The 55,758-nt window shown below is 66.4% G+C and carries 55 protein-coding genes, 1 pseudogene and 1 riboswitch (2 of these 57 cut by a window edge); of the genes and pseudogenes, 24 read left to right on the forward strand and 32 right to left on the reverse strand.

Annotated features, from left to right (window positions below; translation table 11 throughout):
* The 3 genes from M1D40_RS17250 to M1D40_RS17260 all read left to right on the forward strand — a co-directional run.
* Nucleotides 1–1,089, forward strand: the 3' portion of a protein-coding gene (locus M1D40_RS17250) for an ABC transporter substrate-binding protein (RefSeq protein WP_341394380.1). Its footprint begins 294 nt before the window's first position; the window shows 1,089 of its 1,383 coding nt (coding positions 295–1,383); its start codon lies off the left edge, out of view; the stop codon is at nt 1,087–1,089.
* A gap of 65 nt (nt 1,090–1,154) precedes the next feature.
* On the forward strand, nt 1,155–2,030 hold the full coding sequence (locus M1D40_RS17255; protein ID WP_445818907.1) for a carbohydrate ABC transporter permease: 876 nt from the start codon (nt 1,155–1,157) through the stop codon (nt 2,028–2,030).
* Between the two features lie 2 nt (nt 2,031–2,032).
* The gene (locus M1D40_RS17260; RefSeq protein ID WP_461169634.1) at nt 2,033–2,923 is read left to right on the forward strand and encodes a carbohydrate ABC transporter permease; all 891 of its coding nucleotides are present in this window, start codon (nt 2,033–2,035) and stop codon (nt 2,921–2,923) included.
* Nucleotides 2,924–3,021: 98 nt separating this feature from the next.
* Here the strand turns inward: M1D40_RS17260 and M1D40_RS17265 are convergent, their stop codons facing one another.
* The 6 genes from M1D40_RS17265 to gcvP all read right to left on the reverse strand — a co-directional run bounded on the left by M1D40_RS17265 (nt 3,022) and on the right by gcvP (nt 10,833).
* Nucleotides 3,022–3,444, reverse strand: coding sequence for a ChaB family protein (locus tag M1D40_RS17265; protein ID WP_461169635.1), 423 nt, complete (start codon nt 3,442–3,444; stop codon nt 3,022–3,024).
* Nucleotides 3,445–3,575: 131 nt separating this feature from the next.
* Nucleotides 3,576–4,991: an L-serine ammonia-lyase gene (locus M1D40_RS17270; RefSeq protein WP_461169636.1), complete on the reverse strand. Its 1,416-nt coding sequence runs from the start codon at nt 4,989–4,991 to the stop codon at nt 3,576–3,578.
* 9 nt (nt 4,992–5,000) lie between these two features.
* Nucleotides 5,001–6,302, reverse strand: coding sequence for a serine hydroxymethyltransferase (glyA, locus tag M1D40_RS17275; protein ID WP_341394385.1), 1,302 nt, complete (start codon nt 6,300–6,302; stop codon nt 5,001–5,003).
* The gene (gene gcvH / locus M1D40_RS17280; protein WP_341394386.1) at nt 6,299–6,676 is read right to left on the reverse strand and encodes a glycine cleavage system protein GcvH; all 378 of its coding nucleotides are present in this window, start codon (nt 6,674–6,676) and stop codon (nt 6,299–6,301) included. The genes glyA and gcvH overlap by 4 nt, the downstream gene beginning before the upstream one ends.
* A gap of 103 nt (nt 6,677–6,779) precedes the next feature.
* Nucleotides 6,780–7,913, reverse strand: a complete 1,134-nt coding sequence (gene gcvT, locus M1D40_RS17285; protein WP_461169637.1) for a glycine cleavage system aminomethyltransferase GcvT — start codon at nt 7,911–7,913, stop codon at nt 6,780–6,782.
* A gap of 19 nt (nt 7,914–7,932) precedes the next feature.
* Entirely contained in the window at nt 7,933–10,833 is a 2,901-nt protein-coding gene (gcvP, locus tag M1D40_RS17290; RefSeq protein WP_461169638.1) for an aminomethyl-transferring glycine dehydrogenase, read from the reverse strand.
* A 150-nt stretch (nt 10,834–10,983) separates the two neighbouring features.
* Nucleotides 10,984–11,157: riboswitch (glycine riboswitch) on the reverse strand.
* A 323-nt stretch (nt 11,158–11,480) separates the two neighbouring features.
* Between gcvP and cycA the strand changes: the two genes are divergently transcribed.
* On the forward strand, nt 11,481–12,998 hold the full coding sequence (cycA, locus tag M1D40_RS17295) for a D-serine/D-alanine/glycine transporter (protein ID WP_461169639.1): 1,518 nt from the start codon (nt 11,481–11,483) through the stop codon (nt 12,996–12,998).
* 278 nt (nt 12,999–13,276) lie between these two features.
* Here the strand turns inward: cycA and M1D40_RS17300 are convergent, their stop codons facing one another.
* From M1D40_RS17300 to M1D40_RS17320, 5 genes are all read right to left on the reverse strand, one after another.
* Nucleotides 13,277–13,876 (reverse strand): Asp23/Gls24 family envelope stress response protein, encoded by a 600-nt coding sequence (locus tag M1D40_RS17300; protein WP_341394390.1) that lies wholly within the window; start codon nt 13,874–13,876, stop codon nt 13,277–13,279.
* A 39-nt stretch (nt 13,877–13,915) separates the two neighbouring features.
* Nucleotides 13,916–14,464, reverse strand: coding sequence for a DUF6286 domain-containing protein (locus tag M1D40_RS17305; RefSeq protein WP_461169640.1), 549 nt, complete (start codon nt 14,462–14,464; stop codon nt 13,916–13,918).
* A gap of 14 nt (nt 14,465–14,478) precedes the next feature.
* Nucleotides 14,479–14,898: an Asp23/Gls24 family envelope stress response protein gene (locus tag M1D40_RS17310; protein ID WP_461169641.1), complete on the reverse strand. Its 420-nt coding sequence runs from the start codon at nt 14,896–14,898 to the stop codon at nt 14,479–14,481.
* Nucleotides 14,895–15,074, reverse strand: coding sequence for a hypothetical protein (locus M1D40_RS17315; protein ID WP_461169642.1), 180 nt, complete (start codon nt 15,072–15,074; stop codon nt 14,895–14,897). Before M1D40_RS17315 ends, M1D40_RS17310 begins: the two co-directional genes overlap by 4 nt.
* Nucleotides 15,075–15,149: 75 nt before the next feature.
* The gene (locus tag M1D40_RS17320; RefSeq protein ID WP_461169643.1) at nt 15,150–15,710 is read right to left on the reverse strand and encodes an Asp23/Gls24 family envelope stress response protein; all 561 of its coding nucleotides are present in this window, start codon (nt 15,708–15,710) and stop codon (nt 15,150–15,152) included.
* 208 nt (nt 15,711–15,918) lie between these two features.
* Here M1D40_RS17320 and M1D40_RS17325 point away from each other — a divergent pair, with 208 nt between their 5' ends.
* The 3 genes from M1D40_RS17325 (at nt 15,919) to aceB (ending at nt 18,819) form a co-directional block, all read left to right on the forward strand.
* A complete protein-coding gene (locus M1D40_RS17325) occupies nt 15,919–16,551 on the forward strand; it encodes an RNA polymerase sigma factor (protein ID WP_461169644.1) in 633 nt (210 codons plus the stop codon).
* Nucleotides 16,542–17,102: a hypothetical protein gene (locus M1D40_RS17330; RefSeq protein ID WP_461169645.1), complete on the forward strand. Its 561-nt coding sequence runs from the start codon at nt 16,542–16,544 to the stop codon at nt 17,100–17,102. Before M1D40_RS17325 ends, M1D40_RS17330 begins: the two co-directional genes overlap by 10 nt.
* A gap of 118 nt (nt 17,103–17,220) precedes the next feature.
* A complete protein-coding gene (gene aceB / locus M1D40_RS17335) occupies nt 17,221–18,819 on the forward strand; it encodes a malate synthase A (RefSeq protein ID WP_461169646.1) in 1,599 nt (532 codons plus the stop codon).
* On the opposite strand, the gene M1D40_RS17340 is transcribed toward aceB, so the two are convergent.
* Nucleotides 18,758–19,834, reverse strand: coding sequence for an alpha/beta hydrolase (locus tag M1D40_RS17340; protein ID WP_461171081.1), 1,077 nt, complete (start codon nt 19,832–19,834; stop codon nt 18,758–18,760). The genes aceB and M1D40_RS17340 overlap by 62 nt on opposite strands.
* 197 nt (nt 19,835–20,031) lie before the next feature.
* Here M1D40_RS17340 and M1D40_RS17345 point away from each other — a divergent pair, with 197 nt between their 5' ends.
* The gene (locus M1D40_RS17345; protein WP_461169647.1) at nt 20,032–20,517 is read left to right on the forward strand and encodes a helix-turn-helix domain-containing protein; all 486 of its coding nucleotides are present in this window, start codon (nt 20,032–20,034) and stop codon (nt 20,515–20,517) included.
* Nucleotides 20,518–20,607: 90 nt separating this feature from the next.
* Nucleotides 20,608–21,726, forward strand: a complete 1,119-nt coding sequence (ald, locus tag M1D40_RS17350) for an alanine dehydrogenase (RefSeq protein ID WP_461169648.1) — start codon at nt 20,608–20,610, stop codon at nt 21,724–21,726.
* A gap of 45 nt (nt 21,727–21,771) precedes the next feature.
* Here the strand turns inward: ald and M1D40_RS17355 are convergent, their stop codons facing one another.
* The gene (locus tag M1D40_RS17355) at nt 21,772–22,509 is read right to left on the reverse strand and encodes a GAF and ANTAR domain-containing protein (RefSeq protein ID WP_341394400.1); all 738 of its coding nucleotides are present in this window, start codon (nt 22,507–22,509) and stop codon (nt 21,772–21,774) included.
* 327 nt (nt 22,510–22,836) lie between these two features.
* Here M1D40_RS17355 and M1D40_RS17360 point away from each other — a divergent pair, with 327 nt between their 5' ends.
* A complete protein-coding gene (locus M1D40_RS17360) occupies nt 22,837–23,268 on the forward strand; it encodes a hypothetical protein (protein WP_461169649.1) in 432 nt (143 codons plus the stop codon).
* A gap of 86 nt (nt 23,269–23,354) precedes the next feature.
* Here the strand turns inward: M1D40_RS17360 and M1D40_RS17365 are convergent, their stop codons facing one another.
* Complete coding sequence (locus M1D40_RS17365) at nt 23,355–25,574, reverse strand: catalase (protein ID WP_461171082.1); 2,220 nt, start codon at nt 25,572–25,574, stop codon at nt 23,355–23,357.
* 97 nt (nt 25,575–25,671) lie between these two features.
* Entirely contained in the window at nt 25,672–26,274 is a 603-nt protein-coding gene (locus M1D40_RS17370) for a TetR/AcrR family transcriptional regulator (protein ID WP_341394404.1), read from the reverse strand.
* Nucleotides 26,275–26,380: 106 nt separating this feature from the next.
* On the opposite strand from M1D40_RS17370, the gene M1D40_RS17375 reads away from it, so the two are divergent.
* Nucleotides 26,381–26,941: an NADPH-dependent FMN reductase gene (locus M1D40_RS17375; RefSeq protein ID WP_461169650.1), complete on the forward strand. Its 561-nt coding sequence runs from the start codon at nt 26,381–26,383 to the stop codon at nt 26,939–26,941.
* 116 nt (nt 26,942–27,057) lie between these two features.
* On the opposite strand, the gene M1D40_RS17380 is transcribed toward M1D40_RS17375, so the two are convergent.
* From M1D40_RS17380 to M1D40_RS17405, 6 genes and pseudogenes are all read right to left on the reverse strand, one after another.
* Entirely contained in the window at nt 27,058–27,249 is a 192-nt protein-coding gene (locus tag M1D40_RS17380; protein WP_341394406.1) for a hypothetical protein, read from the reverse strand.
* A gap of 25 nt (nt 27,250–27,274) precedes the next feature.
* Nucleotides 27,275–28,246 (reverse strand): lantibiotic dehydratase C-terminal domain-containing protein, encoded by a 972-nt coding sequence (locus M1D40_RS17385; RefSeq protein WP_461169651.1) that lies wholly within the window; start codon nt 28,244–28,246, stop codon nt 27,275–27,277.
* Between the two features lie 418 nt (nt 28,247–28,664).
* Entirely contained in the window at nt 28,665–29,615 is a 951-nt protein-coding gene (locus M1D40_RS17390) for a sugar phosphate isomerase/epimerase family protein (RefSeq protein WP_461169652.1), read from the reverse strand.
* A 45-nt stretch (nt 29,616–29,660) separates the two neighbouring features.
* The gene (locus M1D40_RS17395) at nt 29,661–30,272 is read right to left on the reverse strand and encodes an SDR family NAD(P)-dependent oxidoreductase (protein ID WP_461169653.1); all 612 of its coding nucleotides are present in this window, start codon (nt 30,270–30,272) and stop codon (nt 29,661–29,663) included.
* Between the two features lie 40 nt (nt 30,273–30,312).
* Nucleotides 30,313–30,432: pseudogene (locus M1D40_RS17400) on the reverse strand (short-chain dehydrogenase); the annotation flags it as partial.
* A 79-nt stretch (nt 30,433–30,511) separates the two neighbouring features.
* Entirely contained in the window at nt 30,512–31,936 is a 1,425-nt protein-coding gene (locus tag M1D40_RS17405) for a GntP family permease (protein ID WP_461169654.1), read from the reverse strand.
* A gap of 216 nt (nt 31,937–32,152) precedes the next feature.
* Here M1D40_RS17405 and M1D40_RS17410 point away from each other — a divergent pair, with 216 nt between their 5' ends.
* The 7 genes from M1D40_RS17410 (at nt 32,153) to M1D40_RS17440 (ending at nt 39,703) form a co-directional block, all read left to right on the forward strand.
* The gene (locus tag M1D40_RS17410) at nt 32,153–32,905 is read left to right on the forward strand and encodes a GntR family transcriptional regulator (protein WP_461171083.1); all 753 of its coding nucleotides are present in this window, start codon (nt 32,153–32,155) and stop codon (nt 32,903–32,905) included.
* A 240-nt stretch (nt 32,906–33,145) separates the two neighbouring features.
* Nucleotides 33,146–34,102, forward strand: coding sequence for a 3-hydroxyacyl-CoA dehydrogenase family protein (locus tag M1D40_RS17415; protein ID WP_461171084.1), 957 nt, complete (start codon nt 33,146–33,148; stop codon nt 34,100–34,102).
* 93 nt (nt 34,103–34,195) lie between these two features.
* Nucleotides 34,196–35,974 carry a dihydroxyacetone kinase family protein gene (locus M1D40_RS17420; protein ID WP_461169655.1) on the forward strand — a complete coding sequence of 593 codons (1,779 nt, stop codon included), beginning with the start codon at nt 34,196–34,198 and terminating at the stop codon, nt 35,972–35,974.
* Nucleotides 35,971–36,789 carry a triose-phosphate isomerase gene (locus tag M1D40_RS17425; protein ID WP_461169656.1) on the forward strand — a complete coding sequence of 273 codons (819 nt, stop codon included), beginning with the start codon at nt 35,971–35,973 and terminating at the stop codon, nt 36,787–36,789. Before M1D40_RS17420 ends, M1D40_RS17425 begins: the two co-directional genes overlap by 4 nt.
* Entirely contained in the window at nt 36,786–37,253 is a 468-nt protein-coding gene (locus tag M1D40_RS17430) for a ribose-5-phosphate isomerase (protein ID WP_461169657.1), read from the forward strand. The genes M1D40_RS17425 and M1D40_RS17430 overlap by 4 nt, the downstream gene beginning before the upstream one ends.
* A 143-nt stretch (nt 37,254–37,396) precedes the next feature.
* Nucleotides 37,397–38,362 (forward strand): helix-turn-helix transcriptional regulator, encoded by a 966-nt coding sequence (locus M1D40_RS17435; RefSeq protein ID WP_461169658.1) that lies wholly within the window; start codon nt 37,397–37,399, stop codon nt 38,360–38,362.
* 48 nt (nt 38,363–38,410) lie between these two features.
* Nucleotides 38,411–39,703 carry an aminotransferase-like domain-containing protein gene (locus M1D40_RS17440; RefSeq protein WP_461169659.1) on the forward strand — a complete coding sequence of 431 codons (1,293 nt, stop codon included), beginning with the start codon at nt 38,411–38,413 and terminating at the stop codon, nt 39,701–39,703.
* On the opposite strand, the gene M1D40_RS17445 is transcribed toward M1D40_RS17440, so the two are convergent.
* The 5 genes from M1D40_RS17445 to M1D40_RS17465 all read right to left on the reverse strand — a co-directional run bounded on the left by M1D40_RS17445 (nt 39,700) and on the right by M1D40_RS17465 (nt 45,018).
* Complete coding sequence (locus M1D40_RS17445; RefSeq protein WP_341394418.1) at nt 39,700–39,915, reverse strand: hypothetical protein; 216 nt, start codon at nt 39,913–39,915, stop codon at nt 39,700–39,702. The two genes, M1D40_RS17440 and M1D40_RS17445, sit on opposite strands and share 4 nt — an antisense overlap.
* 41 nt (nt 39,916–39,956) lie before the next feature.
* A complete protein-coding gene (locus M1D40_RS17450) occupies nt 39,957–41,468 on the reverse strand; it encodes a dihydrolipoamide acetyltransferase family protein (RefSeq protein ID WP_461169660.1) in 1,512 nt (503 codons plus the stop codon).
* Nucleotides 41,469–41,543: 75 nt separating this feature from the next.
* The gene (locus tag M1D40_RS17455) at nt 41,544–42,518 is read right to left on the reverse strand and encodes an alpha-ketoacid dehydrogenase subunit beta (protein WP_341394420.1); all 975 of its coding nucleotides are present in this window, start codon (nt 42,516–42,518) and stop codon (nt 41,544–41,546) included.
* Entirely contained in the window at nt 42,515–43,735 is a 1,221-nt protein-coding gene (pdhA, locus tag M1D40_RS17460) for a pyruvate dehydrogenase (acetyl-transferring) E1 component subunit alpha (RefSeq protein WP_461169661.1), read from the reverse strand. Before pdhA ends, M1D40_RS17455 begins: the two co-directional genes overlap by 4 nt.
* Before the next feature lie 143 nt (nt 43,736–43,878).
* The gene (locus M1D40_RS17465) at nt 43,879–45,018 is read right to left on the reverse strand and encodes a histidinol-phosphate transaminase (RefSeq protein WP_461169662.1); all 1,140 of its coding nucleotides are present in this window, start codon (nt 45,016–45,018) and stop codon (nt 43,879–43,881) included.
* A gap of 116 nt (nt 45,019–45,134) precedes the next feature.
* Here M1D40_RS17465 and M1D40_RS17470 point away from each other — a divergent pair, with 116 nt between their 5' ends.
* A complete protein-coding gene (locus tag M1D40_RS17470; protein ID WP_341394423.1) occupies nt 45,135–45,533 on the forward strand; it encodes a phage holin family protein in 399 nt (132 codons plus the stop codon).
* Here M1D40_RS17470 and M1D40_RS17475 read toward each other — a convergent pair.
* Together M1D40_RS17475 and M1D40_RS17480 are read right to left on the reverse strand one after the other, a co-directional pair.
* Nucleotides 45,481–46,974: a hypothetical protein gene (locus M1D40_RS17475; RefSeq protein ID WP_461169663.1), complete on the reverse strand. Its 1,494-nt coding sequence runs from the start codon at nt 46,972–46,974 to the stop codon at nt 45,481–45,483. The two genes, M1D40_RS17470 and M1D40_RS17475, sit on opposite strands and share 53 nt — an antisense overlap.
* Nucleotides 46,971–47,249 carry a hypothetical protein gene (locus tag M1D40_RS17480; RefSeq protein ID WP_341394425.1) on the reverse strand — a complete coding sequence of 93 codons (279 nt, stop codon included), beginning with the start codon at nt 47,247–47,249 and terminating at the stop codon, nt 46,971–46,973. The genes M1D40_RS17475 and M1D40_RS17480 overlap by 4 nt, the downstream gene beginning before the upstream one ends.
* Before the next feature lie 181 nt (nt 47,250–47,430).
* On the opposite strand from M1D40_RS17480, the gene purB reads away from it, so the two are divergent.
* Nucleotides 47,431–48,852, forward strand: coding sequence for an adenylosuccinate lyase (purB, locus tag M1D40_RS17485; protein ID WP_461169664.1), 1,422 nt, complete (start codon nt 47,431–47,433; stop codon nt 48,850–48,852).
* Nucleotides 48,853–48,966: 114 nt separating this feature from the next.
* Here the strand turns inward: purB and M1D40_RS17490 are convergent, their stop codons facing one another.
* Complete coding sequence (locus tag M1D40_RS17490) at nt 48,967–49,794, reverse strand: class I SAM-dependent methyltransferase (protein WP_461169665.1); 828 nt, start codon at nt 49,792–49,794, stop codon at nt 48,967–48,969.
* A 42-nt stretch (nt 49,795–49,836) separates the two neighbouring features.
* Nucleotides 49,837–51,090 carry a dual-specificity RNA methyltransferase RlmN gene (rlmN, locus tag M1D40_RS17495; protein ID WP_341394428.1) on the reverse strand — a complete coding sequence of 418 codons (1,254 nt, stop codon included), beginning with the start codon at nt 51,088–51,090 and terminating at the stop codon, nt 49,837–49,839.
* A 136-nt stretch (nt 51,091–51,226) separates the two neighbouring features.
* Between rlmN and M1D40_RS17500 the strand changes: the two genes are divergently transcribed.
* Complete coding sequence (locus M1D40_RS17500; RefSeq protein WP_461169666.1) at nt 51,227–51,760, forward strand: GNAT family N-acetyltransferase; 534 nt, start codon at nt 51,227–51,229, stop codon at nt 51,758–51,760.
* 11 nt (nt 51,761–51,771) lie between these two features.
* On the opposite strand, the gene M1D40_RS17505 is transcribed toward M1D40_RS17500, so the two are convergent.
* Nucleotides 51,772–52,257, reverse strand: a complete 486-nt coding sequence (locus M1D40_RS17505) for a nucleoside deaminase (protein ID WP_445818897.1) — start codon at nt 52,255–52,257, stop codon at nt 51,772–51,774.
* Between the two features lie 205 nt (nt 52,258–52,462).
* Here M1D40_RS17505 and M1D40_RS17510 point away from each other — a divergent pair, with 205 nt between their 5' ends.
* From M1D40_RS17510 to M1D40_RS17520, 3 genes are all read left to right on the forward strand, one after another.
* On the forward strand, nt 52,463–52,729 hold the full coding sequence (locus M1D40_RS17510; RefSeq protein WP_461169667.1) for a VOC family protein: 267 nt from the start codon (nt 52,463–52,465) through the stop codon (nt 52,727–52,729).
* 24 nt (nt 52,730–52,753) lie between these two features.
* Complete coding sequence (locus M1D40_RS17515; protein ID WP_461169668.1) at nt 52,754–53,110, forward strand: VOC family protein; 357 nt, start codon at nt 52,754–52,756, stop codon at nt 53,108–53,110.
* A gap of 181 nt (nt 53,111–53,291) precedes the next feature.
* On the forward strand, nt 53,292–55,694 hold the full coding sequence (locus M1D40_RS17520; protein WP_461169669.1) for an ATP-binding cassette domain-containing protein: 2,403 nt from the start codon (nt 53,292–53,294) through the stop codon (nt 55,692–55,694).
* A 35-nt stretch (nt 55,695–55,729) separates the two neighbouring features.
* Here the strand turns inward: M1D40_RS17520 and M1D40_RS17525 are convergent, their stop codons facing one another.
* On the reverse strand, nt 55,730–55,758 hold the 3' portion of the coding sequence (locus M1D40_RS17525) for an alanyl-tRNA editing protein (RefSeq protein WP_461169670.1). Its footprint extends 856 nt past the window's final position; only the last 29 of its 885 coding nucleotides appear in the window; its start codon lies beyond the right edge, outside the window; the stop codon is at nt 55,730–55,732.

The raw sequence follows: 55,758 nt of genomic DNA on the forward strand, positions 1-55,758 counted from the left end.
GACGTCGTCATGATCTCCAATTACGAAACCCCCATGTGGGCTGAAAACGGCTGGATCACCAATCTGCAGGAGTATGCCGACACCACTGAAGGCTATGATCCCGACGATTTTGTTCCCAATATCCGTGACGCCCTGAGCTACGAGGGGGATTTGTATTCCGTGCCGTTCTACGGCGAATCCTCTTTCCTGGCCTACCGTGAGGACATTTTTGAGGCGGAGGGCCTTGTCATGCCGGAGCGGCCCACCTGGGAGGATGTTGCCGGCTTCGCCGAAAGGCTCCATGACCCGGACAACGGATTCTCCGGCATCTGCCTCCGCGGGCTGGCCGGCTGGGGTGAGGTCATGGCGCCGCTGAGCACCATGATGAACACCTACGGCGGAGGCTGGTTTGACCAGGACTGGAACGCCACCCTCGATTCCCCGGAAGTGGAAGCAGCCGTCACCGACTACGTGGACCTGGTGCGCACGTCGGGCCAGCCCGGGGCGGCGACCAGCGGCTTCGGAGACTGCCTGACCCAGTACAGCCAGGGCACCGCGGCCATGTGGTACGACGCCACGTCCATGGTTTCCTCCGTGGAGGATCCGGCCTCCTCCCTGGTGGTCGGCAAAACCGGGTACGCCCAGGCCCCTGTGGAGGAAACGGAATCCTCCGGCTGGCTGTACAGCTGGTCGCTGGCGATTCCCGAAACCAGCCAAAAGAAGGACGCAGCCTGGGACTTCATCTCCTGGATGACCAACAAGGAGTACATCCAGCTGGTGGGCGAAGAGATCAGCTGGGAACGGGTACCGCCGGGCAGCCGGCTGTCGACCTATGAGATTCCGGAATACGCCGAAGTGGCGGAGAACTACGCCGAACCCACGCTGTCCGCCATGGCCGGTGCCTCACAGGAAACCAGCATGGTGGGCGGAGTTCCGTATCCGGGCCTGCAGTTTGTGGGAATCCCGGAGTTCCAGGACCTGGGCACCCGGGTGGCGCAGCAGATTTCAGCAGCCATTGCCGGACAGAAAACAGTGGCCGAGGCGCTGGAACAGTCGCAGCGCTACGCCGAAACCGTCGCGGAAAGCTACCAGTCAGGAGAAAACCAATGACCAGCCTGGTAGACAAACACCACCAGAAGGTCCGCCGCGACGCGGAGCAGCGGCAGTCCCGGGGCATGTCCCGCGCCGAGGGCTGGCGGCGGCGGGGACCGCTGCTGCCCGCCCTGGTTTTCACGCTGATTGTGACGCAGGTGCCGTTCCTGTTCACCATTTGGTATTCCCTGCAGAACTGGAACCTGCTCAATCCGGAAGGCGACCGGTTTGTGGGCCTTGGCAACTACGTGGAGATCTTCGCGGACTCCACCTTCCGCCAGGCCGCGCTGAACAGCGTGATCTTCACGCTGGGCTGCGTCTTTTTCGCGATGCTCCTCGGAATCATCTTTGCCCTGCTGCTGGACCGGTCCTTCGCCGGCCGCGGCGTGGTGCGGACCCTCCTGATCACACCGTTCCTGATCATGCCGGTGGCCGGTTCCCTGCTCTGGTCCGTCTCCATCCTCAACCCCAGCTACGGCCTGCTGAACTGGCTGATCGGCCTGGTGGGAATTTCACCCGTGGACTGGACCTCAACCCACCCGATCGCCTCGATCCTGATGTCCCTGGTGTGGCAGTGGACGCCGTTCATGATGCTGCTGGTCCTGGCGGGCCTGCAGGCCCAGCCCAAGGATGTGCTGGAAGCAGCACAGGTGGACGGAGCAGGCTGGTGGCGCACGTTCATCTCCGTCACCCTTCCGCAGCTGCGCCGCTACATTGAACTGGGCATCCTGCTCGGTGCCATCTACGTGGTGAACACCTTCGACCAGATCTATCTCATGACAGCGGGCGGGCCCGGCACTGCCAGCGCCAACCTGCCGTTCTACATCTACCAGCGGGCCTTCCTGGGCTTCGATATCGGGCAGGCCGCCGCCATGGGCGTCGTGGTGGTCATTGCCACGATCATTGTGGCCACCTTCGCCCTCCGCCTGATTTTCCGCAGCTTCGACGTAAAGGACTAGCCGTGGCCACGCAGACAGATTCGGCTTCCACCGGAAGCACCCCGCCGGCAGACCGGCCGCCGGTACCGGAACGCCGCGGACGGTCCCGGACAGGCGGCTCGCTGCTGACCGCGCTGACCTGGATCATCGCCATCGGATTTTTCTCCCCGGTCCTGTGGATGGTGCTCACCTCGTTCAAGCAGGAGTCCGCGGCAGCCTCCAACCCGCCGACGTTCTTTTTTGCCCCCACCCTGGACCAGTACCGGGCCGTGCTCGACGCCGGCGCCGGGACCTACTTCGTGAACTCGATGATCGCCACGGGTGTTTCCACGATCCTGGTGGTGATCATGGCGGTTCCGGCCTCGTATGCCCTCAGTATCCGGCCGGTCAAAAAGACCCAGGATGTGCTGTTCTTCTTCATTTCCACCCGCATGCTCCCCGTAGTCGCCGTCATCATGCCGATCTACGTCATTGCGGGCCAGCTGAAGGTCCTGGACAACATCTGGACCCTGGTGGTCCTCTACACATCAATGAACCTGCCCATTGCCGTCTGGATGATGCGCTCCTTCTTCCAGGAGGTGCCCGGCGAGGTGCTGGAGGCGGCACAGATGGACGGCGCCGGACTGCTGAAAACCCTCTGGCGGGTCCTGATGCCCATGGTGGCCCCTGGTCTCGCGGCCACCGCCCTGATCTGCGTCATCTTCGCCTGGAACGAATTCTTCTTCGCCCTGAACCTCACGGCCGCCAGGTCCGCAACGGTGCCGGTTTTCCTGGTGTCGCAGATGACCAGTGAGGGCCTCTACCTGGCCCAGCTGTCGGCGGCTTCGGTCCTCGCTTCGCTGCCGGTGGTGCTGGCCGGATGGGTGGCCCAGAAGCAGCTGGTCCGCGGCCTGTCGATGGGCGCCGTGAAGTAAGAGGACGCAGTGAAATCAGAGGACGCAGTGAAATAAGAAGGACGCCGTGGGGCATGGAGGGGCGTGAAGTACGGCCGAAAACGGGAGCCGCAGGCCGCTTAGTTTTCGCGAGCCTTGCGGGTTTCCTTCGTGTTGGCCTTTTGGATTGCCTCCACGAGTTCGTCTTTGGTCATGTTGGAGCGCCCGGAAATGTCCAGCTTGGCGGCCACCTCGTACAGGTGTTTCTTGGACGCGTTGGCATCCACCCCGCCGGCCGTCTTCCGGGAAGAATTCCGGCTGCCCGCCGCCTTGGCGTCCGAGGGGCCGGATTCTTCCTTGGGCTCCCAGTGGTCGCCCACCTTTTCATGTGTGTGCTTCAGGGAGGCGTAGGCCGTCCGGGCCGCACGCTCCCCCTCGCCGTACTCCTCAACCGCGGAATCGTAGGTCTTCGCGAAGGTATCCTGAGCCTTCTTGTCGGAGCGCTGCAGGGTTGAGGGCAGTTCACTCTTCTTGGCGGAATCATTCTTGCCGGTCTTGGGCATGACGCGTCCTTTCCGGAAGTTGCTTCCGGGCTCACGGGCCTCGGAAGCGGGAAACAGCAGGGGCGGTTAGTAAGGGCACTTACTGTCTATCAAAGGAACGGTACCGGCTCAACCCGCCGCAGCGCCGGGGATCAGCACTCCACCACGTTCACGGCGAGGCCGCCGAGCGCGGTTTCCTTGTACTTGGAGCTCATGTCGCGGCCGGTTTCGCGCATGGTCACAATGACCTCGTCCAGCGAAACCCGGTGGTCGCCGTCGCCCCACAATGCCATTTTGGCGGCGTTCACGGCCTTTGCGGCGCCAATGGCGTTGCGTTCGATGCAGGGCACCTGAACCAGCCCGCCGATGGGGTCGCAGGTGAGGCCCAAATTGTGTTCCATGGCGATTTCGGCGGCGTTTTCCACCTGTTCGGGTGTGCCGCCCAGGATTTCCGCCAGGCCCGCAGCAGCCATGGACGACGCCGACCCCACCTCGCCCTGGCAGCCCACTTCGGCGCCGGAAATGGAGGCCTGTTCCTTGTACAGGACCCCCACCGCGCCTGCGGTCAGCAGGAAACGCACAACGGCGTCGTCGCGCTCCTCCTGCGTGGCGGTGTCCATTCCGGGGCCGTAGTGCGTGACGTAGAACATGACGGCGGGAATGATGCCGGCCGCGCCGTTGGTGGGTGCGGTGACCACCCGCCCGCCGGAGGCGTTTTCCTCGTTGACGGCCAGCGCCACCAGGTTCACCCATTCCTGCCAGAACTTCGGGTCCCGGTTCGGATCCTCGGCACGCAGCCGGGTGTGCCAGGCAGGTGCCCGGCGGCGGACCTTCAGCCCGCCCGGGAGCAGACCGGTGCGGCGGATGGCGGAGTTCTTGCAGTCCTCCATGACGTCGCGGATGTGCAGCAGGCCCGCGCGGATGTCCGCCTCGGTCCGAGAGACCTTCTCATTGGCGAGCATCACGCCGGAAATGTTCAGCCCGTTGTTTGTGCAGTGCTCCAGGAGCCCGACGGCGGTGCGGAACGGGAACGGCAGAGCCGCCTTGGTGGATTCCAGTTCCTGCCGGGCGGCGTCCTCCGCCCCCTCACGCACAATGAAGCCGCCGCCGACGGAGAAGAACGTGGCCTCGTGCAGCACGGCGCCGTCGGCGCCGGAGGCGGCGAACTTCATGCCGTTGGTGTGCCGCGGAAGCACGGTGAGCGGGTGCAGGACGATGTCCGCTTCGCCGTATTCCAGGATGCAGGAATCAGCCCCGGGAACCTGGGAGCACAGCTGCAGTTTCCGGGTGGCTTCGATGGCGGCGAGGCGTTCCTCGACCTCCCCGGGGAGGATTTTCTCCGGGGCAAAGCCTTCCAGCCCCAGCAGGACCGCAGTCATGGTGCCGTGGCCGCGGCCGGTCGCCGCAAGCGAACCGTACAGGTCCACGCGGAGGCCGGCCACGGCGGACAGGATGCCGGCGTCGACCAGCTCCCCCGCAAAAACGGCGGCGGCACGCATCGGGCCCACGGTGTGTGAGCTCGATGGGCCGATACCTACGGAGAACAGGTCAAAAACGCCGACAGCCACTGGGATTCCTTAAACGTGCGCCGGTGAGGAGGCCAGGTCGGCAACCTCGGTGTAGAGCGGATGTGCAGAGGCCAGCGCGGAAACGCGGTCCTTCAGCGGTGAGAGGTCATCGTCTTCACCGGCAATGAGCGCCAGCGCAATGATGTCCGCCACCTCGCGGAACGCGTCCTCACCGAACCCGCGCGTTGCCAGCGCGGGGGTGCCGATCCGCAGGCCGGAGGTCACCATCGGCGGGCGGGGATCAAACGGGACGGCGTTGCGGTTCACGGTGATGTCGATCTGCGCGAGCCGGTCCTCGCCTTCCTGCCCGTTAAGGGCGGCGTTGCGCAGGTCCACCAGCACCAGGTGCACGTCGGTACCGCCGGAGATCACGGAAATACCCTTGGCGGCGACGTCGTCGGCGAGCAGGCGCTCGGCGAGGATCCGCGCGCCGGCCAGGGTGCGCTCCTGGCGCTCCTTGAACTCGGGCGTTGCTGCGATCTTGAAGGCTGTCGCCTTGCCGGCAATGACGTGCTCCAGCGGGCCGCCCTGCTGTCCGGGGAAGACAGCCGAGTTGATCTTCTTGGCGATGTCCGCGTCGTTGGAGAGGATGATGCCGCCGCGGGGACCCGCCAGGGTCTTGTGCGTGGTGGAGGTGACCACGTGGGCGTGCGGAACCGGGCTGGGATGCAGTCCGGCGGCCACGAGGCCGGCGAAGTGCGCCATGTCCACCATCAGGTAGGCGCCCACCGAGTCGGCGATGCGGCGGAATTCGGCGAAGTCCAGCTGCCGGGCATAAGCGGACCAGCCGGCCACGATCAGCTTGGGCTGGTGCTCCCGGGCCAGGCGCTCCACCTCGGCCATGTCGATCCGCTGGGTGTCTTCGGCAACGTTGTACGGGACCACGTTGTAGAGCCGGCCGGAGAAGTTGATCTTCATGCCGTGGGTGAGGTGCCCGCCGTGCGCCAGGGACAGGCCCAGGATGGTGTCGCCCGGACGGATCAGGGCATGCATGACCGAGGCGTTGGCCTGCGCGCCGGAGTGCGGCTGCACGTTGGCGAAGTTTGCACCGAAAAGGTCCTTGGCCCGGTCAATGGCGAGCTGCTCAATGACGTCCACGTATTCGCAGCCGCCGTAGTAGCGCCGGCCCGGGTAACCCTCGGCGTACTTGTTGGTCAGCACCGAACCCTGGGATTCCATGACGGCCACCGACGTGTGGTTTTCGGAAGCGATCATTTCCAGGCCGGACTGCTGGCGGCGGCGCTCGTTGTCGATCTGCTCCGCCACCTCCGGGTCAATCTGGGCGAGGTGCGAGTTCAGGTAATCGGTCACAGCTCGCCGCCGTTCTTCTCCGCGTACTCCTCGGCGCTGAGCAGGGCGCCCTCGGAGGTGGTGTTGACGGTAAAGAGCCAGCCGGCGCCGTACGGGTCCTCGTTCAGCAGAGCCGGGTTCTCGATGGCTTCCTGGTTGATTTCGACAATCTCGCCGGAGACCGGAGCGTACAGGTCCGAGACTGACTTGGTGGACTCGACTTCGCCGCAGGTTTCACCGGCAGTGATCACGGTGCCAACCTCGGGCAGGTCCACGTACACCACATCGCCCAGGGCGTCGGCGGCAACGGCGGAGATGCCAACCTTCATGGGGGTGGAGCCGTCCACCCACTCGTGTTCGGCTGAATAGCGGAGTCCTGCGTTCACTTTGCTCATGGGATGTGCCTTTCTAGATCTGCTGCATGCTTCGGGTTTAGTTCAAAGTCTAGGTCTGGGCGGCGGAGGAGCGGCATTTCGCCGAGTGAGGCCCGGCTTATAGCTATTTTCCGCGCTTGTAGAACGGCAGGGCCACGACCTCGAAGGGTTCGGGCTTGCCGCGGAGGTCCACCTCTACCGCAGTGCCCGGCTCGGCAAAGGCGGCGTCAACATAGGCGAGGGCAATCGGGTAGCCGAGAGTGGGGCTCGGGGCACCGGAGGTGACCTCACCGACCACTGCACCGTCCTTCAGCACCGGGTAGTGCGAGCGGCCGGCGCGGCGGCCGGACCCCTTGAGGCCGACCAGACGGCGGGCCGGAGCCTGCTGCTTCTTGGCTTCCAGGGCGGCGCGGCCCACAAAGTCGCCCTCCTTGGACAGCGCGACGACGGGGCCGAGACCGGCAGCGTAGGGATCCAGCTCAAGGGAGAGCTCATTGCCGTACAGCGGCATTCCCGCTTCCAGCCGAAGCGAATCCCGGCAGGCCAGGCCGGCGGGAATCAGGCCCGAGTCCGCACCGGCGGTGAGCAGCGCGCCCCAGAGGGCGGCGGCGTCGTCGTTCGGAACGTAAATCTCGAACCCGTCCTCGCCCGTGTAGCCGGTGCGCGCGAGCAGCAGGTTGAGCGTGCGCTCCCCCGCCTCTTCCGCCACAACGAGGTCCACGGTGTCCGCCGCGTAGTACTTCATGCCGGTCACCTTCTCCGCCTGTCCGTTCGAAACCAGGGAAAGGACGATGGCCTCGGCGTTCGGGCCCTGCACCGCCACCAGCGATGTGTCGGCTGAGGCATCGTGTACCCGGACGTTAAAGCCCGACGCGCGGGCGGTCAGCTCGGCGGCCACCACCGGCGCGTTGCCGGCGTTGGGCACCACCAGGAAGGAATCGTCGGCGAGGCGGTAGCTGATCAGGTCGTCGATGATCCCGCCGTCGGCGTTGGTGATCAGCGAGTACTTGGCCCGGCCCACCTTGACTGCCGAGAGCTTGCCGACCAGGGCGTAGTCGAGGAAGGCACCGGCGTCGGGGCCGGTGACCTCCACTTCTCCCATGTGGGAGAGATCGAAAAGCCCGGCGGCGCTGCGGACGGCGCGGTGCTCGGCCAGTTCGGAGCTGTATTTCAGCGGCATCTGCCAGCCGCCGAAATCGGTGAAGGAGGCGCCGAGGCGTTTGTGCTCTTCATAGAGCGCGGTGAATTTCTCAGTCATGGTCGCGGTTCCTTGCGCTCTAGTTTTCGAAGTCTTCGAGGGGCGGGCAGGAGCAAATGAGGTTCCGGTCGCCGGCAGCGCCGTCGATCCGGCCCACCGGCGGGAAGTACTTGTCCATCCGCTGGCTCCTCATCGGGAAGGCCGCCTGTTCGCGCGGGTAGGCGCGGTCCCACTCGTTGCCGGCAACAACGACGGCGGTGTGCGGTGCGTTGCGCAGCGGGCTGTCCTCAAGGGAGAAGTCGCCCGCCGCCACCTGGTCGATTTCGGCGCGGATGGAGATCATGGCGTCAATGAAGCGGTCTATTTCGCCCAGGTCCTCGGACTCGGTGGGCTCGACCATCAGGGTTCCGGCCACCGGGAAGGACAGGGTGGGGGCGTGGAACCGGTAATCCACAAGGCGCTTGGCCACATCTTCGGCGCTGACGCCGGTCCGTGCCGTCAGCTCGCGCAGATCCAGGATGCACTCGTGTGCCACGAGCCCGCCCTTGCCCGTGTACAGCACCGGGAAGTAGTCGTTGAGCCGGGCGGCCACGTAGTTGGCGGAGAGCAGGGCGCTCTTGGTGGCTTCGGTCAGGCCTTCGCCGCCCATGAGGTTCACGTAGGCCCAGGAGATCGGCAGCACACCGGCCGAGCCGAAGCGTGAAGCGGACACCGGGATGTCCTCCCCTTCGGTCCAGGTGGCGGCGTCGCCGGGCAGGAACGGTGTCAGGTGGGATTTCACTGCCACCGGGCCGACGCCGGGGCCGCCGCCGCCGTGCGGAATGCAGAAGGTCTTGTGCAGGTTCAGGTGCGAGACGTCGCCGCCGAAATCACCGGGCTGGGCCAGCCCGACGAGCGCATTGAGGTTGGCGCCGTCAATGTAGACCTGGCCCCCGGCTTCGTGGACGGCGTCGCAGACGTCGCGCACGTCGTCGTCGAACACCCCGTGGGTGGAGGGGTAGGTGATCATGATGGCGGCGAGGTTTTCACGGTGCGCATCGATCTTGGCGCGCAGGTCCGCGTGATCGATGGCGCCGTCGTCGGCGGTGGCGACCACCACCACCTTCATCCCGGCCAGGACGGCGGAGGCGGCGTTGGTGCCGTGCGCCGAGGCCGGAATCAGGCAGACGGTGCGCTGTTCGTCGCCGCGGGAGTGGTGGTAGCCGCGGATCGCGAGCAGGCCGGCCAGTTCGCCCTGGGAGCCGGCGTTGGGCTGGATGGATACCTTGTCATAACCGGTGATGGTTGCCAGTTTGGCTTCCAGGTCGCCAATCAGTTCCCGCCAGCCCTCGGTCTGGGAATCAGGGGCAAAGGGATGGATGGAGGCGAACTCGGGCCAGGTCATGGCCTGCATTTCGGCGGTGGCATTGAGCTTCATGGTGCACGAGCCCAGCGGAATCATGGTGCGGTCCAGGGCCAGGTCGCGGTCCGAGAGGCGGCGGAGGTAGCGCAGCATCTGCGTCTCCGAGCGGTAGGAGGAGAACACCGGGTGGGTCATGAATTCGGAGGTGCGCAGCACCTCGGCGTCCAGCTCGAAACCTTCGGCGGGACCCGCCGCGGAAGCCACGGCGCCGGCAGGAACACCGAAGGCAGCCGCAACGTCGGCCAGCACGGCAGGGGTGGTGGTTTCGTCGCAGGAGATGCCCACCGTGTCGGCATCGATGTGCCGCAGGTTGATGCCGCGTGCATCGGCGGCTGCCACGACGTCGGCGGCCTTGCCCGGGACGCGGGCCGTAATCGTATCGAAGAAGGACTCGTGCAGCAGTTCAATCCCGGCACCCGTGAGCGCGGCGGCCAGGGACCGTGCGGAGTCGTGGGCGCGGCGGGCAATCGCGGTCAGGCCCTGCGGCCCGTGGTACACCGCGTACATCGAGGCGACAATGGCGAGCAGTGCCTGCGCGGTGCAGATGTTGGACGTCGCCTTTTCGCGGCGGATGTGCTGCTCGCGCGTCTGCAGCGCCAGACGGTACGCGGGAGTACCGGCGGAATCCTTGGAGACGCCCACAAGGCGGCCGGGCAGCGAGCGTTCCAGTCCCTTGCGGACAGCCATGTAGGCGGCGTGCGGGCCGCCGAAGAACAACGGAACACCGAAGCGCTGCACGGAGCCGACGGCGATGTCAGCTCCCTGCTCGCCCGGAGGCGTGATCAAGGTCAGGGCCAGCAGGTCAGCCGCGACGGTAACGAGGGCTCCGCGGTCCTTTGCTTCGCGGATCAACGCAGCCTGGTTGCGCACGACACCGGAAACACCCGGCTGCTGCAGCACGAGGCCGGTGATTTCGCCGTCGGGCAGGCCGTCGGCCAGGTCCGCCACGATCACGTCGAAGCCCAGGGCCTTGGCCCGGCCCTTGACGACGGCGATGGTCTGCGGAAGCGTCTCGGAGTCCAGAACGATCGCGCCGTTTGCTTTGGACTTGTTGGACCGGCGCATGAGCAGCACCGCTTCAGCAACGGCCGTGGCTTCATCCAGCAGGGAGGCGTTGGCAATGGGCAGCGCGGTGAGGTCCTGGACCATGGTCTGGAAGTTCAGCAGTGCTTCGAGGCGGCCCTGGGAAATTTCCGGCTGGTACGGGGTGTAGGCGGTGTACCAGGCGGGGTCCTCCACGACATTGCGCAGGATCACCGGCGGGGTGTGGGTTCCGTAGTAGCCCTGGCCGATCATCTGCACAGCGGTCTTGTTCCTGCCGGCAATGGAACGCAGCTGAGCGAGGGTTTCTTCTTCGGAGCGGGCCGGGTCCAGAACCAGGGGGCTCGCCTGCCGAATGGCAGCGGGCACGGCCATGTCCGCGAGAGCGTCCAGGGAGTCATACCCCACTGCTTTGAGCATCGCGGCGGCGGCACCGGCACGGGCTCCGATGTGGCGGTCAACAAACGCCGCGGCGGCCGGGGCAGCACCGATCTCAGCGGTGTTGGCGGTTTCAGCGGTGGACAGATCAGCAGTCATGAGGGGCTCCAGGAAAGTCAGACGGGGTACGCCAACGAATGTTGCGTCCTCCCCGCTCTGTATTGGACCTGAGAGATTCCGCGGGGATGGCCCCGCTTGCACCGTCGGTGAGCGGCGTGCCGGGGCACGCCAACTGCTTTCCAGAGTTGCCTCGCTGTGGCGGTACAGGGGCCTGAGAGATTCCCGGGGAGGGTTTGCTCCTACGGCGCCCGGCGGTGCAGTTTTGCTGTTGCAGCTGCAGTTGTTCGTTGCAGGTGCACTTGTTGCTGCAGATGCAGCCGCGTTCGGCGGCTGCAGTTCGCGGGACTCTCCCGCCACGGCTGATAAAGGCATATTCACTTGTGTATTTCCACCAGTGACCCTACCCTGCGGCAGGTGTCCCATCAAGAGAGTGACGGCCTCCGCTGCTTCTTTGACAGTCTTCTTCATCCCTGCCCTTCCGGCCGGAGTGCTGCTTCCCCTCGGAAGCCGGCGCAGACCCCCGCGCCGGAGAGATCCTGACGCCAAATTGACATCGTCCGCGCCCGGCTTCCAAACTTGATTGTCGGCGGTGGCGCCAACTTCACAGGTGAGCTCTATCAGAGATGCCCGTTCCGTCTGCGCGGGGCGTCACGTGCGCCGGCTGGTGCCTACTGAGAAAGAGCCCAATGCCCGACCGTTTGTCCAGCCCAACACCCGCGCAATCCTCCCTGCCGTCCACCGGCACCTCCCCCGGAGGACCTCCGGCGTCCGGAACCCAAAGTTCTTCCGAGCCTGAGCTCTCCCGGTCCCTTTCCAACCGCCACATCCAACTCCTGGCGATCGGCGGGGCGATCGGCACCGGTCTGTTCATGGGGTCCGGAAAAACCATTTCAGTGGCGGGCCCGTCCGTGATCTTCGTCTACATGATCATCGGTTTCATGCTCTTCTTCGTGATGCGCGCGATGGGCGAACTGCTGCTGTCCAACCTGAAGTACAAGTCCTTCAGCGACTTCTCCGCGGACCTGCTGGGGCCGTGGGCGGGATTCTTCACCGGGTGGACCTATTGGTTCTGCTGGGTGGTGACGGGAATAGCTGATGTGGTGGCCATCTCCCACTACGTCACGTTCTGGTGGGCCGATGCTCCGCTGTGGATTCCTGCGCTGGCCTGCATCCTGGTGCTGCTGGCCCTGAACCTGCCCAGCGTGAAGGCGTTCGGCGAGGCAGAGTTCTGGTTCGCCCTGATCAAGATCCTGGCCATTGTCACCCTCATTGTGGTGGGTCTGGTGATGATCTTTACCCGCTTCGAGTCCGGAGACAACGACGTAGCCGGCTTTGACAACCTCTGGGCGCACGGCGGGCTCTTCCCGACCGGGCCGATGGGCTTCGTGGCCGGATTCCAGATCGCGGTGTTCGCCTTTGTGGGCATTGAACTGGTGGGCACGGCAGCCGCCGAAACCAAGGACCCCGAAAAGAACCTGCCGCGGGCCATCAACTCCATTCCGCTGCGCATCATGCTCTTCTACGTCGGCGCCCTGGCGGTGTTGATTTCGGTGGTTCCCTGGGATGAATTCAGCGCTGACGAAAGCCCCTTCGTGGGCATGTTCGCCCTCGCCGGGCTGGGCGCGGCAGCCGCCGTCGTGAACTTCGTGGTCCTGACTTCCGCCGCCTCTTCAGCGAACTCGGGGATATATTCCACTTCACGCATGGTTTTCGGCTTGGCGCACGACGGCGATGCCCCCAAGGCGTTTGGCCGCCTCTCCCGCCGCAAGGTGCCGCAGAACGCCCTCTTCTTCTCCTGCACCTTCCTGCTTGCCGGAGTAGTGCTGCTGTACGCGGGCGAGTCCGTCAGCGCAGCCTTCACCCTGGTCAGCACCATCTCGGCACTGTGCTTCATGTTCGTGTGGACCATCATTCTGGTGAGCTACCTGGTGTACCGCCGCCGGCGGCCGCACCTCCACGAAAAGTCGACGTTCAAAATGCCCGGCGGCGTGGTGATGGTCTACGTGGTGCTTGCCTTCTTCGCCTTCATCATCTGGGCGCTCACCACACAGGCGGACACCCTGCAGGCACTGCTCGTCACCCCGATCTGGTTTGTCCTGCTGGGCGCGGTCTACGCCTTCCTGCGCCGGACTCCGCTGCACCAGGCGCGGGTGGCCGAGCACAAGGCCATGGTCGCGGCGGAACGGGCCGAGCTGGTTCGCTGACAGCGACGCGCTTCAGCCACAGGTAAAGGCGAGGTAGCGGCGGCCGGATTCCTGCACGATGCGGTCTGCGCCGCGGGAAATGATCCGGCCTTGATCAGCAGCGGGCGCTGGCCAATGGTGAAGGCAGGTTCGCACCCGATGCCGAGCACGCCCGGCCCCTGCGCATGCATGCCACGGTGCGAGGGGCCCCGCAGCGTGGCCAGAGTGGTCCAGGCCTGGCCCGTTGCCGGCACGGAGCACCGGCGCCGCCGGGATCCGGGACAACACGTGGCATGTCCCTAATAGACTACGGTTCCGGTGCTGCTGACAGTGCTGCCGGACAAGGCCGGCTTGTCACTCGCCTCAACTTGGATTCCCAGGCTGTGGAGCGGAGTCTCGAGGGCCGCGGCGAGGTTGGGCACCACCGTCCCCTGGATCCGGTCCAGCACCGTCCTGATATCGGCGCGGGCGTTGACCGTCACCTTCAGCGTCAGATCGGGTTCCTCGGCGTCTCCGCGCAGCAGCACCGTGGATCCCACCACTCCCGGGATCTGCTCGGTGTCATGCTGCACCGCGGCCGCCAGGACCGAGGGGTCGCAGACCGTGATGCCGCGGGCGGCGTCCTCCTGCAGCCGAAACGGTCCGGCGGCAAGCCTGCGCGGAATCTGCGCCAGTATCCACCAAAGGCCAAGCAGGCCCAGCAGCAGTCCGGCCGTCAGCGCGATGACCGGAGCGTAGTCCGGGCCGGTGACAGCTTCGGGCGGTCCGCTCAGGACCGGATCCGCTGCCGGGCCCGCCGTGCCGGTGGCCAGCAGCAGGGCCCAGATGCCCGCTGCCAGGCAGAGCAGGCCGAGGACGGTCAGCCAAACGCGGTTGGCGGTGCCGGGGTGCTGGCGCATGATGATCCCTTTCGCTCTGAATGTTCGCCCGAACAGCTTTTAACTGCTGGACCGGATGGACACGGAGATGGCCGGAACCGGGTCCAGCCCCGAGGCCTGGAGCCGGGACCGCACGCCGTCCGTGACCCAGTGCTGCAGATCCGCAGTATCCCGCAGTGCGGTGTTGACGGTTACCCTGACCTCCCGGTCCGACGCCGTCGCCGACGCCGATGACACACCGTCGATGTGTTCGCAGGTGGCTGCGGCCAGACGGGCGACGGCCCGGCGGGACATCACGGCCCGGCTTTCCCCCGTGACCTCCCGGGTGGGCTCCAGCCGCAGGGGCAGTGAATGGAACTGTCCGGGGATGAGCGCGGCCAGCAGCAGAACCAGCCCGAGGACCACAAGGACGCTGCCAGCTATCCAGCTTTCCGTACTGTTCCAGCTCAGCTCCGCCAGCCAATCGGAGACAGCGGTGAAGAAAGCGGGCCACCGGCCCTGGGTCAGCCGGGCAACTGCCGCCCAGACCAGCAGCACTCCCGCAGCCAGCAGGACAAGCCCGCAGATGATGGCCGGCACGGCGCGGCTCGGCCGCGGACGCAGGGCCACGGGCGGCCCCCCGTTCACTTCAGCCTCCGGCGGCCGTCTGCCGGCTCCTCGGGCCGCAGCCAGGAAACGGTGACATCCACCTGGCGCACCTCCACCCCGGTCAACTCCGTAATCCGGCCCGACATCCGGTCCCGCAGCTGGTCAGCGAGCTGGCGGAGCGGTGCCGGATAGGGAAGGCCCACCTCAACCTTCAGCGATGCGACATTACCGGCCAGCTCGACGTCGGCCTGCGGACGCGCAGAGAGGTCCGCCTGCGCACCGATGCCCAGGAACCCTCCGGTGCTGCCGCCGGCGCGGGTCTCATCCTTCGCGACCTGGCCGGCGATCTTCTCAAGGACCTTCCGGGACAGCACGGTGGTGCCCCGGTCCCCCACTTCCCGGCGGGGCTGTCTGGGCGCCGGCGGCCGGGCACCTTCGATTCCGGGTGCACTCATCTGCTCGACGCTCGGCCGAACATGGATTGAAGGTCAAGTTTGCCGTCGGCAGCCAATCCCACCAGCAGCCCGATCAAACCGAACAGCACAGTCAGCAGGAAGGCATACCAACCGCCGAATGCCAGCACGATCCCCAGGACCAGGCCAACCGCCAAGCACCATTTTGTTGCGGACATGAGGTCCTCCTTCAGTAGATTGCCGCCGCGCGATCCGCTGCGGTAAGGCAGTATTCTTTTGCTCTTCCAACGGCCTTATTCCAGCCGGCCCGACGGCTGCTTCGGAGCCGAATCGTCCTCGTCGCCGGCGTCGTCGTCGGGCAGGTGCACGTCGGTGACGTTGACGTTCACCTCCAGCACTTCCAACCCGGTGGCGTTCTCCACCGAGCGGATGACGTTGCGGCGGATGCTCTGGCTGACCTCGACGATCGAATAGCCGTACTCGACCACGATGCTCACATCAACCGCTGCCTGCCGTTCCCCCTTTTCCACGCTGACACCGTTGCTGGCGTTGGTTTGGGAGCCGGGGATGCGCTCGGTCATCGAGTTGAAGGCCCGGCGCGCCGCGTTGCCCATCGCATAGACCCCCGGCACCTCCCGCGTGGCCATTCCCGCCAGCTTCTGCACCACGGTTTCCTCGATGGTGGTGTCACCGTGCGGAGTATGCAGCGGGCCCGACTTCCTTACCGGTTCCGTGCCGCTGGAGCCGATCACGGGGCTGGCCGCCACGCTCCCGGTGTTTCCGCCGGGCGGGCTGGGCTGCGGCTTCGACACCGAACCGGCGGATGGTCCGGACGGTTTCTGGGCATCTGCCATGTCACTCATCTCCTGCTCGGAACCGGCCCCCGGAGGGGCGGCATGAAGGTTCGGATACGCCGTTAATGACGCTCTCCGCGGGCAATCGTCACGCCGAACGGCAAAGTTGCCGCTCTCCGGCTGCGCGTGGCCCCGGACTGTTCCGCAGGGCCGGGGCGTCTGCGATATTGGAGACGGGCCGGCGCCCGCCGGACCGGACAGGGGCGCCATGGCCACGGCCGAATCGCCGGAAGAGCCCGGCGTCTTTCCGCAGTCCAGCCCGGCATGGCCCGGGCCGGACCTCCCTCCGGGGACCCTGGACGAGGCCACCATCGTGGCACGGGCCCAGGACGGTGACCTGACCGCTTTCGAGCATCTGGTGGAGCGGTACCAGGGGCGGCTTTTCCGGCTGGCTTACCGAATGCTCAATGACCGGGGCGAAGCCGAGGACGTAGTTCAGGACACCTTGACCGCCGGTTGGCGCGCTCTCCCCGGCCTGGACCGGTCCGGAGCTTTTGGCGGCTGGGTCTACCGGACTGCGACCAACCGCTGCCTTGATGTCCTCCGCCGCCGTTCGGCCCACCCGGAAGCCAGCATGGATCCGGCCGGACTGTGGCCGGCGCTTGCGGTGCAGTCCGCAGACCCGCACCGCACCGCGGAGATCGCGGCGGAGTTCGAATGCCTCACCCGCGCGCTGGCGGAGCTGCCGCCGGGCCAGCGTGCGTGCTGGCTGCTGCGCGAACTCCACGATCAGAGTTATGCCGAAATCGGTTCCGCACTGGGGATCAGCCCCGTTTCCGTGCGCGGGCAGCTGGCACGCGCCCGGGAGAAACTGGCCGAGGCAATGATCCAATGGCACTAGAGAACCAGCTTCCCCCTCCGGCCTGCGGACGCAGCCTCGCCCGGATTTGGCAGGACGCGGGCCGCCCGCCGGATTCGCATACCCTGGCCTGTCCGGACTGCCGCCGGGCCCGGAGCCGGCTGCAGACGCTGCACGCCGCCACCGTGAAACTGCGGGAACAGGACCTGAGACACCCGGCGTTCCGTCCGCCCCGCGGCATCAAACAAGCTGTCCTGGCCGAGGCCGGCGCCCAGGTTCGGCACGGAGCGCGGCTTCCGCTGACGGGAACTCCGGACGGAACCGTGGAAATCAGCGAATACGACCTCGCCGCCGTCGTCCGTGAGGCCGCCGGCACCGTGGGCGGTGTCCGCGCCCGCCGCTGCCGGGTGGACCTGGTCCCCGGTACCGGCTCCGGACTGCGAATCCACTTACGGACCGCCGTGGCGCCCGGCGTGGACATCTGCCGCGCCATGGACTTCCTGCGCCGAAGAATCCGCGCCGCAGTAGCTGTTTCCGTGGGGGTCCTTCCGCACACAGTCCACCTGACGGTGGAGGATCTGTACGACGACTGAGCAGCGAAAGGCTCCTGTTCCGGAGCCCGGCCGCCCGGCCGCTCGGCGCCGGTGTAAACTGCCTTCCACTCGGTGCCGGCCGGTACCCTCAGTTCAGTTTGATCCAGGGAGATGCACGATGGCCGTAGAAGTAAGCGACATGTCCCCGGCGGAGGGGGCCGAAGAGATCCTGACACCCGAGGCGTTGGCGTTCATTGAGGAGCTGCACCGGCGCTTTAAGGCAACCCGAGGCGAGCTGCTGGGGGCCCGCGTCGAACGCCGCAGCCGTATCGCGGCAGGAGAGAGCCTGGATTTCCTGCCTGAAACCGCCGGCGTCCGCGCGGGCGACTGGACCGTGGCGCAGGCCCCGGCCGCCCTGACGGACCGCAGAGTTGAGATGACGGGCCCCGCGTCACCGGCCAAGATGGCCATCAATGCGCTGAACTCCGGCGCGAAGGTATGGCTGGCCGACCTTGAGGACGCCCATACTCCCAACTGGCACAATGTTGTGGACGCGCAGGTCAATTTGTACCGAGCCTCGCGCGGAAACCTGTCCTTCACCAGCGGCGAGGGTAAGCAGTATTCGCTTCGCGAGGACGTCCCGCTGGCCGTAATGGTGGTCCGCCCCCGCGGCTGGCACCTCCCGGAGAAGCATGTGATGATCGACGGCGAACCGGCCGTGGGCGCATTGGTGGACTTTGGGCTCCATTTCTTCGCGAACGCGAAGCAGCTGCTCAACAACGGCCAGGGGCCGTACTACTACCTGCCCAAGATGGAGAGCCATCTGGAGGCCCGCCTCTGGAACGACGTATTTACCTTCGCGGAGGACTACCTGGGCGTGCCGCCGGGCAGTATCCGCGCCACCGTGCTGATCGAGACCATTCCAGCCGCCTTTGAAATGGATGAAATCCTCTACGAGCTGCGCGACCACGCTTCGGGCCTGAACGCCGGCCGCTGGGACTACCTGTTCAGCATGATCAAGGTGTTCCGCGACGCCGGCAAGGATTTCCTGCTCCCCGACCGCGCCGATGTCGCCATGACAGCACCTTTCATGCGCGCCTACACCGAGCTGCTGGTGAAGACCTGCCACCGGCGCGGGGCCTTCGCCATGGGCGGGATGGCTGCCTTCATTCCCAACCGCAGGGAACCCGAGACCACCGCCAAAGCGTTCGAGAAGGTGACCGCAGACAAGACCCGTGAAGCCAGGGACGGCTTTGACGGCTCCTGGGTGGCCCACCCGGACATGGTGGACACCTGCCGCGGGGTTTTCGATTCCATCCTGGGGGACAAACCCAACCAGGTGGACCGGCAGCGCGACGACGTCTCGGTGACGGCCCGGGATCTTCTGGACGTCAGCACGGCCGGCGGGTCCGTCACCGAGGCCGGGCTGCGGTCCAACCTCTACGTGGCAGTGGCCTACACCGCGGTGTGGCTCTCCGGCAACGGCGCGGTGGCCATCCACAACCTGATGGAGGACGCCGCCACCGCTGAGATCTCGCGCTCCCAGGTGTGGCAGCAGGTGCGCAATGCCGTTGTCCTGGAGGACACCGGCACAACGGTGACAAAGGAACTGGTGGAGCGGATCCTTGCCGAAGAAACCGAGCGGCTGCGGGGCGAGGTCCCCGAAGATATGTTCGCCCGCTACTACGCTCCGGCCAGCCGGCTGATCGCCGACATCAGCCTCTCGGAGGAGTACGTCGATTTCCTGACGCTTCCGGCGTACGACCTGATCGACTGAGGGCCGCTGTTACGCCCCGGCCCGGCAGCCGGGGCGAAACAGCGGGCAGATAGCCCCCGCTCCACCGGGCGACCGCGTCATAGGCCCTGCTGCGGACGGATGGCCCGGACAGGAAGACGTCGTGCAGGGCATCGGTGATTCGGGCCACGGTCACGGTGCTGCCCAGCGACAGCGCCCGGCGGGCCACCACGTTCACGTCCAGGGCGACGTCGGCTTTTCCCGCCTCCGCTGACCAGCGCGGCTGCAGATAGCTCTTGTCCGAGAGCAGCACCAGCACGGGAATTTCCAACTGAAGCCCGTTCGATACGATGTCCTGGGCGCGGAAAACCGCGTTCAGGAAGGCCGCAGTCACCGGGAAGCCCCGGAGCGGGCGCCACTGGAGGTTGTAGGTCCATTCACCGCCGAAGGCCGAGAAAACGGCCCGGGAATAGTTACCCACATCCACCGGGGGAAGCGGGGCCAGCGGCCGGCGCTGCGCCTCCAGTCCGATCAGCGGCGCGATGACCCGGCGGCCCAGCTCGGTAGCCTGGAATTCGAGCCAGGGGCTGTTGAGCACCAGCGCCGAGGCGGCAGACGGATGACGGGCCGCCCACAGGCTCAGGGTCAGCCCACCCGTCGAGTGGCCCATGAGGATCAGGCTGCGCCCGGCCGCCGCCGCCTGATCCCCGGGAGGCCCGGGTGCTGCCGCCGCCGGGTCCGGGTGTCCCATTGCGGCGAGCGCGGCGGCAATGTCGTCGTCGTATTCCCCAAGGTCGCTCACGTACCCCGGTGTCTGTCCCGGCCGCAGGCTGCGGCCGTAATTGTGCAGGTCCAGGGCATAAAAACGGGCACCGGCTTCCGCCCAGTATTCCGCCAGCTCGCGTTGAAAAAAGTAGTCGGACCATCCGTGCACGTACAGCACGTCCGCTGCCGCCGATCCCGTTCCCCCGGGAGGGGTGTAGCGGACCAGCGTGGCCGGAGCACCGCCGGGGAGACCGAGGGTCAGCTGCTCGTATCCGGGCCCGAGGATATCCATGCGCCATCCGGCAGGCCCGCTGCCGGCGGCCTGTTCTGCGTCTGGCACTGGGTTCCCTTCGTCTGCCTGCGGACGGAAGGCCGGGCAGTTACCCTCCATGCTTCCGTGCGGCCGCTGCCCGGTCAACGCAGCAGGCACGGGACGCAGCGCTGCCGCCGCATGCACCCGGATCGGCGGATGTTTGGCAAGATGGCAGCATGACTCCGAGCCCTCACCACACGCCCGCTCTTCCGGTCCAGGAAGTGCGGGCCCTGGCCCGCGCTCTCTCCGCCGGGGATGTCACCGTTTTCGTCGACGGAACGGCGTTGCGCCTGCCGTCCGCCGCGCGGGATGCCGTGCTTGATGTGCTGGCCCGGCTGGGTCGCGGCGAGTCCGTCTCCGTGAGCTCCGGCGCCGGATCCCCGGCCGCTGCCGTGCCGGCCGAAGCCCCGGCCGCCGACGTTGCTCCCGCGGGAGCAGGAACGCGGGAACCAACGGCCCGCAACGGCTCAAACGTGCCGCTGCTGACGACGTCGCAGGCTGCAGCTGCGGCCGGAATCTCGCACACCTACCTGCGCAACCTGACCGACGCCGGCATCATCCCCGTCGAATACCGCGGTACCCACCGCCGCATCCGCCTGTCCGACGTCGAGGCGTGGCTCGAAGAGCAGCAGGCCAAGTCCGCCCGGGGGCAGCAGGGTTGACCGCCGGGAGCAGTGACCCGCGCCACTCCCCTATGCTGGTGGGAACCCGGCGGAGATCCCGCCGTACCTGAGATTGTTTTGGAGCCAGCTGTGATCATCGGTATCCCCAAGGAAATCAAGAACAACGAGTTTCGCGTTGCCATCACGGCTTCCGGCGTCCACGAGTTCAAGACGCGCGGGCATACGGTGCTCATTGAGTCAGGGGCCGGTTCCGGGTCCGGCATCAGCGACGCCGAGTACGCAGCTGCCGGTGCCCGCATCCTCGATTCCGCCGACGACGTCTGGAATGAGGCCTCGCTCGTCCTGAAGGTGAAGGAACCGATTCCTGCCGAATACCGGTACTTCCGGCCCGACCTGGTGCTTTTCACGTACCTGCACCTCGCTGCCGCACCGGAGCTGACCCGTGCGCTGATGGACTCGGGCATGACGGCCATCGCCTATGAAACCGTGCAGGAAGGGCGCCTGCTGCCGCTGCTGGCACCCATGTCGGAGGTCGCCGGCAGGCTGTCGGTGCAAGTGGGCGCGCAGTGCCTGACCTCCCCGGCCGGCGGCCCCGGGCTGCTCCTGGGCGGCGTTCCCGGTGTCCGGCCGGCAAAGGTGGTGGTGCTCGGCGCCGGGGTCGCCGGCACCAACGCCGTGGCGGGCGCAGTCGGCTCCCATGCCGACGTCGCGGTCCTGGACATCAACATTGACCGGCTGCGCCAGCTTGACGCGCAGTATGCCGGCCGGATCCGCACCGTGGCCTCGAATGCCTTCGAAATTGAACGGGCCCTGCTCGACGCCGATCTGGTGATCGGCTCGGTCCTCATCCCCGGCGCCCGCGCACCCAAGCTGGTCAGCAACGACATGGTGTCCCGGATGAAGCCCGGCAGCGTCCTGGTGGACATCGCCGTGGACCAGGGCGGGTGCTTCGAGGACACCCGGCCCACCACGCATCAGGACCCTACCTACCGGGTTCACGGCTCCCTGTTCTACTGCGTGGCCAACATGCCCGGCGCGGTTCCGAACACCTCCACCTATGCCCTGACAAACGTGACCCTCCCGTACGCCGTCGCCCTGGCTGACCGCGGAGTGCGGGGCGCCTTTACCTCGTCGGGTGCGCTGGCCCGCGGCCTGAACATTGCCGGCGGCAAAGTTGCCCACGCCTCCGTGTCGCAGGCGCACGGGCTGGAGCTGGTGGAGGACTGGACGCAGCTGGTGCCGGCTTAGGGGCGGCAGCGCCCCTCAACCGGCGGCAACCGGCGGCAGCGCCCGTCAACCGGCGGTGAAGTGGGTGGTGCCGGGCTCTCCGTTCAGGCGTCCGACAATCTCCCCGGCCAGGTCCCGGACCTTAATGTTGCGCCCGTTGGAGGCCCGGCGCAGGGTCTCGAAGGCCTCCTGCTGGGTGCACCGGTTCTGGCCCATGATGATTCCGACCGCGAGGTCAATGTCGGTCCGGGACGCGAGCACTGCCTGGAGGTCCTCAACCGTTGCGGCGTGCTGCGACACGCGAACTGCGAGCAGCAGGGCGTGGGAGGCTTCAGCGGCGTAGGTGCGGGCCACCCGGCGGAACTCCTCGTCGAAGACGTCCGAATCCTTGGCATAAAAATTCATGGCGGCCTTGGCCTGTCCGCCCAGTCGAAGCGGAACCGAGTACATGGAGCGGATACCGCGGTCCCGGATGTGCTCCATGTACTCCGGCCAGCGCGCGTCGGCGGCGGCGTTGGCAACATGGACCTCGTCCTCAATCCGGATTGCGTGCAGGCATGGCCCGTCGCCGAAGGCGTACTGGATTTCATCCATCTGCAGTGCTTCACTGTCGCTGCTGGCCACTGTAAACCGGTGGTCGCGCGAGCGCTGCAGGGTGATGCCGCAGTAGGTGGTCCCCCGCGAGGAGAGGGAGGATGCGGTCAGCACGGCGAGGGCCTGCAGGAAGTCCTGCACATCCTCATGGTGCACCAGGAGGTCCTGCAGCTGTGTCCACGAAACGGAATCTGTCTTCTGGTCTTCCACGCTGTTCCTGCCTTTGATTCCGGTCATTCAACGCCGCCGGCCCGGCCCGGTCCGGAATTGTTCGGACCGACGTTCGATATTACGATAAGAACCTCACGGTCAAGACGCGGCCATGGCTTTCTGCGAACCCCCAGCAGAGGACAACCATGGATTCCGCAGTTCAACTCCCCATCTGCCGTCAGTGCGGCGTGGACGATTACCTTATTTTCGAGTTCTTCACGCCTGCCTCGGACGGCGCTCCCGGGACGGTCAGCTACACGTGCTCCGCGTGCGATTCCTTTGCGGGCCACGAGGTTCCTTCCAATTGGACTCCCCCGGGGTGGCACCGTGAGCCCTGACCAGATGTCGGCCGACCCCGGTTACGTTCCGCGGCTGCTCGCTGCGGCGGCCTTCGTCACCAGGCGCGCCACCGACGAGTCCCTGACTGAACTCCGTCTGACCCAGGAGCGCAGCGCCATTCTGGCCATTCTCTCTTCGCTGTGCACCAATGAGCAGACGCTGGCCGAAACCTCGGGGCTGGAGCCCGCGTGCGTCCGCGACTGTGTGCAGGCCCTTGAGGGCTGCGGCTATGCCGCGGCCGAACCCCGCGGCCGGTGGACCATCACCGCGGCCGGCGCCGAAATCCGCCGGCAGGCCGAACAGGCGGAAGCCCGGCTGCTGGCGGGCGCCAACGACGACGGCCTCCGGCAGGAGCTTTCCTCCCTGATCCGGGCGCTCGCTCCTCGGCCCCGGCGCCCCGGGGCCTCCCGGCTGCCCTAGCGCCGCATCTTTCGAAAAGGTCCTGCACACAAGGGGAGGCCCCGGTGGATAATCCACCGGGGCCTCCCCTTGTGTGATCTCTGCTGCTAGGCGACGGCTGTCGGGAAACGCTCCCAGACACGGTGCGCTCCCAGCAGGCCGGCCAGGCCGGCTGTCACATCAGCGGCATCGCCCACGACGACGCCGGGCGCGCCGGCGGGCAGGCCCGCCGCCTGCAGCACAGCGGCGCCGTCGCCCCAGGCACCGATGGCCTTGGCATGGCGGAATGCTTCGGCCAGGAGCAGTGTGACACGCGGGTCAAGCGAGGGGTGCCCCTCGGGGTTGCCGGCCTTCGCGTCGAGGCTGTCGACGGCGTCGGTGGCCGGGGTCCCGGAGGCTGCCACCACCACGGCGTCGAACTCGGTGGAGCGGGCCGTGAGGTAGGTTCGCTGGATCGCCACCTCGCCGCCCAGCTTGCCGCCGTGCGGTGCCACAACCAGCGGCACCATTCCCTCGGCATCGATGGCGGTAAGCACCGCGGTGAGCGCAGCGAGATCAGTTGCCTCATCCGCCACCACGCCGATGATGCGGCCGGCCACCGGCCACGTTCCGCCGAGCTGGCTCAGTGCCGGGCTGGGCTCGGTGTCTTCGACCGCGACAGTGGGGGCCGGCGCTTCCAGGCCCAGGCCGGTTGCCACTTCGGCTGCAAGCCGCTCGTCGATGTTGGCCAGCGACTGCAGCTGGCGCAGGCGGATGTTTTCTTCGTAGCACTTGCCCAGTTCAAAGGTGTAGGCCTGAACCACGTGATCCTGTTCCACCGGGGTCAGGGAGCGGAAGAACATCCGGACCTGGCTGAAGTGGTCATCGAACGTGGCCGGGTTCTCGCGCACCTTCCGGGCCGAGGGAACCTCGGCGGGAACGTCAATGAAGGCACCCATGTCCGCGCCGGCCATGAAGGGGCAGCCGCCGTCGAGCGAGTTGGGCTGGTACGGGGCAACGCCGGAATGGACGGCGTCCTGGTGGAACCCGTCACGGAGCATGTCATTGACCGGAGCGTGCGGGCGGTTAATCGGAATCTGGCTGAAATTCGGCCCGCCCAGCCGGGTCAGCTGCGTGTCGATGTAGGAGAACAGCCGGCCCTGCAGCAGCGGATCGTTGGTGACGTCGATGCCCGGCACCAGGTGTCCGGGATGGAAGGCCACCTGCTCGGTTTCGGCGAAGTAGTTGGTGACATTGGCGTTCAGGGTCATGGTGCCGATGAGCTGGACGGGAGCCAGCTCTTCCGGCACCAGCTTGGTGGGATCGAGCAGGTCGATGCCCTCGAACATTTCGTCCTCGGTGTCCGGGAAAACCTGAATGCCGAGATCCCACTGCGGGAAGGCGCCGGCTTCGATCGCATCAGCGAGATCGCGGCGGTGGAAGTCGGGGTCCATGCCGTTGATGATCTGCGCTTCTTCCCAGACCAGGGAGTGCACGCCCTGGCGCGGCTTCCAGTGGAACTTCACCAGCGTGGTCTCGCCCTTGGCGTTGACCAGGCGGAAGGTGTGCACGCCGAAGCCTTCCATGGTGCGGTAGGAGCGCGGAATCCCGCGGTCCGACATGTTCCACATCGTGTGGTGCTGGGCCTCGGTGTGCAGAGAGACGAAGTCCCAGAAGGTGTCATGTGCGCTCTGGGCCTGCGGAATTTCGCGGTCCGGATGCGGCTTGCCGGCGTGGATGACGTCGGGGAACTTGATGGCGTCCTGGATGAAGAACACCGGAATGTTGTTGGCAACCAGGTCGTAGTTGCCCTCGTCGGTGTAGAACTTCGTGCTGAAGCCGCGGGTGTCGCGGACGGTGTCAGCCGAGCCGCGGGAGCCCAGGACGGTGGAGAAGCGGACAAACACCGGCGTCTCGGTGCCCTTGGCGAGGAATCCCGCCCGGGTGACGCCTTCCGCCGCGCCGTTGGCCACGAAAACGCCGTGGGCCGCAGCACCGCGGGCGTGCACCACGCGCTCCGGAATGCGCTCGTGGTCAAAGTGCGTGATCTTTTCCCGCAGATGATGGTCCTGCAGCAATACCGGTCCGCGGGGGCCTGCCTTGAGGGAATGATCCGTGTCCTGCAGCCGGACGCCCTGCGCGGTGGTCAGATACCGTCCGCTCTGGGCGTTGGAAGCCTTCGGCGCTCCGGTGGGGACGCCCGTCGGAGAGACCGTTTCCGGCCCGTCCTGGTCCGGCTTCGGCGGGAGCGGTTCGCGCGGTTCAGTGGGCTCGGCGAGCTCCGGTGCCGCCGGTGCCGGTGCTCCCGGGATGGGCAGGTCGGGTACGGATGCGTTCTTCTCGGACATGTAGCCTCCATCGTTTTCGGGACCGGGGGACCGCCGGACTGCAGCGGCCATTCCCCCACCCTACTCAATTAGTAAGCCTACTGACACTTTCGTCTCGTCACCCCGCGGCGGAGCCCGCCACCGAGGCCACCAGGACCTCCCAGCCGGCGGTGATTCTTTCCAGGGACATCCCCGCCGTCCGGTGCAGGTGCAGCAGCAGCCCGGCGTCAAGGAAAGCTTCCAGCTGGTACGCGGTCAGCTCCGGATCATGCACCGGGACTGCGGAAAGGAGCATTGTGAGGTGGGCGAGCTCAAGGCGGCGCGTCGGGTGGCGGTAATGCGTGAAGGTGCCCACATCGGCGGCGCGCCGCAGCTCCCCGGTAATCTCCAGTGCCCGGATCCTGGCCCCTCCGAAAGCATGGAGGCGTTCCAGCGGCGGCGCTCCCGGCCCCAGCGGAGCCGGTCCCCGCATGTAGCTCTCCTGGAAATCACGCTGGGCGTGGTCAAGGAGGGCCTGCATCAGTCCTGACCGGCTGCCGAAGCGCCGGAAGACGGTCCCTTTCCCCACTCCCGCACGCCGCGCAAGATCGTCCATGGTCAGGGCATCCACGCCGCGCTCCGACAGAATCGCAAGCGCTGTTTCCAGCAGCAACCGGCGGTTGCGGGCAGCATCGAGGCGTTCCTCGCCGCTGGCTCCGCCGTCCTGTCCGCTCACATGCATGCGGGCCAGTCTAACCCGTACGGGAATATATCCGGACCGCAGTCCGTTTAGAGTGGAAGAAGAACAAACCGTGTCCGGACCGGGCGCGTCCCACAGAGGAGTTTTCTTGAGCACTACAGTACTTACCCTGGTCGGCAGCCTTCGCACCGGCTCGGTCAACCGCCAGCTCGCCGAAACCGCCGCCGTGACGGCGGGAGACGACGTCGAGATTGTGATCTTTGACCGTATCGGCCACATCCCGTTCTACAACGAGGATATTGACGTTGACGGCTCCGTGCCCGAGGCCGCAGCTGAGCTGCGTGCTGCCGCAGCTTCGACTGACGCTCTCCTGCTGGTGTGCCCGGAATACAACGGCACCATGCCGGCCGTCCTGAAGAACGCGATTGACTGGCTCTCCCGCCCCTTCGGCACGAGCGCCATCTCCGGTACCCCCGCCGCCGTCATTGGATCGGCCTTCGGCCAGTTCGGCGGAGTCTGGGCGCACGACGACGCACGGAAGTCCCTGGGAATTGCCGGCGCACGCGTGGTCGAGGACGTCCGCCTTTCAATTGGCGGCTCCGTTTCGCGCTTCGCCGAGATCCATCCTAAGGATGACGCTGAGGTAGTTGAGCAGCTCCGCGACGTCATCTCGACACTGGCAGCAGAAGCGGCACCCACCGCTGCCTAACTGCCGGCCGGCGCAACGCAGCTAGCTGAATCACCGATTACACGGAAGGAACGGCCTCACCCGGTGAGGCCGTTCCTTCCGTGTGTGCGCTTACCTGAGGATTCCCGGGCACCGCGCTAGTCCCAAAACCCCCCGGCCCAGGCTGCGTCACGCAGGTAGTCCCGGGCGGGACCGACATTCCACAACTCCCCCTGTGACTCGACCATGCCCTGGTCCCGCAGGACGTCCACGACGTCTTCGGAGCAGCCCAGGACCTCCGACAGATCCCGGGAATCCGCCGCTACTACCAGCTCGTCACGATGTGCCACTGCAGATTCCCTTCTTTGTGCGCCCTCATCGGCCGGACCAGCCCCGGTCCGCGAGTGCGGCTTCGCGTTCAGTGCTCCAGCTCCTGGCGTACAGCCCCAAGACCGCTTCCTCCCGAAGCGACAGCCCGAGCCGGTTGAGGAGCATGTGGGCTTGGTAAACCGTCAGGTGCTGGGCGCTGCGGCTCAGCCGCAGCTTGTCTGCGCGGTATAAATACGTGTCGACGGTCCGGAACCAGCGCCGGCGCCAGTTCTCCACGGCTGATTCCGCCGCCGTGGCCGCCATCAGGTGCTGTGTCGGCATGATTTTTGCCGCCACCTGGACGGTCATTGCCTGGCGCACGCCGGCCGCGCGGGGACCGAAGGCAGCCGTGCAGCTGCGCAGGTGGCTGTCCCAGTAGTAGTCCCAGGAGATCCGCCGGCGGTCCGGCCAGCTGGCCGAGCGGGGCCCCTTCATCATGCTTCGGGCCGAATCAAAAAGCAGCAGGGAACCGAGCGCCCACCGGTTCTGGACCTTCGGAAAGCGGGCCGTGGCCCAGGCTCCCAGCTCCGAGGAAAGCTCAAAAATCTCTTCGGCGAGTCCGAGCCCCTCAACTCCGCCGTATTTAGCCAGATCGGCTTCCAGGCGCAGGTTGTGCGGCTCGGTTCCTCCGGGGCTCATGCGGTCCGTCACCGGTTCGGAAAAGTCCTGGGTCATTTCCAGGTGTCCGATGACACCCGACGCCTGCTCCCGGAGTGCTCCCAGCAGGCACTGCAGCTTCTCCAGGAGTTCCGGTTCGGCCAAAATCCGGAGCCGGACGTGAGCATTCGCCGGCTCCATGCACCTCGTGTAATACCAGCGCCGGCCGCCTTTGGCCTGCGCGTGGGCCGCCAGCGGGGTAACCAGTTCTCCAATGATGCCGTCCGCTACATCGAAGCCCCCGGTATAGAAGGACAGCGTCCACCATTTTGCGGTCGAGCGGGTTCGTGAGGCGTTTCGAACCGCTGTCAGCTGACTCATGGTGCGCATCCCTTCCGGGGTTGTTACTTGGTTACCGCCGCTGGGCGGGACTTGCTGTTTCGTTAGTTTCCACTTGCTTGGCGTGTACCCCCGTGAGGGGCGGTTGCTAGATCCAGTCCCAAACCTTGCTGGTCATCTTCATTCCCCTCCTGTACCTGCGGCTGGTCCCCAGCCTGTGCGGTTGATTGACTCCGAAAGCTTCCCCCGCTTCCCAAGGCCCCGTCTACCCCTTCGGATGCCCGGTTCCTGTCATGGCCCGATTCACCCTTGATCCCTTCCGCTGCTGCAACGCCGGGAGCCGGGAACGCCCGGGATCGGCGCAGAATAGGGACCTTTTCCTGCAGCCGGCGACGGGACGGATGCTGGTGGCATTAAGCGGCCATGTCACTGATTTCCGCAGGCCGATCCGTGCCCCGGCTTAGCCCGCCTGTTCCTCGGGCAGCTTCGCCCGCAGAATGTCCCGGATGTAGTCGCGGTTCATCGCGCTCACCGTCAGCCCGTCGCCCCCGTAGTGTTCCACGCACATCGGGCCGTCGAAGCCGGCCTCCAGCGCCATGCCGATGGCCTCCCTGTAATTAATGAACCCGAGCGCGAGCGGTGCGGGCGCCGAGGCATAGGCGCCGGTGGCGGGGTCATAGTCCCGGAAATAGTTCTTCAGCTGCCAGTAGTTGGCGAACGGGAGCATCTTGGTGAGCATCTCCCGCCAATCCTCAACGGGGCGGTGGAGCCGGACAATGTTGCCGATGTCGGGGCACAGGCCCACATTGGGCAGGTCCACCGCCTGCACAAGCTGCACGGAGCTGTCCGCCGTCCCGAGGAACGTACCCTCATACATTTCCAGCGACAGGCTCACGCCGCGTTCGGCCGCGTACTCCCCCAGTTCCCGAAACCGTGCGGCTGCTTTTTCGCGATTGGCGGGCGTGTCCTCATCCTCGACCCCCCGGGCGAGCCAAAACCACGTTGCCTCCGTCTGTTCCCGGGTGAATGGATCGTGCAGCCCGAGGCACACCATCGGCGCTTCCAGATCGGCCGCTGCGTCAATGGTCCGCTTGGTGTAGGCGATGTTGCGCTGTGCCTGCTCCTCATCCGGGGTGATCACGCTCTTGCGGGTGACCGCCAGATCGCTGAAGGACAGGCCGTAGGACCGGGCCGTGTCCAGCAGCTGCCGGCGCCCCCCGGCGTCGAGGTCCCCGGCACGGACCCACGAGTCCGTCAGGTCGACGTGCTCAAAACCGGCCAGGCTCACCTCGCGCAGGGTCTGCCGCCAGGCCTGCGGTCCGGCGGCAGTCCTGTCGCGGCCGTCCGGGGCCACCCCGGTGAAGTTCAGCAGGGCGGCGCCTATCGGCCAGGTCTGCGGTGTGTAGGTCATGTTCTTCTCCTTGCGTTGAGCAGCGGTGCTGATGGGCAGGCGGGCTCACACCATGTGCTTGCCGCCGTCGATGAAATATGAACCGCCGTTGATGAAGCCTGCTTCTTCGCCGACGAGGAAGCTGACGAGGGCTGCAACTTCGGACGGATGCCCGACCCGCCCCGCCGGGATGTCCCCTGATATGGAGGCCCTGCGTTCATCGCTGAGCGGGCCGCCCATAATGTCCGTATCGATCGGGCCGGGAACAATTGCGTTGCAGGTAATGCCGTGCGGGCCCAGCTCCCGGGCCGCAGCGCGGGTCAGGCCCAGTACAGCGGCCTTTGCTGCGGCGTACCCGGCTTTTGAGAAAGTTCCGCCGCCGTCGTAGGCCGTAATGGACGAGGTGTTTACGATGCGTCCGCCCCAACCGCCGTCGATCATGCGCCGGGCTCCAGCCTGCATCATCAGCAGCGAGCCCGTGGCATTGACGTCGATGACCTCGCTCCAGATCTCCTTCGTCAGTTCGAAGAACGAGTGCGGGCTGGCGATGCCGGCGAGATTTATCTGTGCCAGGACAGGCGGCAGCACGGCATCGATCCGGCTGAAGGCCGCCTCCACTGAGGCGGGATCTGCGACGTCGGCCGCAATCGGCGAGGACCGGCCGCTCTGACTCGGCACTGAGCTCATCGGCGAAGGAGAGCACCGCTTCCGCGTTCAGGTCCAGGACGGCCAGCGCCCATCCTTCCCGGGCCAGGCGCCGGGCGACATGGCGGCCGATGCCGCGCTCGCTGCCGGTGCCGGTGACTACTGCTGTCCGCAGCTCCGGAAAGGTGGTCATGGATGCTCCTGCGCTGGTGGAAATTGGCGGCTGGTGGACATTGGAGGCGGTGGAACCCGGAAGGGGCGGCCGGACGCCGTCACCCCGCGACGGCGTAGACAACCCAGGCCAGGGCGAAGGACAGGAACCCGATGGCTGTCCCCACGACCGTCCAGGTCTTGAGCGTCGTGAGCGTATCGAAGCCGCAGAACTTGCCGATCAGCCAGAACCCCGAGTCGTTGACGTGGGAGAAGGTAATGGAGCCGGCTGCAATCGCCACAACGACGGCGGCAAGTCCTATGCCGGAAACGCCCAGCTCCATAACGGCCGGAGCCATAATGGAACCGGCCGTGGTGGCTGCAACAGTGGCTGAGCCCTGCGCCACCCGGAAGGCAACCGCAACCAGGAACCCGGCGAGAATGACGGGAAGGCCCATGGCATCCAATCCCGACGCGATGGTTCCGCCAATGCCGGTTTCCGTCAGAACCCTGCCGAAGGCCCCGCCGGCACCGGTGATGAGGATGATGGAACAGACCGGGGCCAGGGCATTGTCCACCAGGTCTTCCAGGGCGCTGCCGATGGTGCCCCGGCCGCGCCGCGGACGCATGTACAGCAGGTACATCGCAGCCAGCGTGGCGATCAGCAGGGCGACGGGCGTGCTTCCGACCAGGCGGGACACCTGGAAGAGGACGTTATCCTCCCCCACCGAGCCGCTTGCTTCCAGGGTGCTGAAGAGTGTGTTGAAGAAGATCAGCACCAGCGGCAGCAGGAGCACGAAGATGATCGTCCAGAAGCCCGGCTTCGGAGTGTCCTCATCGAGGTCGGCCTCCCCCAGAAGGTTCGGCACGGGCATGTTCGGGTACCGCTTGGCGATCACCAGCGCCAGCCGGTAGCCGGCGAGATACCACGCCGGCAACCCCACGAGCAGTGCCACCAGAATCACCATGCCGACGTCGGCCCCCATGACGGTAGCGGCTGCGGTCGGGCCGGGGTGCGGCGGCGTCAGTGCGTGCATCATCAGGAACGAGCCAATGGAGGGAAGTACGTACAGCATGAAGGACCCGCCGAGGCGGCGGGCGACAGTGTAGATAATTGGCAGCATCACGATGAAGCCGGCGTCGAGGAAAATCGGGAAGGCGTAAAACAGCGATGCCACGGACAGGGCAAGCGGTGCCCGTTTCTCGCCGAAGCGGCGAAGCATCGCGTCTGCAAGGACCTGGGCACCCCCGGACACTTCCACCAGGCGGCCCAGGACGGCGCCGAATCCTACAAGCAGGGCAACCGTTCCCACCGTGGTGCTGAACCCCGCGACAACAACGGTGACGACATCCGCGATGCCGATCCCGGCGGCCAGGGCGGTGAGCACGCTGATGATGATCAGGGCGAAAAAGGCGTGCACCCGCAGCTTAATGATCATGAGGAGCAGCACCGCGATAGCCGCGACGGCAATGGAGATGAGTGCCCATGACGGCCGCTCGGCCAGGACCAGCGTTTCCGCAGGGAGGGCGGCAGAAAGCTTATGCATTGGCAGAACACCTTTGGTCGCAGGGATACCCTCAGCGGGTGTGACAGCAGTCACTTATTCGACTTGGGCTATACCCTATAGGATCTTTGAACCGTGTCCAGCGGCGCCTCGCGGGCCAACCGGCGCCCCGGCGCCGGCCCCACGGCCGACGAAGGGCTTGAATCCCTGCCCCTGTGGGAGAATCTGAGGCGAACCGGAGTGAGCAAGAGGAGCAGCATGGGCGCGGACGCAGCAGGCGGAGCATGGGTACGGCGCAGTGTCCTGGCCGATCAGGTCTACACGGAAATCCTCGCGCGCCTCATGGACGGGAAGCTGGAATCAGGGGATCCACTCAGCATTGACGGCACCGCAAGGGACCTTGGAGTGTCACCGACCCCCGTTCGCGAAGCCCTCGCGCGGCTGGAGGCCACCGGGATGGTGGTGCGTGCCGCGCTGCGGGGGTACCGCGTTGCCCCCATGCTCAGCCATGCCGAACTGCTGGACCTGATGGATGCCCGGCTGCTGATCGAACCGCACAATGCGGAAATGGCCTGCCTGCATGCGGACGAGGCCTTCCTTGCCGAGCTCGAGCATTCCATTAGTGAGCTGCGGGAAGCCCCGAACGGGCCGCACTTCTCCGACTACCGCTCCTACTGGGAAGCTGATGAGCGCTTTCACCGGTTAATCGCGGAACAGACCCGGAACAGGTTCCTGATCGGCGCCTACAACTCCCTGGGCGGACACGTTCACCGGTTCCGCCTGTTTGGAGGAACCGGCGTCCGGGACGCGCGCAGCGCCATCGAGGAGCACGGCGGGATTGTGGCGGCCATGCGCCGGGGGGACGCAACAGAGGCCCAGGCCGCCATGACGGCGCACCTTTGCGGCGTGCGGGACCGCTCCGTCAGCGAACACGAGACGGCCGAACACGAGACAGCCGGACACGAGACAGTCCGGCGCGCGGGCCGGGACGCGGGCCGGGAACCCGCCTAACCCCTGCACTCGCCGGGACCGCAGGCGACGGCGCCCTCCCCCGGGGCCCCCGGGTAACCTGCAGTTTCCGGGCGGCAGGGGGGCCTGCGGAATGTGGTTGACATCACAAACTCCGACATGGATGATCCTATAGGAAAGATGAAATAGTTCCGGGCGACGACGCCGGGACACTCATTGACCAGTGCATCGGAGGACTCGCCAGTGACCCAGCGAAAAGTAGCCGTGGTCGGTTCCGGATATATGGGCGGAGGCATCGCTCAGGTTCTAGCCCTCGGCGGAGCGCGGGTTGCCCTGTCCGACGTCTCGCAGGAAGTGGCCGCAAAGAACCTCGAACGCCTGCTGACCGAAGCGGAGCTGTTCGTTTCCGACGGCCTGTTCCCGGAGGACGCCGTCCAGCGGCTGCGGGAAAACCTGTGGGCGGCGGCCAGCATCGAAGAAGCCGTGGCGGACGCCTCCTATATTGAAGAAGCCGTCCCCGAAATCCTTGACATCAAGCACGCCACCCTGCGGCGGATCAGCGACGCCGCACAGCCGGACGCCGTCATCGGCTCCAACACGTCAACGATCCTGATCGCCACACTCGCCGAAGCAGTTTCACATCCGGGCCGCTTTCTCGGAGTGCACTTTTCCAACCCCGCGCCCTTCATTCCCGGCGTCGAGGTCATTCCCCACGCCGGCACCAGTGCCGAAACCATTGAAACCGCCCGGGAAATCGTCGCGCTGTCAGGCAAACAGGCTGCGGTCGTCAAGGATGTCACGGGCTTTGTGCTCAACCGGCTCCAGTACGCGCTGTTCCACGAGGCCGCCCAGCTGGTCGAGGAGGGAATTGCGACAGCCGAAGATGTGGACACCCTCGTGCGCACCACTTTCGGGTTCCGGCTGCCGTTTTTTGGACCGTTTGCAATCGCCGACATGGCCGGCCTGGACGTCTACTCCTTCTGCTACGCGTCCCTGCAAACGTCCTTCCCCGAACGCTTCGCAACCCCGGTCATCCTGCAGGACCTGGTGGATGCAGGAAAGCTCGGCACGAAGTCCGGCGCGGGCTTCCTGCAGATCCCTGCGGACAAGACCGCGGACCTTGTGGCCTACCGGAACAAGGCGTATGTTGCCATGTCCGGGCTGCTCAAGGAGCTTGGGCCCAGCCCCGCCGAGGAAGCGGGCCGCGACGCCGGCCGTGTTTCCCCGGAAACCCGCTGACCCTGCTCCCACCACTGGACGGCCCGTTCCGCCGGGCGGGCACGGCCTGACGCCAGTGCCGGCGGTTACCGCAGACAACCAAGGCTGGAATCCATGACCTATCTCCTGAACGATCCCGCGGACTTCGCCGTCGATGCCCTGCGCGGATACGCTGCCGCCCACCCCGAGCACGTGATGCTCGCCCACGGCGGGGTGGTGCGCTCCACGGACACGCCGGTAAACCAGCCGGCCCTGGTCATCGGCGGCGGCTCCGGCCACTATCCGGCCTTTGCCGGCTGGATCGGACCGGGGCTGGCCCACGGCGCACCGTGCGGCAATATCTTCTCCTCCCCGTCCGCCTCCCAGGTCTATTCCGTTGCCCGTTCCGCCGAGAACGGCGGCGGGGTGCTGCTGGGCTTCGGAAACTATGCCGGGGATGTACTGCACTTTGGCCAGGCCGCCGAGAAACTGCGCGCCGAGGGCGTGGACGTCCGGATCATCCGGGTCTCGGACGACATTGCCTCCGGTCCGGCTGAATCCCACCGGGACCGGCGCGGCATTGCCGGGGACCTCGTGGTCTTCAAGATTGCCGGTGCGGCCATCGCCGCCGGAGCCGATTTGGACGAGGCCGAGCGGGTGGCATGGAAGGCCAATGACGCGACCCGCTCGTTCGGCGTCGCCTTTGAGGGCTGCACCCTGCCGGGCGCCGGCGAGGCCCTGTTTCATGTGCCGGACGGAGAAATGGCCATTGGGCTGGGGATCCACGGTGAGCCGGGTATCCGGGAGGTTCCCATGGGCACGGCGGCGGAAGTAGCCGATCTCCTACTCGACGGCGTCCTCGAGGAAGAGCCGGAGCGAAGCGGCGCCTACAGCGGCCGGGTGGCCGTGGTGCTCAACGGCCTCGGCACCGTCAAGTACGAGGAACTCTTTGTCGTTTATGCCCGGCTAGCCGAGCAGCTCGCCGAAAAGGGCTTCACCGTTGTTGGCCCGGAGGTCGGCGAACACGTCACGAGCCTGAACATGGCCGGCCTGTCCCTGAGCATCCTGTTCCTCGACCGCGAACTCGAAGAGTACTGGCTGGCGCCGGCCGACGCCCCGGCGTTCCGGCGCGCCGCTGCCGGTTTGCCGGCCGGTCCGCCGCGGACCGAAGTGCATACTCCCGGCGAAGATCCCATTCCGGAAGCGTCCGCCGAGTCCCGCAATTCCGCTGCCCGGATTGTGCAGGCACTGGAACTGCTCCGCGACACCGCAGCGGAACACGAGGAGCACTTTGGCCGGCTGGATGCCGTGGCCGGTGACGGCGACCACGGGCAGGGCATGGCCTACGGCACCAGGGGTGCGGCGGCGGGCGGGCACGGTGCCGCTGCCAAGGGCGCCGGAGCGCGGACTGTCCTGCTCCATGCCGGAGATGCCTGGGCGGAAGAGGCGGGCGGCACGTCCGGAGCACTGTGGGGCGCTGCGCTGACCGCTGCCGGCAGTGTTTTTGACGACGCCCGCGCCGTGGGAGCGCCCGAAGTTGCAGATGCGCTGGCAGCAGGGATTGATGCCGTTGTCCGCCTCGGCGGAGCCAGGCCCGGGGACAAGACCATGGTGGATGCAGCCCTCCCCTTCCGCGATGCCCTCGCAGCCGAATTCGCCTCCACCGGCGATCTCGCCGGATCGGTAAAGAAGGCCGCCGCCGTCGCGCGGGAAGCCGCCGAAGCCACCGCCGGCATCACGTCCCGCCGCGGGAGGTCCCGCATCCTGGGTGAAAAAAGCCTGGGCACTCCGGACCCCGGAGCCTATTCCTTCTCTGTCCTGATGGACGCACTGGGCAACTTCCTCGCCTCCCCTGAAAGCACTCCTGAGGCCTCCCCCGAAAATCCCTCCGAAACCTCCCCGGATCAGCAGTGACCGTCTGGGTCGGCACCAGCTGGAAAATGAACAAAACCCTCGCCGAAGCGAGGCGGTACACGTCAGAGCTGCTCGAAGGCCTGGACGGGCTGGAGCTTGGCACGGTTCAGCCCTTCATCATTCCCCCGGCCACCGCGCTCTCCGCGGTGGCCGGCGCACTGGGCGATGACGGGCGGGTGCTCCTCGGCGCGCAGAACGCCCATTGGGAGGACAACGGGGCCTGGACCGGCGAGATTTCGGTGCCGCAGGTGGCCGACGCCGGAGCCCAGCTGGTGGAAATAGGTCACTCCGAGCGGCGGGAGCATTTCGGAGAGACGGATCAAACAGTTCGGTGGAAGGTGGCTGCCGTGCTGCGGCACGGGTTGACTCCGCTGCTGTGCATCGGCGAACCGGCCGAGGTCCGGGAGGCCGGCGGATCCTCCGATTTCATTCTGGGGCAGGCCGCCCGGGCGCTGGAGGGACTTTCCGCGCCGGAGCTGTCCCGCGTTCTGATTGCGTACGAACCCGTCTGGGCCATCGGGGCCGCCGGCCGCCCCGCCGCCCCGGAGGAGCTGCGGAGTTCCTTCGCCGCTCTGGCGGGGTCCTTCGGGCAGCACACGGCCGGACTGCTCTACGGCGGATCAGTGGCGGAGGACAACGCCGCCGCACTCCTGGGGATCCCGCACGTCGACGGACTGTTTATCGGCCGTGCCGCGTGGGAGGCGGACGGCTATCTGCGCCTGCTCGAAACAGCCGCAGCAACAGCGGGCACCCCGGCGGCAGGCCGGTTGAGCCCGGACACCAACGAGTCAGCAGAGGAAGTAGGGACAAAATGAGCGAGACCAGGAAACTCAGGATCGTCATCGGCGGAGACGACGCCGGATTTGATTACAAGGAGGTCCTGCGCCGGGACCTGGAGGCTGATGACCGCGTTGAGAGCGTCGTCGACGTGGGGGTGTCGGAGACGGAAAACACGGCGTATCCCCACGTCGCAGTGGACGCGGCCCGCAAGGTGGCGGCGGGCGAGGCGGACCGCGCCCTGCTGGTTTGCGGCACGGGGCTGGGCGTGGCGATTTCCGCGAACAAGGTGCCCGGCATCCGGGCGGTGACCGCCCACGACTCCTACTCCGTGGAGCGCTCCGTACTCAGCAACAACGCCCAGGTGCTGTGCATGGGCCAGCGGGTTGTCGGCGTGGAGCTGGCCAGGCGCCTCGCAAAAGAGTGGCTGGGCTATGTTTTTGATCCTGCCAGCGCCTCCGCGGGAAAAGTGGAGGCAATCACCGGGTATGAAAATGCGTGAGCGCTCACCCTGACGCCTTTGCACTCCTCCGAACGGCAGTACTGAACCGGCGCCCTGGCCCTGCCCTGATCCGGAGCCGGGCCCGGAATCCTCCGGAGCCCGAAGCATGAGGTAGCCTCAACGGGTCGAGAGGAGCAGGTGCCGTGGACCATATATCCCTGGCCGTGTACCGGTACGCCGTAAGCAGCCCGGGATGGACTGTTGACCAGGCGTCCGAGGCGCTTGGATTCACCACACGTTCCATTGAAACGGCCATCAGAGAGCTGGCGGAGCACTGCCTGCTGGTGCAGGTCAGCTCCGAGCATCCCAGCTACGCGGCTGTTTCCCCCGACGTCGCCCTGGCCGAACTGGTGGATCCCGACGAGCGTGCCCTCCTGGACCTGCGTGCCCGGATCGGCTCGAAGCGGCGGGAGCTGGCCGGCCTGGTGCCTGTCTTTGCCGAGGCCAGCCGCCGGGTTTCCACGGATTCCGCCGTCGAAGTCCTGGAGGACCCGGGCCAGGTGATGAGCGTCCTGATCGAGTATGCCCGTGCGGCCTCGGACTGCGTCCTGATGGCACGCCCCGGCCCGGGAGCCACGGCCGATACCCAGGAGGACAGCGTCCAGAAGGATGTCGACATGCTTCGTCAGGGGGTGCGCCGCAGGACCCTCTACCATTCCAGCATCCGGGATCACATGCCCACCCGCCGGGCCGTCGAGATTGTCACGGCGGCGGGCGGAGAGTTCCGCACCCTGCCCCACATGCCGCTGCGGGCGGTGATCTTTGACAGCAAAGTGGCCGTGATCCCGCGCGGCCGGTGCCCCGATGACAGGGCAGGCCTCGTCATCCGCGACCCCGACATGATCCACGTTTTCGTGCGCATGTTTGATTTCGCCTGGGAACTGGGCGAGCCGTTCCTGACGGAGGAACCGCAGCCGGGGCAGCTGAACAGCATCCAGCGTTCGATCCTCCGCGCGCTGGCCGCCGGGCAGTCCGACGAGGTGGTTGCCCGGCGGCTGGGGATCAGTGTCCGGACCTGCCGCCGCCACATCGCGAAAATGCTGGAAGACCTGGGTGCCGAAAGCCGGTTCCAGGCCGGGGTCAAAGCACACCGGGCGGGGTGGATTTAAGGCAACGGATGTTGCCTATTTGTGAACAACAGAGGCTAGGATGTGGGGATGACTTTCGAGGATACTTCCGCCCCCGCACTGTCGCCGGAGACGCGGACAGCCTTAGAGCGCGCCGTCACGTCCGGTCACCGGCATGAGGCGCTGTTCTCGGACCGGGCATTCCATATCAAGCAGTCCGCCGTGCGGGATGTCTTCGACATCTCCATCCGGCCCGGCCTCGTGTCGCTGGCCGGCGGCAGCCCCTCCCTGCGTTCACTGCCGCTGCGGGAGCTGGGCGAGTCGGCCCGCAGCATCATCGCCGACCACGGCCTCGAATCACTGCAGTACGGTGCCGGCCAGGGCATGGAGGAGCTGCGCCGCCAGGCCTGCGAGGTCATGGCAGCCGAAGGAATTTGCGGAGCCGACCCCGACGACGTCGTCATCACCACCGGTTCCCAGTCCGCACAGGACGTTGCCGCCAAGGTCTTTTGCAATCCCGGAGACGTGGTCCTCTGCGAGGACCCCACGTATGTGGGTGCCCTGAACGCGTTCGAGGCCTACGAAGTGGACCTGCAGCCGGTGCCGACGGACTCCGACGGGCTGATTCCCGAGGCGCTGGAAGCGGCAATCGCGTCTCTGCGGAAGCAGGGCAAGTCCATCAAGATGCTGTACACGATTCCCAGCTTCAACAACCCCAGCGGCGTCACTCTGGCGGCCGGGCGCCGGCAGCGGATCGTCGACATCTGCGCGGAGGAGAACATTCTCATCCTCGAAGACAACCCCTACGGAATGCTGCGTTTCGACGGCCGCCCGCTGACTCCCCTGCGCGCCGGAAACCCGCATGACGTCCTGTATCTGGGCTCGTTCTCAAAAATCTTCGCCCCCGGCGTGCGGGTGGGCTGGGCGCTTGTCCCGAAGCACCTGCACCGGCGCTTCTACCTGGCCTGCGAAGCAGTGGTCCTCTGCCCGTCGCCGCTCACACAGATGCTGGTTTCCGCTTATCTGCGCGATTACGACTGGATGCAGCACATCCGCGACTCCCGCGTGCTGTACGCGGCGCGCTGTGCCGCCCTGCTGTCCGCGCTGGCGGAACACCTGCCCGACGGCGTCAGCTGGACAGTGCCCGACGGCGGTTTTTTCGTCTGGCTGAGCATGCCTGACGGAGTGGACACTTATCCGCTGCTGTACGAGGCCATCGACGCCGGCGTGGTGTTCATCCCCGGGGCGGCCTTCACCCCGTCGGATGAGCCCTCCAACAAACTGCGCCTGGCCTTCAGCGCCGTCTCCGAGGACGACATCCGGGAGGGTGTCCGGCGGCTGGCGCCCGTACTGCGGCGGGCTCTGGCGGCTTCCGCAGGCTAGCGGCGGTTGCGCCTGCGCCGTTCCAGGTAGGGAAGGGCGACGGCGAACAGGGCGATGATGATCAGCAGCCGCCATACGGTGCCCAGCCCCGGAAAGAGGATGATCAGCAGGCTGGACACAATAAAGGCCACTGCCAGCAGCATCAAGGTGCGTTTGAAGTCGATCTGCGGGGCGCCGCCGCCCTGGCCCCGGGGGCCGCGAGGATTTGTCATAGTTACCTGATCGTATCTGCCGGGGCGGCGTACTGAAACAGCTAGTCCAGCAGCAGCGCCGGTTCCTCGAGGATGGCAGCAACATCGGCCATGAACCGGGCCGAGAGGTCCCCGTCCACCACCCGGTGATCGAAGGAACCGCCCAGCGTCGTGATCCAGCGCGGGATCACTTCGCCGTCAAGCACCCAGGGTTTCTGCTTGATGGTTCCAAAGGCAACAATCGCGACTTCCCCGGGGTTGATGATCGGTGTCCCGGTGTCGATGCCCAGGGCTCCGATATTGGTGATCGTCAGCGTGCCGCCGCGCATGTCTGCCGGCGGCGTCTTTCCGGCGCGCGCCGTGGTTGCCAGGGCGTTGAGCGCCAGGGCCAGTTCCTTCAGGGACAGGTCCTGCGCATCCTTGATGTTCGGAACCATGAGGCCGCGCGGCGTGGCTGCGGCAATCCCGAGGTTCATGAAGTGCTTGACCAGGATCTCGTCGCCGGCCCAGGTCGCATTGACCGAGGGGTTGCGGGCCGCCGCCCAGATCACGGCCTTGGCCAGGATCAGCAGTGGAGAGACCTTGATGCCCTCGAAGTCGCGCGAGGCCTTGAGGCGTTTCACGAATTCCATGGTGCGGGAGGCATCCACGTCAACGAAGATGCTGACGTGCGGTGCGGTGAAGGCGCTGTCCACCATCGCCTTGGCGGTCGCCCGCCGGACGCCCTTGACCGGAATCCGCTCAATCCGTTCATCCTGGGGCTGCTGCGCACCGGCCCAGAAGGTGTCGGCGGAATCCTGCTCTGATTCGCGCTGCGCCTGATAGCTGATGAGGTCCTGCTTGGTCACCTCGCCGCTGGCACCCGTTGCCGGCACATCGGCGAGGTTGATGCCCAGATCCTTGGCCGCCTTGCGGACCGGCGGCTTGGCCAGTACCCGCTGGATCAGCCGGTTCAACCTGTCCTGCACGACGGCGCCGGCTGCCGCCACGCTCTGGGCGCGGGAATCAGCGGCGACCGGGGCGGAGGCCGGGGTCGCCGGGGCGTCAGCCGCCGGGGCGGAGGCCGCCGGGGCGGAGGCCGGGGCCGCCGGGGCGGAGGCAGCAGCCGGGGCCTCAGTGGCAGCCGGTGCGGCAGGGGCAGCACGAACTGCGGCCGGTGCGGCCGCCGGAGCAGAAGGGGCAGGCCGGTTGACCCGCGGGCGGCGCTTCACGGCGTCGGCCTTGGGCCCGGTGCCCGTGAGGGACGCACTGGGCTGTTCGTCGTCGGGAGCCGCCGCCGGAACGGGAGCCGGTGTCATGGGAGCACCCGGCTGCCCGCCGTCGTCCGCCGGAGAACCGGCGGTGACACTGATGATCGGTGACCCCACGTCGACGGTCTGGCCTTCCTGCACCAGCAGTTTTGAGACCGTGCCGGCGTAGGGCGAGGGAAGTTCCACCAGCGACTTTGCGGTTTCGATTTCGACGAGCACGTCATTGACGGCAACCGTGTCTCCGGCCCGCACCTTCCACTCGACGATGTCGGCCTCGGTCAAACCTTCTCCCACATCGGGAAGGTGGAACGTTCTCTCAGTCATGGCTTCTCAATCTTTGTATGCGGCGCGTGGGGTGCGGCAAGCTTCAGCGGCGGTCGCCCGCCGTCCGGGATGGGGCTAGTAAGCGAAGGAGCGGTCCAGCGCGTCCATCAGTTTGTCGATGTCCGGCAAATAGTGTTCTTCAACCTTCGCCACCGGGTACGGCATATGGAAACCGCCGACGCGGATGACCGGAGCCTCCAGCGACAGGAAGGCGCGCTCGGTCACCCGGGCGGCAATTTCGCCTCCGATCCCCCCGAAGGTGGGGGCTTCGTGGGTGACGATTAGGCGCCCCGTCTTCCGGACCGACTCGGTCACGGTGTCAAAGTCGATCGGGGAAATCGAGCGCAGGTCCACCACTTCAATGCTGCGGCCGTCATCCTCGGCGGCTTTTGCCGCAGCCAGGGCCACCGGCACCAGCGGGCCGTAGGCGACGATGGTGGCGTCGGTGCCCTCCCGCAGCACATGCGCAGAGAAGGGGTCCCCCGTGGGCTGTTCCGTATCCACGTCACCCTTGAGCCAATAGCGGCGCTTGGGTTCGAACACGATCACGGGATCCTTGCAGGTCATTGCCTGCTGGATCATCCAGTAGGCGTCCTGCGGATTGGACGGCGTCAGGATCCGCAGTCCGGCAGTGTGGGCAAACAGTGCTTCCGGAGATTCGGAGTGGTGCTCGATGGACCCGATGCCGCCGCCGTAGGGGATACGGATAACCACCGGAGAGCTGAGGGACCCTTCGCTGCGCGAGTGCATCTTGGCCAGCTGGGTGGTGATCTGGTTGAACCCGGGGAAGACAAACCCGTCGAACTGGATTTCGCAGACCGGCCGGTATCCCCGGAGCGCGAGGCCGATAGCGGTGCCGATGATGCCCGATTCAGCCAGCGGGGTGTCCATGACCCGGCTGGCCCCGAAATCTGCCTTCAGCCCTTCGGTGACGCGGTACACGCCGCCCAAGTCCCCGATGTCCTCTCCCATGAGGAGTGATTTGGGGTTGTTTTCGAGTCCGGCCCGCAGTCCGGCGTTGATGGCTTTGGCCATGGTCATGGTGCTCATGCGGTGGGCTCCTGGGAGTCGGCAAAACCGGCCTCGTACCGGCGGTGGAAATCCAGTTCCTCCTGGATCAGCGGATGTGCCTCTGCATACACGTCGGTGAAGGCATCCTCGAAGCCCGGGGCCTGCATGGCCAGCACGTCCTCGCGGAGCTTGTCGGCCATCACCTGCCCGTCCTTCGCCAGTTCTTCAAAGAACGCATCATCGGCAAGGCCGGCGGCGCGCAGGTACTTCTCCAGCCGGGTCAGGGGATCCCGTGAGACCCAGGCCTCCTCGTCGGCGGTGAGCCGGTACTTGGTGGGGTCATCCGCGGTGGTGTGGGCGCTCATCCGGTATGTGAAGGCTTCGATCAGCACCGGCCCCTTGCCGGAGCGGGCGTGTTCCAACGCCCAGCGGGTCACCGCATGGACCGCCACCACGTCATTGCCGTCCACCCGGATGCCGGGGAAGCCGTACCCCTTGGCACGGTTGGCGAGCGGAATCCGGGACTGTACTTCAGTGGGCACTGAGATGGCCCAGTGGTTGTTTTGGCAGAAGAACACCACCGGTGCGTCGTAGGACGCGGCGAACACCATGGCCTCGTGGACGTCCCCCTCCGAGCTGGCGCCGTCGCCGAAATAAGCAACGGTGGCAGCCTCCGGAAGCTGCGGATCCGCGGCCCTGTCACGGGCCATTCCCATCGCATACCCGACGGCGTGCGGCACCTGTGCGGCCAGGACCAGAGTGTAGAGGTGGAAGTTGGCCTCGGCGGGGTTCCACCCGCCGTGGGAAATGCCGCGGAAACGCCGCAGGAGGTGCGCCAGTTTCAGCCCGCGGGTCAGCGCGACGCCGTGCTCGCGGTAGGTCGGGAAGACGTAATCCTGAGGCTGCAGGGCGCGTCCGGATCCAATCTGGGCGCCTTCCTGGCCCGACATGGGAACCCACATCACCAGTTCGCCCTGCCGCTGCAGTGCCGTGGCTTCCTGGTCGAAGCGGCGGATCGTGAACATGTCCCGGTAGAGCCCGCGCAGTTCCTCGGCACCCAGTTCAGCGGCGTAGGCGCCGTAGGTGCTGTCTTCCACCAGCTGTCCGTCGGGGGTCAGCAGCTGCACCATGCCGGTGCTTTCCGGGCGGGGGCGGGTACCGCCGTCAACGGTGCCGCCCCGGGCTGCGCCGTCGTCGCCGGGCAGGCGTGTGGCATCAACGTCCGCCGTTCTGGCAGGCAAGTGCTTGAGGTCCATGCTTACTCCTCGCCGGGCAGCCGCCTGACCGACCCGCGCTAGATATATTCCCACACGGGAATGGATCACCCCGGAAGAATATATGTGGAACTTACTTCCCTCAGCCTAACCAGCGGCCGGCCCCGGACCGCACTTAGGACACGCTAGGAAACGCCGGGTCCCTTTGTATAGGTCGCACATAGAGCGAGGAACCGCGTGTTCGCTTCCTCCTCGCCGATGGTGACCCGCACACCCTCCGTGCCGAAGGCACGCACGGCAAGGGCCTGCTGCTCGGCCAGGACCGCAAACTCGGGGGTATTCTCCCCCAGAGCCAGCCAGACGAAGTTCCCCTGGGCCTCCGGTATCTGCCAGCCAAGCTCCCTGAGCCCCTCGACCACACGGGAGCGTTCCTGCACCAGTCCTTGTATTCTTTCCACAAGTTCACCGTGATGCCGCAGCGACACCACCGCAGCCGTTTCCGCAAGCTGCGAGACGGCAAACGGCACGGCGGCCACCCGCAGGTGCTGGGTGACGGCTGGATGCGAGACGGAGTATCCGACCCGCAGGCCGGCCAGGCCCGCACCCTTCGAGAAGGTGCGCAGCACCACCACGTTGGGGTGACGGCGGTACATGTCGATGCCGTTCACGGCCTCCGGATCCCGGACAAAGTCCTCGTAAGCCTCGTCGATCACCACGATCACGTCCGATGGCACGCTCGCCAGGAAAGTTTCGACCTGTGCGGCGGTGAGTGCGGGGCCGGTGGGGTTGTTGGGCGTGCACAGCAGGATAACGCGTGTGCGTTCCGTGACGGCGGCCGCCATGGCGTCAAGATCATGCGTGCCGTCTTCGCGCAGCGGCACCTGAATGCTCTCGGCGCCGGACAGTCCGACGCTGATCGGATAGGCCTCGAAGGACCGCCACGGGTAAATGACCTGGTCCTGGACGCCGCTTTCGTCCTGGCCGGCGAAGGTGGCCAGCAACTGGTTCAGCACCCCCAGGCTTCCGCCCCCGGTGACAATGTCCTCGGCCGGAACGTCCAGGAAGGAGGACAGCTCCGTGCGCAGCGCCGTGGACAGCGGATCGGGGTAGCGGTTGATTTCCTGCCCGCTGCTGATCGCTTCGAGGACCGCGGGCAGCGGGGGAAAGTGATTCTCGTTCGATGACAGCTTGTAGCTCTGCAGCCCCTCAATGACGGCAGGCGGTTTTCCGGCCGTATAGCGGGGAAGCCTGCCCACGACGCTGCGGGGCCGGATTTCCGGCGCTGGCAATCCGGCTGCGTTGGTGTCATTCTCGGTGGTCGTCATGTACTTAACCCTAAACCGCGCGGCGGCCGGCGTGCCGTGGAACACCGATAGCGGCCATCATGTGACACGGCGGTCGGCGACGTGGTGCCGGCCGGGGCATGTGCCAGCATGGAGGCATGCGCTTTCTGATTCGGATCCTTATCAATGCCCTGGCTGTCTGGGTCGCGGGCCTGCTGCTGCCCGGCATTGCAGTCATCGAAACCGGCGGCGCCGTCACCGGCAACCCCACTGCCGACCTGGTGCTCGCCTACCTGTTCATCGGGCTGATCTTCGGCCTGGTCAACGCACTGATACGTCCAGTGGTGAAGCTGCTGTCGCTGCCGCTGACCATCCTGACTCTGGGCCTCTTTACGATCGTCATCAACGCGGGAATGCTCATGCTCACCTCCTGGCTGAGCAGCTACACGCCGGTGGAACTGGTGGTGGACTCCTTCTTCTGGACCGGCATCCTCGCGTCGATCATCATCTCCCTGGTGTCCCTGGTGGCCGGCTCACTGACCGGTACCCGGCGGTAACCACCGCCCCGGGGGCACAACGGGGGGGAACCGGCATCGGCACAACAGGGTCCATCGGCAGTGGCGCAACAGGGTTCACCAGTACCGGCGGCAGCTGCCCCGGGAGGGGCAGCGGCAGCACGGTGCCGGGCGAGATGGGGCCCGTTGGCGCCTTGGCCGGCGCCTTGGATTCCGGTTTCCGCGAGAAGCTAAAGAGGTTCCGGGTGGCAACCCTCCCCGATCCAATGACCTCGGTCAGGTGCGCCAGCATTTCAGTCAGCGACGGGTCGCTGCTGGCATCCGCCTGCGCGGCCAAGTCCAAGTAGACATCGAGTTCATGGGCCGGCCCCAGCGGTCCGCCCCCAGCCGGAACCGGTGCCGTCCCGGTTACGGTGATCCGGTCAGGGGTGTCCGGGTTCGAGTCGCCGTCCCAGCCGGGCACCATGTCCATGCCATGTTCCAGGTGCAGCACTTTGACACCTGCCGGGACGTCCCGGTCCCCGGCCGGCGCTCCCGCAGTCAAAATCATCTCGACGTTGAAATCCCCGTCCTCCGCCAACCGCGCGCCGGTGTTGACTGCGTGGATCCCGCCCTGGCTGTAGCCCACCAAAATGACGGCGTCCTCAGCCGAAGTTCCGGCCTGGCGCAGGGCCTCGGCAACCGCGTCGGCAACGTAGCGGCTGTCCCGCGCCCGGGCTTCCGCATTGCCGTATGCGTCAAAGGGGTTCTCCCCCGCCTCCACACTTGGGTCTCCCTGCGTTCCGGGAAGAGTCACCACCCGGACGTCCCTTCCGTCCTTCCTGATGCTCAGGACCTCAACGACGTGCGAGGTGCTTTCCGTCTCCAGCAGGATGCGTGAACGCTGCAGCAACCTGTGGGCAGTCGTGGGAGCAGCAATCTTTCCGTGGGTGCCGGGAACTCGGCTGACGGTAAGAGACGACAGACCCGCTGACACAACGAGCCCGGACACGGTAATAACCCCGCCGAGAATGCTGCCGGGACTGGGAGCCAGCAGCTCGGGCACTGCCCCCCTCGGATACCCCCAGCCGCCGAGATGCCAAAGCGTGAATCCGAGCGCCGGGGCTACTCCCGGCAGGGCCTTCAGTCTTCGTTCCAACCGACCCTCAACCTCGAGGTAGTTCTCAACGGCCCTTCGTAGCGAGGCGGCCGCGTCCTCCAAGTCCTCAATGTTCCGCCGCAGGCTCAGCACAGCGTCATTGACTGCATCGGCCGCACCGGCGGCGGCTGCAGGCAGCGCGGAGCCGCCGTTCAGCCCGTAAAGCTTGTAGCAGATAGCCACCCCGTGATCCCGTACCCCTTCAAGACGCTCGGCGATAAGCTCCAGTTGCCCACCCGCCGCCTGAAGTTCTCGGTACTCCACCGTCAGGCCCCGGGAGCCGCCTTTGATGCGCAGGCCGGGGTCCCGGCTCCCTGACGCGCGGATCGCCACTGCGGCGCTCATGACCAGTCCCCCGTGTCCAGGAGCTGCAGTTCGGTCGCATACCGCTTGAGCACTTCGGCTGCGCCTTGGTAATCCCCCGCTGTCTGCTCCACGCGCCGAATGCACCCCGACAGGTATTCCGCGAACTCGTCGGCTGCCTCCGAGCGCCAGTTCATCTGCAGCAGCCCCCGGAGCTCCCGCTGCAGTGACTCGAGGTCCCCGAGAACTCCCTCAACGTAGCCGAGCCCGTCTGCGGCCTCCGCCGTCCCGGGCGGATCCTCCCCTACCGATCCCACGTGTCCCCCTCCTCATCAGCTTCCACCGTGCCTCTACGTTCCGTTCTTTCATCCACGGCGGCTTCCCGCCGGGCCTCCGGCCCGGTTGGGGATAAAAAGGCAGCATCGGCCCTGCGCCCCCCCTGTGTGGAGGAGAAGTCACAGAGCGGGGCGGGCCGCCGGAGCGTGAAAGAATTGCCGCATGGCTGAATCCGCTGCTCCCCGCGTCCCCCTTGCCTCCGTCACTCCCGCCATTGCGCTGGGCCCGCTGGACGGCCGCTACCGCGGCGTCACGGCCCCGCTGGTGGACTACCTGTCCGAAGCCGCCTTGAACCGCGACCGCACCCACGTCGAGGTGGAATGGCTGATCCATCTCACCTCCAACTCCGTACTGCCGGGCACGTCGCCGCTCAGCGCCGGGCAGCAGGCACAGCTGCGCGAGATTGTCTCCGGCTTCGACGGCAATTCAGTGTCGGAGCTGGCTGAAATCGAGCAGGTCACCGTCCACGACGTCAAGGCCGTGGAGTATTACATTGGCCGCCGGTTGGCAGCGATCGGCATCGAAAACCTGACCTCGCTGGTGCACTTCGGCTGCACCTCCGAAGACGTCAACAACCTCTCCTACGCCCTCGGCGTCAAGGGCGCCGTGGAAAATGTGTGGCTGCCTGCCGCCCACGACCTGGTGGACCGGATCACCGTCATGGCCGAGGAAACCCGTGCCGTCCCGATGCTCTCCCGCACGCACGGCCAGCCGGCTACCCCCACCACGCTGGGCAAGGAACTGGCCGTCACCGCCCACCGGCTGTCCCGGCAGCTGCGCCGCATTGAAAAGACCGAATACCTGGGCAAGATCAACGGCGCGACCGGCACCTATGCGGCCCACTACGCATCGGTGCCCGGGGTGGACTGGCAGCAGGTTTCCCGCAGCTTCGTCGAGGGCCTCGGCCTGGACTGGAACCCGCTGACCACGCAGATTGAATCCCACGACTGGCAGGCCGAGCTGTACGCCGACATGGCCCGCTTCAACCGGATCCTGCACAACTTCTGCACCGACGTGTGGAGCTACATCTCCATCGGCTACTTCAAGCAGATACCGGTGGCCGGCGCCACGGGTTCCTCCACCATGCCGCACAAGGTCAACCCGATCCGCTTCGAAAACGCCGAAGCCAACCTCGAGATTTCCAACGGCCTGCTGGACACCCTCGCTTCCACGCTGGTGACCTCACGCTGGCAGCGTGACCTCACCGACTCCTCCTCGCAGCGCAACATCGGCGTAGCCTTCGGCCACTCGGTGCTGGCGATTTCCAACGTGGCCAAGGGCCTCGAGCGCCTGGACGTGGCCGACGACGTGCTGGCAGCCGATCTGGACACCAACTGGGAGGTGCTCGGCGAAGCCATCCAGATGGTCATGCGCGCCGAGGCCATTGCCGGCGCCCCCGGCATGGAAAATCCGTACGAACGCTTGAAGGACCTGACCCGCGGGCAGCGCGTGGACGCCGAGCGGATGCGCGAGTTTGTCTCCGGGCTGGGCCTCCCCGCCGAGGCCGAAGCACGCCTGCTGGCCCTGACACCGGCCAGGTACACCGGGATCGCCGACGCCCTGGTGGATCACGTCACCAAATAGTCCGGTACAAAGGCAGCCCATAGGGTACGAGCCGGTATGACGACGGCGGGAGGCCGGGCTGCGCAAGCCCGGCCTCCCGCCGTCGTTTCCGGCTATGTCCCGGGTCAGGCGCAGTCAGGCCCGCCGCCGGGCCACGAGGCTAAAGGTCAGCGGCAGCCGCTCAGCCCGGTCAGGCAGCGCCCAGCCGCCGGGGACCTTGATCATGAAGTGGAGCGCCTGCCACGGCAGCACGCGCTGTTCGTCGAAGGCAAGCAGCTCCAGTCCGGCGTCCAGCAGCGATTGGATGATCTCGCTCATCGAGTGCTGCCACTGGTAATTCTCCCGGTGTGCGGCTATCGCGCTGCCCGTGTAGGAGAGCTCATCCTCATACCGAACGGGTCCCGCCGCAAAATACGGCTCGTCAAGGACCAGGAGATTATCATTTCGCTCGGCCAGGGCAGTGACCACCGGGTGGCCCTCTCGGATAAAGAACAGGCCGCCGGGCGCGAGCAGGTCGGCGATCGTCCTTGCCCAGGTGTCCAGCCGCGGGAGCCACGCGAGCACTCCGATGCTCGTGTAAACGACGTGATACGGCCCCTCTGCGACACGCGCTGCTTCGTAGACGTTCGATTCGATGAACCGGAGGTCCAACTTGGCCCGCCGCGCCAAATCGCGGGCCGTTTCAAGCGACTTCGGTGAGAGATCGACGCCGGTGACATCCGCCCCCAGCCTCGCCCAGCTGATGGTGTCCGTGCCGATGTGGCATTGGAGGTGGATGAGCCGCAGGCCGCGCGCGGACCCTCCCGGGAGGAAGGGTGCGAGAGAAGCGGCGTCAGCCTCGACGACGTCGGAAATCCGGCCGGGGCTCTCGGCGAAGTCAACGGCACCGTATGACTGGGTGTGTCCGGGGGTGCGCGCATCCCAGTTCAACCGGTTCGCCTCGAAGTGGGCCTGGTTCGACATGCGACCGATTGTAGCCGCGAACTTGCCCTCGGCTGTGTGGCCCTAGTCCGCGGCGGCCAGCTGCCCGCAGGCGCCGTCGATTTCCTTGCCGCGGGTATCACGCAGCGTGGTGGGGATGCCGGCGTCAATGAGGTGGTTGATGAAGTCGCGGGTCACATGCGGTTCCGGCGACGTCCAGATGGAACCGGGCGTCGGATTCAGCGGAATCGGGTTCACATGCACCCAGCCGCGGCCGCGGGCGTTGAGCTTCTTCGCCAGCAGATCGGCGCGCCACGGGTGGTCGTTCATGTCCTTGATCAGGGCGTACTCGATGGAGACGCGGCGGCCGGTGACGCGGTAGTAGTTGTACGCGGCGTCGAGGGCCTCGTCCACCTTCCAGCGGCTGTTGACCGGGATCAGTTCGTCGCGCAGCTCATCGTCCGGGGCGTGCAGGCTCAGCGCGAAGGTCACCGGGATATTCTCCTCGGCGAGCTTGTTGATGGCCGGCACCAGGCCCACGGTGGAAACGGTGATGTTGCGCGCGCTCATGCCCAATCCTTCGGGCACGTCGGCTGCCATCCGGTGCACGGCGTTCATGACGCGCTTGTAGTTGGCCAGCGGCTCACCCATGCCCATGAAGACGATGTTGGTGACGCGCTCGGCGTCGTGCCCGCCGTCGCGGCGCTTGCCGCCGAGGCCGCCCTCCTTGATGACGCGGTTGGCCTGGACAATCTGGTCCAGGATTTCGGCGGTGGACATGTTCCGGGTCAGGCCCGCCTGGCCGGTGGCGCAGAACGGGCAGTTCATGCCGCAGCCGCACTGGCTGGACACGCACAGGGTGATGCGGCCGGGGTAACGCATCAGCACTGACTCCACGAGTGAGCCGTCGAAGAGGCGCCACAGGAACTTGATGGTGTCGCCGTTGTCCGTGGTCAGGCGCTTGACCTCAGTGAGCAGCGTCGGGAACATTTCACGGACCAAATCATCGCGGCGCTCCTTGGGCAGGTCGCTCATCGTCTCGGGATCCGTGGTGTAGTGCTGGAAGTAGTGCACCGAAAGCTGCTTGGCGCGGAACGCCGGCAGGCCCAGCTCCTTGAGCTTCGCCTGGCGCTCCGGCAGGGTCAGGTCCGCCAGATGCACCGGCGGCTGGGACACCCGCGGGGATTTGAACTGCAGCAGCGGGCGGCCGTCCGGCTCCTTGGCCTGTTCCCAACCCTCCGGGGCAGGGCGGACCTGCGCCTTCCGCGCCTGCAGCTGCGCCTTGGAGGTGCCGACCGGCTTGGACGGGGTTGCGGAGGAAGTATCGAGGGAAGTCATCCCTTCTATTTTTGCACGCATCCGCTTCCTCTGCTTTCTGTTAGCAAACTGGCCACGGCAGTGAAACACGGTTGAAACCGCCGGCGCCTAGGTTAAGGGCAAAGCCCGCACCGGGTACCCGCACAGGAGGTCCCACATGCTTGCCGACCAGCCGCCAAACCTCACCATCCGGGAAGTCCCCTGGAGCAACCCGGTGGGAGCGGACCTGCGGGAAGCCCAGCAGTCTGAACTTGATGCCCGGTTCGGCAGCATCGATCACGACCCGTCGCCTCCCACCGCTGATGATGCCGCAGTATTTCTGGTCGCCTACGAAAAGAGTTCCGGACAGCCGCTTGGCTGCGGCGGACTGCGGCACCTTGATGACAACACGGCGGAAATCAAGCGCATCTACGTACTGCCCTACGCCCGCGGGTCCGGCGTGGCGACGGCTGTCCTCACCGCCCTTGAATACCGGGCCCGGGCAGCGGGGTACGACGTCGTTACTGCTGAAGCCGGGTCGGCGCAGCCGGACGGACGCCGGTTTTATGAACACGGAGGCTACACGGTCGTGCCGAACTTCGGCCCGTACGCCGGACGGGAAGGCTCCGTATGCTTCGCCAAGCGCATCAGCGCGGAGACCCGGACACCGCTCCGTCCGCCGCCGGGCGCTTCCGTCCGCCGGTATCAGTAGTCCGTGCGGTATCAGTAGTCGATCCGGTCTTCCTCCGCATTCCAGGCGTCGAACGGTGCCATGGCCTGGTTTCCATCAAGGCTTAGCTGTTCCACGGGAAGGATGCCGCGGCCGGCGGAGCCCTCGAAGTACTCGTAGAAGGCTGCGTCATCAAACCCGGCACCGGCCGCGTCGTAGCGGTTGGCGGCGTACACCACGCGTGTCACGCGTGCCCAGAGCGACGCCGCGAGACACATCGGGCACGGTTCGCAGCTGGTGTAGAGAACCGCTCCGCTGAGGTCAAAAGTGCCCAGTGCCGCACAGGCGCCGCGGATGGCGCTGACCTCGGCATGAGCAGTGGGGTCGTTTGCTGCGGTCACCCGGTTAACGCCGTCAAACGCGCGGCCGTCCGCCGTGACGATGACCGCGCCGAAGGGGCCGCCGCCGTTCGCCACATTGGCTGAGGCGAGGGCGATGGCCCGGGTCAGGAACTCGGCATCGGTGGTGGACATCTGCATCTCCTTGAAACGTCGAATTCAGCGTCACGAGACTAGCACCGATCCTCTGCCGCCGAGACCGGGCGGCCTCTCTCAAGCGGCAGCTCGGAATCCATCAGGGGACGGAGCGGTTCAACCTCCACGAGGGCCCGGGCGGAGGTAGCAAAACCAGCAATTCAGCAACAGTGACTGCACGGCAGTGGTGATCTCTGACAGCATTGTTCTCATGTTGCTGCCCCGGGACTTCTTCCAGAGGTTCCTCCCCGAGGGCGACACTCCCCATCTTGGATCAGCCGGCAAGGAGGTGCTCAACGCCCTCAGCTGCGAAAGCCGCGAAGAGGTGGACACGTTCCTCGCCAACTGCACCAAAGGCGGCTGCGCCCTGTACCAGCCGGCGACAGAACAGATGCCGAGCATGTACTCAGGTTCTGCAGCGGACCCCGACGGCCACATCTGGGAGTTCTTCTGGACGGATCCATCCATCCCGGATTAATCGGCACGGAACGGGAGGCCGCACTTGTTTCCGGTAATTTATCCGCGACTCCCGGTGGCGGACCTGGACCGGTCCACGGGGTTCTACCTTGAGCTGGGCTTCTCCCTCAATCAAAAGCTCAGCACCTCGGAGCGTTCGGCCATGAACGTCTCGGCCGCCATTGTGCTGATGCTGGTCCGGGAGCTCCCGGGATCCAACGCCCGTCTGGCGCTGGCCTTTCCCACCCGCACGGATGTGGATGACATCCTGTCCGCGTGCGTCCCGGGCGGCGGTACCGTTACCTCGCGGGCCCGCAGGCGAAGCAACGGAATCTATTCCGGAACGGCTGCTGACCCGGACGGCCACCGCTGGGTGTTCCTGTGCATGGAGGACGGACCCTGAAAGCAGCGGGCCAGGGTCAGGGTCAGGGTCAGGGTCAGGGTCAGGCTCAGGGTACGCGCGGGGCTCCCCGGCGACAACGGCGGGAGCCCTCGGCGGACGGGCATTGTGCCGGCTGCGGCGCAGACGGAGAATCAGACGTACCGCCGCGCCGGCGGAACAAGGGGATGGAGACGCAAAAGGCATGGCACCAACAACCGAAACTCCGGCAGCAGCGCCGCACGCGGCGGACCGGCAGGATGCTATCCGGGTCCAGGGTGCCCGCGCGAACAACCTCAGGGACATCAGCGTGGAGATCCCCAAGCGCCGGCTCACGGCTTTTACGGGTGTCTCCGGCTCCGGCAAGAGCTCGCTGGTTTTCGGAACCATTGCAGCGGAGTCGCAGCGGCTGATCAACGAGACCTACAGTGCCTTTGTCCAGGGCTTCATGCCCAACCTCGCCCGCCCCGACGTGGACCGGCTGGAGGGACTGACCACGGCAATCATCGTCGATCAGGAACGGATGGGCGCCAACCCCCGCTCCACTGTGGGAACCGCCACCGATGCCAACGCCATGCTGCGCATCCTCTTCAGCCGGCTCGGGAAACCATCCATCGGCTCCCCCAACGCCTATTCCTTCAACGTGCCCTCCGTGAAGGCCAGCGGCGCCATCACGGTGGAGCGCGGCGGCAGGACCAAAGCCGAAAAGGCAACTTTCAACCGGCTCGGCGGCATGTGTCCGCGCTGCGAGGGCATGGGCTCCGTCACCGACTTCGACTTGTCCGCGCTGTACGACGACGGCAAAACGCTGCGCGAGGGCGCCCTGACGATCCCCGGCTACAGCATGGACGGCTGGTACGGACGGATCTACACCGGTACGGGTTTCCTGGATCCGGACAAGCCAATCGCGAAGTTCACCAAGCGGGAGCTGCACGATCTGCTCTACAAGGAACCCACCAAGATCAAGGTTGACGGCATCAACATCACCTATGAGGGCCTGATTCCCAAGATCCAGAAATCGATGCTGTCCAAGGATCCGGAGGCTATGCAGCCGCACATCCGCACCTTCGTGGACCGCGCCATCACCTTCACCACCTGCCCCGAGTGCGCGGGCACCAGGCTCAGCCCGGAGGCACGCTCCTCGAAGATCAACGGCGTGAGCATTGCCGATGCCTGTTCCCTGCAGATCACCGATCTGGCGGAATGGGTCCGCGGACTCAACGAACCCTCCGTGGCACCGCTGCTGGCCGGACTTCAGCACCTGCTGGACTCGTTTGCCGCCATCGGGCTCGGCTATCTCAGCCTCGACCGGCCCTCCGGCACCCTTTCCGGCGGCGAGTCCCAGCGGACCAAGATGATCCGCCACCTCGGGTCTTCACTGACCGACGTCACCTACGTTTTTGATGAGCCCACCATCGGCCTGCACCCGCACGACATCGAGCGGATGAACGGACTGCTCCTGCAGCTGCGCGACAAGGGCAACACCGTTCTCGTCGTCGAGCACAAGCCCGAGACCATCGCCATTGCCGATCACGTCATCGATCTCGGGCCCGGCGCCGGTGATGCCGGCGGTGCCGTCTGCTTCGAGGGCACGGTTCAGGCCCTGCGGACCAGCGGCACCATCACCGGGACGCACCTCGATGACCGGGCGCAGCTCAAGGACATGGTGCGGACGCCCTCCGGCGCACTCGAGGTGCGCGGCGCATCCGCCAACAACCTGCGCGGCGTCGACGTCGACATTCCCCTGGGCGTTTTCTGCGTACTCACGGGGGTGGCCGGCTCCGGAAAGAGTTCCCTGATCCACGGTTCCGTGGCCCGGCGGGACGGCGTGGTGGTCATCGACCAGAGCGGAATCAAGGGTTCCCGGCGCAGCAATCCGGCAACGTACACCGGGCTGCTGGAGCCAATCAGGAAGGCCTTCGCCAAAGCCAACGGCGTGAAACCGGCGCTTTTCAGTTCGAATTCCGAAGGCGCCTGCCCGGCCTGCAACGGAGCCGGGGTGATCTTCACTGACCTGGGCGTCATGGCCACCGTGGAATCGACGTGCGAGGAATGCGGAGGCAAGCGGTTCCAGGCGGCGGTGCTGGAGTACAAACTGGCGGGCAGGAATATTGCCGACGTGCTGGGCATGTCGGTGGCGGAGGCCGAGTCGTTTTTCGGCGGCGGGGACGGCAACGGCGACGGCGGCTCCTCCGTGCCGGCGGCGCAAAAGATCCTGGGGCGGCTGGCTGACGTCGGGCTCGGCTACCTGCATTTGGGCCAGCCGCTCACCACACTCTCCGGCGGCGAGCGGCAGCGTTTGAAGCTGGCCACGCAAATGGCGGAGAAAGGCGGCGTCTACGTCCTGGACGAGCCAACCACCGGCCTGCACCTGGCAGATGTGGCGCAGCTGCTTGGCCTGCTGGACCGGCTGGTGGACTCCGGCAAGTCCGTGATTGTCATTGAGCATCATCAGGCGGTAATGGCGCACGCGGACTGGATTATCGATCTGGGCCCGGGCGCCGGGCGCGACGGCGGCCGCATCGTCTTCGAGGGCACTCCCGCCGATCTGACCGCCGGCCGCACCACGCTGACCGGGAAACACCTCGCGGCCTACGTGGGCCGCTGAGAAGCGTCTGGGCACCGGTTGGCTGCGGCTCCGCCCTACCCGGCCGGGGAGACGCAGATGGTGT

The sequence above is a fragment of the Arthrobacter sp. Z1-15 genome (assembly GCF_054792395.1).

Bases quoted from the DNA above. Each gene is read 5' to 3' on its own strand.
- M1D40_RS17255 (WP_445818907.1), top strand. From the start codon at position 1,155: ATGTCCCGCGCCGAGGGCTGGCGGCGGCGGGGACCGCTGCTGCCCGCC.
- M1D40_RS17265 (WP_461169635.1), bottom strand. From the start codon at position 3,444: ATGCCCAAGACCGGCAAGAATGATTCCGCCAAGAAGAGTGAACTGCCC.
- gcvH (WP_341394386.1), bottom strand. From the start codon at position 6,676: ATGAGCAAAGTGAACGCAGGACTCCGCTATTCAGCCGAACACGAGTGG.
- gcvT (WP_461169637.1), bottom strand. From the start codon at position 7,913: ATGACTGAGAAATTCACCGCGCTCTATGAAGAGCACAAACGCCTCGGC.
- gcvP (WP_461169638.1), bottom strand. From the start codon at position 10,833: ATGACTGCTGATCTGTCCACCGCTGAAACCGCCAACACCGCTGAGATC.
- cycA (WP_461169639.1), top strand. From the start codon at position 11,481: ATGCCCGACCGTTTGTCCAGCCCAACACCCGCGCAATCCTCCCTGCCG.
- M1D40_RS17300 (WP_341394390.1), bottom strand. From the start codon at position 13,876: ATGCGCCAGCACCCCGGCACCGCCAACCGCGTTTGGCTGACCGTCCTC.
- M1D40_RS17310 (WP_461169641.1), bottom strand. From the start codon at position 14,898: ATGAGTGCACCCGGAATCGAAGGTGCCCGGCCGCCGGCGCCCAGACAG.
- M1D40_RS17315 (WP_461169642.1), bottom strand. From the start codon at position 15,074: ATGTCCGCAACAAAATGGTGCTTGGCGGTTGGCCTGGTCCTGGGGATC.
- M1D40_RS17320 (WP_461169643.1), bottom strand. From the start codon at position 15,710: ATGGCAGATGCCCAGAAACCGTCCGGACCATCCGCCGGTTCGGTGTCG.
- M1D40_RS17325 (WP_461169644.1), top strand. From the start codon at position 15,919: ATGGCCACGGCCGAATCGCCGGAAGAGCCCGGCGTCTTTCCGCAGTCC.
- M1D40_RS17330 (WP_461169645.1), top strand. From the start codon at position 16,542: ATGGCACTAGAGAACCAGCTTCCCCCTCCGGCCTGCGGACGCAGCCTC.
- aceB (WP_461169646.1), top strand. From the start codon at position 17,221: ATGGCCGTAGAAGTAAGCGACATGTCCCCGGCGGAGGGGGCCGAAGAG.
- M1D40_RS17340 (WP_461171081.1), bottom strand. From the start codon at position 19,834: ATGGATATCCTCGGGCCCGGATACGAGCAGCTGACCCTCGGTCTCCCC.
- M1D40_RS17345 (WP_461169647.1), top strand. From the start codon at position 20,032: ATGACTCCGAGCCCTCACCACACGCCCGCTCTTCCGGTCCAGGAAGTG.
- M1D40_RS17365 (WP_461171082.1), bottom strand. From the start codon at position 25,574: ATGTCCGAGAAGAACGCATCCGTACCCGACCTGCCCATCCCGGGAGCA.
- M1D40_RS17370 (WP_341394404.1), bottom strand. From the start codon at position 26,274: ATGCATGTGAGCGGACAGGACGGCGGAGCCAGCGGCGAGGAACGCCTC.
- M1D40_RS17385 (WP_461169651.1), bottom strand. From the start codon at position 28,246: ATGAGTCAGCTGACAGCGGTTCGAAACGCCTCACGAACCCGCTCGACC.
- M1D40_RS17390 (WP_461169652.1), bottom strand. From the start codon at position 29,615: ATGACCTACACACCGCAGACCTGGCCGATAGGCGCCGCCCTGCTGAAC.
- M1D40_RS17405 (WP_461169654.1), bottom strand. From the start codon at position 31,936: ATGCATAAGCTTTCTGCCGCCCTCCCTGCGGAAACGCTGGTCCTGGCC.
- M1D40_RS17410 (WP_461171083.1), top strand. From the start codon at position 32,153: ATGGGCGCGGACGCAGCAGGCGGAGCATGGGTACGGCGCAGTGTCCTG.
- M1D40_RS17415 (WP_461171084.1), top strand. From the start codon at position 33,146: ATGGGCGGAGGCATCGCTCAGGTTCTAGCCCTCGGCGGAGCGCGGGTT.
- M1D40_RS17420 (WP_461169655.1), top strand. From the start codon at position 34,196: ATGACCTATCTCCTGAACGATCCCGCGGACTTCGCCGTCGATGCCCTG.
- M1D40_RS17430 (WP_461169657.1), top strand. From the start codon at position 36,786: ATGAGCGAGACCAGGAAACTCAGGATCGTCATCGGCGGAGACGACGCC.
- M1D40_RS17440 (WP_461169659.1), top strand. From the start codon at position 38,411: ATGACTTTCGAGGATACTTCCGCCCCCGCACTGTCGCCGGAGACGCGG.
- M1D40_RS17445 (WP_341394418.1), bottom strand. From the start codon at position 39,915: ATGACAAATCCTCGCGGCCCCCGGGGCCAGGGCGGCGGCGCCCCGCAG.
- M1D40_RS17450 (WP_461169660.1), bottom strand. From the start codon at position 41,468: ATGACTGAGAGAACGTTCCACCTTCCCGATGTGGGAGAAGGTTTGACC.
- M1D40_RS17455 (WP_341394420.1), bottom strand. From the start codon at position 42,518: ATGAGCACCATGACCATGGCCAAAGCCATCAACGCCGGACTGCGGGCC.
- pdhA (WP_461169661.1), bottom strand. From the start codon at position 43,735: ATGGACCTCAAGCACTTGCCTGCCAGAACGGCGGACGTTGATGCCACA.
- M1D40_RS17465 (WP_461169662.1), bottom strand. From the start codon at position 45,018: ATGACGACCACCGAGAATGACACCAACGCAGCCGGATTGCCAGCGCCG.
- M1D40_RS17470 (WP_341394423.1), top strand. From the start codon at position 45,135: ATGCGCTTTCTGATTCGGATCCTTATCAATGCCCTGGCTGTCTGGGTC.
- M1D40_RS17475 (WP_461169663.1), bottom strand. From the start codon at position 46,974: ATGAGCGCCGCAGTGGCGATCCGCGCGTCAGGGAGCCGGGACCCCGGC.
- purB (WP_461169664.1), top strand. From the start codon at position 47,431: ATGGCTGAATCCGCTGCTCCCCGCGTCCCCCTTGCCTCCGTCACTCCC.
- M1D40_RS17490 (WP_461169665.1), bottom strand. From the start codon at position 49,794: ATGTCGAACCAGGCCCACTTCGAGGCGAACCGGTTGAACTGGGATGCG.
- rlmN (WP_341394428.1), bottom strand. From the start codon at position 51,090: ATGACTTCCCTCGATACTTCCTCCGCAACCCCGTCCAAGCCGGTCGGC.
- M1D40_RS17500 (WP_461169666.1), top strand. From the start codon at position 51,227: ATGCTTGCCGACCAGCCGCCAAACCTCACCATCCGGGAAGTCCCCTGG.
- M1D40_RS17505 (WP_445818897.1), bottom strand. From the start codon at position 52,257: ATGCAGATGTCCACCACCGATGCCGAGTTCCTGACCCGGGCCATCGCC.
- M1D40_RS17510 (WP_461169667.1), top strand. From the start codon at position 52,463: ATGTTGCTGCCCCGGGACTTCTTCCAGAGGTTCCTCCCCGAGGGCGAC.
- M1D40_RS17520 (WP_461169669.1), top strand. From the start codon at position 53,292: ATGGCACCAACAACCGAAACTCCGGCAGCAGCGCCGCACGCGGCGGAC.